Origin of the sequence: Arthrobacter sp. AG1021 (genome assembly GCF_003633665.1) — a bacterium.
GTDB classification, from domain to species: domain Bacteria; phylum Actinomycetota; class Actinomycetes; order Actinomycetales; family Micrococcaceae; genus Glutamicibacter; species Glutamicibacter soli.
The window spans coordinates 113153-169167 of sequence record NZ_RBLB01000006.1 but is presented as its reverse complement, the minus strand read 5'-3'; the positions used below and the strand labels follow the sequence as shown (position 1 = coordinate 169167).

At 65.3% G+C, this 56015-nt stretch carries 56 protein-coding genes and 1 pseudogene (2 of these 57 running past the window's edge); 23 read left to right on the top strand and 34 right to left on the bottom strand.

All coding sequences use genetic code 11. The annotated features are described in order from the left end of the window. Together DFO58_RS00950 and DFO58_RS00945 are read right to left on the bottom strand one after the other, a co-directional pair. Nucleotides 1-197, bottom strand: partial view of a redox-sensing transcriptional repressor Rex gene (locus tag DFO58_RS00950; RefSeq protein ID WP_082124070.1) — the start only. It extends 439 nt beyond the left edge of the window; the window shows 197 of its 636 coding nt (coding positions 1-197); the start codon lies at nucleotides 195-197; the stop codon falls past the left edge of the window. Nucleotides 198-257: 60 nt separating this feature from the next. Continuing rightward, entirely contained in the window at nucleotides 258-494 is a 237-nt protein-coding gene (locus DFO58_RS00945) for a glutaredoxin family protein (RefSeq protein WP_047119814.1), read from the bottom strand. Between the two features lie 71 nt (nucleotides 495-565). On the opposite strand from DFO58_RS00945, the gene DFO58_RS00940 reads away from it, so the two are divergent. Next, complete coding sequence (locus DFO58_RS00940; protein WP_047119815.1) at nucleotides 566-1372, top strand: HAD-IB family hydrolase; 807 nt, start codon at nucleotides 566-568, stop codon at nucleotides 1370-1372. 104 nt (nucleotides 1373-1476) lie between these two features. Here DFO58_RS00940 and DFO58_RS00935 read toward each other — a convergent pair whose 3' ends face one another. The 5 genes from DFO58_RS00935 to DFO58_RS00915 form a co-directional block, all read right to left on the bottom strand. Further along, nucleotides 1477-1575 carry an AURKAIP1/COX24 domain-containing protein gene (locus DFO58_RS00935; protein ID WP_005504750.1) on the bottom strand — a complete coding sequence of 33 codons (99 nt, stop codon included), beginning with the start codon at nucleotides 1573-1575 and terminating at the stop codon, nucleotides 1477-1479. A gap of 139 nt (nucleotides 1576-1714) precedes the next feature. Continuing rightward, entirely contained in the window at nucleotides 1715-1939 is a 225-nt protein-coding gene (locus DFO58_RS00930; RefSeq protein WP_047119816.1) for a helix-turn-helix domain-containing protein, read from the bottom strand. Between the two features lie 265 nt (nucleotides 1940-2204). Next, on the bottom strand, nucleotides 2205-3548 hold the full coding sequence (gdhA, locus tag DFO58_RS00925; protein WP_047119817.1) for an NADP-specific glutamate dehydrogenase: 1344 nt from the start codon (nucleotides 3546-3548) through the stop codon (nucleotides 2205-2207). A 194-nt stretch (nucleotides 3549-3742) separates the two neighbouring features. Next, the gene (locus tag DFO58_RS00920; protein WP_047119818.1) at nucleotides 3743-4186 is read right to left on the bottom strand and encodes a metalloregulator ArsR/SmtB family transcription factor; all 444 of its coding nucleotides are present in this window, start codon (nucleotides 4184-4186) and stop codon (nucleotides 3743-3745) included. Nucleotides 4187-4297: 111 nt separating this feature from the next. Next, nucleotides 4298-5467, bottom strand: a complete 1170-nt coding sequence (locus tag DFO58_RS00915) for an acetoin utilization protein AcuC (protein WP_113607476.1) — start codon at nucleotides 5465-5467, stop codon at nucleotides 4298-4300. Nucleotides 5468-5669: 202 nt separating this feature from the next. Here DFO58_RS00915 and DFO58_RS00910 point away from each other — a divergent pair, with 202 nt between their 5' ends. Together DFO58_RS00910 and DFO58_RS00905 are read left to right on the top strand one after the other, a co-directional pair. Continuing rightward, nucleotides 5670-7103, top strand: coding sequence for a potassium transporter TrkG (locus tag DFO58_RS00910; protein WP_047119820.1), 1434 nt, complete (start codon nucleotides 5670-5672; stop codon nucleotides 7101-7103). Continuing rightward, nucleotides 7096-7767, top strand: coding sequence for a TrkA family potassium uptake protein (locus DFO58_RS00905; protein WP_047119821.1), 672 nt, complete (start codon nucleotides 7096-7098; stop codon nucleotides 7765-7767). The genes DFO58_RS00910 and DFO58_RS00905 overlap by 8 nt, the downstream gene beginning before the upstream one ends. Before the next feature lie 12 nt (nucleotides 7768-7779). Here DFO58_RS00905 and DFO58_RS00900 read toward each other — a convergent pair whose 3' ends face one another. The 7 genes from DFO58_RS00900 to DFO58_RS00870 form a co-directional block, all read right to left on the bottom strand. Continuing rightward, on the bottom strand, nucleotides 7780-8955 hold the full coding sequence (locus tag DFO58_RS00900; protein ID WP_047119822.1) for an FAD-dependent oxidoreductase: 1176 nt from the start codon (nucleotides 8953-8955) through the stop codon (nucleotides 7780-7782). 120 nt (nucleotides 8956-9075) lie between these two features. Beyond that, the gene (gene proC, locus DFO58_RS00895; RefSeq protein ID WP_120989100.1) at nucleotides 9076-9918 is read right to left on the bottom strand and encodes a pyrroline-5-carboxylate reductase; all 843 of its coding nucleotides are present in this window, start codon (nucleotides 9916-9918) and stop codon (nucleotides 9076-9078) included. A 4-nt stretch (nucleotides 9919-9922) separates the two neighbouring features. After that, complete coding sequence (locus DFO58_RS00890) at nucleotides 9923-10744, bottom strand: sugar phosphate isomerase/epimerase (RefSeq protein ID WP_181728120.1); 822 nt, start codon at nucleotides 10742-10744, stop codon at nucleotides 9923-9925. A gap of 55 nt (nucleotides 10745-10799) precedes the next feature. Next, entirely contained in the window at nucleotides 10800-11816 is a 1017-nt protein-coding gene (locus DFO58_RS00885) for a Ppx/GppA phosphatase family protein (protein WP_047119825.1), read from the bottom strand. A gap of 30 nt (nucleotides 11817-11846) precedes the next feature. Then, the gene (gene topA / locus DFO58_RS00880; protein ID WP_120989099.1) at nucleotides 11847-14636 is read right to left on the bottom strand and encodes a type I DNA topoisomerase; all 2790 of its coding nucleotides are present in this window, start codon (nucleotides 14634-14636) and stop codon (nucleotides 11847-11849) included. Between the two features lie 152 nt (nucleotides 14637-14788). Then, nucleotides 14789-15439 carry a helix-turn-helix domain-containing protein gene (locus tag DFO58_RS00875; protein ID WP_052772456.1) on the bottom strand — a complete coding sequence of 217 codons (651 nt, stop codon included), beginning with the start codon at nucleotides 15437-15439 and terminating at the stop codon, nucleotides 14789-14791. Between the two features lie 23 nt (nucleotides 15440-15462). Then, the gene (locus DFO58_RS00870) at nucleotides 15463-17052 is read right to left on the bottom strand and encodes a methyltransferase (protein ID WP_053798596.1); all 1590 of its coding nucleotides are present in this window, start codon (nucleotides 17050-17052) and stop codon (nucleotides 15463-15465) included. A 74-nt stretch (nucleotides 17053-17126) separates the two neighbouring features. Here DFO58_RS00870 and DFO58_RS00865 point away from each other — a divergent pair, with 74 nt between their 5' ends. Further along, nucleotides 17127-17714, top strand: coding sequence for a GNAT family N-acetyltransferase (locus tag DFO58_RS00865; protein WP_120989098.1), 588 nt, complete (start codon nucleotides 17127-17129; stop codon nucleotides 17712-17714). A gap of 91 nt (nucleotides 17715-17805) precedes the next feature. Here DFO58_RS00865 and DFO58_RS00860 read toward each other — a convergent pair whose 3' ends face one another. Then, nucleotides 17806-18705 carry a rhodanese-related sulfurtransferase gene (locus DFO58_RS00860; protein WP_047119830.1) on the bottom strand — a complete coding sequence of 300 codons (900 nt, stop codon included), beginning with the start codon at nucleotides 18703-18705 and terminating at the stop codon, nucleotides 17806-17808. A 163-nt stretch (nucleotides 18706-18868) separates the two neighbouring features. Here DFO58_RS00860 and DFO58_RS00855 point away from each other — a divergent pair, with 163 nt between their 5' ends. Next, a complete protein-coding gene (locus DFO58_RS00855) occupies nucleotides 18869-19525 on the top strand; it encodes a GNAT family N-acetyltransferase (protein WP_047119831.1) in 657 nt (218 codons plus the stop codon). Between the two features lie 179 nt (nucleotides 19526-19704). Next, nucleotides 19705-21975 carry a DEAD/DEAH box helicase gene (locus DFO58_RS00850; RefSeq protein ID WP_120989493.1) on the top strand — a complete coding sequence of 757 codons (2271 nt, stop codon included), beginning with the start codon at nucleotides 19705-19707 and terminating at the stop codon, nucleotides 21973-21975. A 9-nt stretch (nucleotides 21976-21984) separates the two neighbouring features. Here DFO58_RS00850 and DFO58_RS00845 read toward each other — a convergent pair whose 3' ends face one another. The 7 genes from DFO58_RS00845 to DFO58_RS00815 form a co-directional block, all read right to left on the bottom strand. Further along, entirely contained in the window at nucleotides 21985-22371 is a 387-nt protein-coding gene (locus DFO58_RS00845; RefSeq protein ID WP_120989097.1) for an Rv3654c family TadE-like protein, read from the bottom strand. Next, nucleotides 22368-22706 carry a TadE family type IV pilus minor pilin gene (locus DFO58_RS00840; protein ID WP_053798600.1) on the bottom strand — a complete coding sequence of 113 codons (339 nt, stop codon included), beginning with the start codon at nucleotides 22704-22706 and terminating at the stop codon, nucleotides 22368-22370. Before DFO58_RS00840 ends, DFO58_RS00845 begins: the two co-directional genes overlap by 4 nt. 2 nt (nucleotides 22707-22708) lie before the next feature. Then, the gene (locus DFO58_RS00835; protein WP_047119835.1) at nucleotides 22709-22891 is read right to left on the bottom strand and encodes a DUF4244 domain-containing protein; all 183 of its coding nucleotides are present in this window, start codon (nucleotides 22889-22891) and stop codon (nucleotides 22709-22711) included. A 126-nt stretch (nucleotides 22892-23017) separates the two neighbouring features. After that, nucleotides 23018-23374: a hypothetical protein gene (locus DFO58_RS00830; RefSeq protein WP_120989096.1), complete on the bottom strand. Its 357-nt coding sequence runs from the start codon at nucleotides 23372-23374 to the stop codon at nucleotides 23018-23020. 188 nt (nucleotides 23375-23562) lie between these two features. After that, nucleotides 23563-24252 (bottom strand): type II secretion system F family protein, encoded by a 690-nt coding sequence (locus DFO58_RS00825; RefSeq protein ID WP_120989095.1) that lies wholly within the window; start codon nucleotides 24250-24252, stop codon nucleotides 23563-23565. After that, nucleotides 24252-25493: a TadA family conjugal transfer-associated ATPase gene (locus tag DFO58_RS00820; RefSeq protein ID WP_120989094.1), complete on the bottom strand. Its 1242-nt coding sequence runs from the start codon at nucleotides 25491-25493 to the stop codon at nucleotides 24252-24254. Before DFO58_RS00820 ends, DFO58_RS00825 begins: the two co-directional genes overlap by 1 nt. Continuing rightward, the gene (locus tag DFO58_RS00815) at nucleotides 25490-26470 is read right to left on the bottom strand and encodes a hypothetical protein (RefSeq protein ID WP_147407165.1); all 981 of its coding nucleotides are present in this window, start codon (nucleotides 26468-26470) and stop codon (nucleotides 25490-25492) included. Before DFO58_RS00815 ends, DFO58_RS00820 begins: the two co-directional genes overlap by 4 nt. A gap of 246 nt (nucleotides 26471-26716) precedes the next feature. On the opposite strand from DFO58_RS00815, the gene DFO58_RS00810 reads away from it, so the two are divergent. Then, a complete protein-coding gene (locus DFO58_RS00810) occupies nucleotides 26717-28381 on the top strand; it encodes a bifunctional 3'-5' exonuclease/DNA polymerase (protein WP_120989092.1) in 1665 nt (554 codons plus the stop codon). A 25-nt stretch (nucleotides 28382-28406) separates the two neighbouring features. Here DFO58_RS00810 and DFO58_RS00805 read toward each other — a convergent pair whose 3' ends face one another. Together DFO58_RS00805 and nth are read right to left on the bottom strand one after the other, a co-directional pair. Then, on the bottom strand, nucleotides 28407-29084 hold the full coding sequence (locus DFO58_RS00805; protein ID WP_120989091.1) for a CoA pyrophosphatase: 678 nt from the start codon (nucleotides 29082-29084) through the stop codon (nucleotides 28407-28409). Further along, nucleotides 29081-29863 (bottom strand): endonuclease III, encoded by a 783-nt coding sequence (gene nth, locus DFO58_RS00800; protein ID WP_286163394.1) that lies wholly within the window; start codon nucleotides 29861-29863, stop codon nucleotides 29081-29083. Before nth ends, DFO58_RS00805 begins: the two co-directional genes overlap by 4 nt. Before the next feature lie 236 nt (nucleotides 29864-30099). On the opposite strand from nth, the gene acs reads away from it, so the two are divergent. Continuing rightward, nucleotides 30100-32076 (top strand): acetate--CoA ligase, encoded by a 1977-nt coding sequence (acs, locus tag DFO58_RS00795; RefSeq protein ID WP_120989090.1) that lies wholly within the window; start codon nucleotides 30100-30102, stop codon nucleotides 32074-32076. Between the two features lie 97 nt (nucleotides 32077-32173). Here acs and DFO58_RS00790 read toward each other — a convergent pair whose 3' ends face one another. Continuing rightward, on the bottom strand, nucleotides 32174-32812 hold the full coding sequence (locus DFO58_RS00790) for a hypothetical protein (protein ID WP_113607485.1): 639 nt from the start codon (nucleotides 32810-32812) through the stop codon (nucleotides 32174-32176). A 168-nt stretch (nucleotides 32813-32980) separates the two neighbouring features. On the opposite strand from DFO58_RS00790, the gene aroQ reads away from it, so the two are divergent. Beyond that, the gene (gene aroQ / locus DFO58_RS00785) at nucleotides 32981-33433 is read left to right on the top strand and encodes a type II 3-dehydroquinate dehydratase (RefSeq protein WP_047119844.1); all 453 of its coding nucleotides are present in this window, start codon (nucleotides 32981-32983) and stop codon (nucleotides 33431-33433) included. 36 nt (nucleotides 33434-33469) lie between these two features. On the opposite strand, the gene DFO58_RS00780 is transcribed toward aroQ, so the two are convergent. Continuing rightward, nucleotides 33470-34660 (bottom strand): MarP family serine protease, encoded by a 1191-nt coding sequence (locus DFO58_RS00780; RefSeq protein ID WP_120989089.1) that lies wholly within the window; start codon nucleotides 34658-34660, stop codon nucleotides 33470-33472. A 204-nt stretch (nucleotides 34661-34864) separates the two neighbouring features. Here DFO58_RS00780 and DFO58_RS00775 point away from each other — a divergent pair, with 204 nt between their 5' ends. Next, entirely contained in the window at nucleotides 34865-35542 is a 678-nt protein-coding gene (locus DFO58_RS00775) for a Crp/Fnr family transcriptional regulator (protein ID WP_047119846.1), read from the top strand. An 86-nt stretch (nucleotides 35543-35628) separates the two neighbouring features. On the opposite strand, the gene DFO58_RS00770 is transcribed toward DFO58_RS00775, so the two are convergent. The 3 genes from DFO58_RS00770 to DFO58_RS00760 all read right to left on the bottom strand — a co-directional run bounded on the left by DFO58_RS00770 (nucleotide 35629) and on the right by DFO58_RS00760 (nucleotide 37269). Beyond that, entirely contained in the window at nucleotides 35629-36522 is an 894-nt protein-coding gene (locus DFO58_RS00770) for an NUDIX hydrolase (protein ID WP_244910888.1), read from the bottom strand. Nucleotides 36523-36604: 82 nt separating this feature from the next. Further along, nucleotides 36605-37081, bottom strand: coding sequence for a RidA family protein (locus tag DFO58_RS00765; RefSeq protein ID WP_053798610.1), 477 nt, complete (start codon nucleotides 37079-37081; stop codon nucleotides 36605-36607). A gap of 32 nt (nucleotides 37082-37113) precedes the next feature. After that, on the bottom strand, nucleotides 37114-37269 hold the full coding sequence (locus DFO58_RS00760) for a hypothetical protein (protein ID WP_113607488.1): 156 nt from the start codon (nucleotides 37267-37269) through the stop codon (nucleotides 37114-37116). Between the two features lie 151 nt (nucleotides 37270-37420). Between DFO58_RS00760 and DFO58_RS00755 the strand changes: the two genes are divergently transcribed. The 4 genes from DFO58_RS00755 to DFO58_RS00740 all read left to right on the top strand — a co-directional run bounded on the left by DFO58_RS00755 (nucleotide 37421) and on the right by DFO58_RS00740 (nucleotide 44494). Continuing rightward, complete coding sequence (locus DFO58_RS00755) at nucleotides 37421-39625, top strand: transglycosylase domain-containing protein (RefSeq protein ID WP_231735913.1); 2205 nt, start codon at nucleotides 37421-37423, stop codon at nucleotides 39623-39625. Nucleotides 39626-39738: 113 nt separating this feature from the next. Beyond that, complete coding sequence (locus tag DFO58_RS00750; protein ID WP_047119850.1) at nucleotides 39739-40692, top strand: metallophosphoesterase; 954 nt, start codon at nucleotides 39739-39741, stop codon at nucleotides 40690-40692. Nucleotides 40693-40865: 173 nt separating this feature from the next. Beyond that, on the top strand, nucleotides 40866-42689 hold the full coding sequence (locus DFO58_RS00745) for an ABC transporter ATP-binding protein (protein WP_286163392.1): 1824 nt from the start codon (nucleotides 40866-40868) through the stop codon (nucleotides 42687-42689). Then, a complete protein-coding gene (locus DFO58_RS00740) occupies nucleotides 42686-44494 on the top strand; it encodes an ABC transporter ATP-binding protein (protein WP_120989087.1) in 1809 nt (602 codons plus the stop codon). Before DFO58_RS00745 ends, DFO58_RS00740 begins: the two co-directional genes overlap by 4 nt. 83 nt (nucleotides 44495-44577) lie before the next feature. Here the strand turns inward: DFO58_RS00740 and DFO58_RS00735 are convergent, their stop codons facing one another. Both DFO58_RS00735 and purD read right to left on the bottom strand, forming a co-directional pair. Next, nucleotides 44578-45483 carry a phosphoribosylaminoimidazolesuccinocarboxamide synthase gene (locus tag DFO58_RS00735; RefSeq protein ID WP_047119853.1) on the bottom strand — a complete coding sequence of 302 codons (906 nt, stop codon included), beginning with the start codon at nucleotides 45481-45483 and terminating at the stop codon, nucleotides 44578-44580. Between the two features lie 14 nt (nucleotides 45484-45497). Then, nucleotides 45498-46784, bottom strand: coding sequence for a phosphoribosylamine--glycine ligase (gene purD / locus DFO58_RS00730; RefSeq protein WP_047119854.1), 1287 nt, complete (start codon nucleotides 46782-46784; stop codon nucleotides 45498-45500). Nucleotides 46785-46882: 98 nt separating this feature from the next. Between purD and DFO58_RS00725 the strand changes: the two genes are divergently transcribed. The 5 genes from DFO58_RS00725 (at nucleotide 46883) to purM (ending at nucleotide 51474) form a co-directional block, all read left to right on the top strand. Then, nucleotides 46883-47866 carry an asparaginase gene (locus DFO58_RS00725; protein ID WP_120989086.1) on the top strand — a complete coding sequence of 328 codons (984 nt, stop codon included), beginning with the start codon at nucleotides 46883-46885 and terminating at the stop codon, nucleotides 47864-47866. A gap of 41 nt (nucleotides 47867-47907) precedes the next feature. Next, nucleotides 47908-48288 (top strand): sterol carrier family protein, encoded by a 381-nt coding sequence (locus DFO58_RS00720; protein WP_047119855.1) that lies wholly within the window; start codon nucleotides 47908-47910, stop codon nucleotides 48286-48288. A gap of 4 nt (nucleotides 48289-48292) precedes the next feature. Beyond that, a complete protein-coding gene (locus tag DFO58_RS00715) occupies nucleotides 48293-48619 on the top strand; it encodes a hypothetical protein (RefSeq protein ID WP_047119856.1) in 327 nt (108 codons plus the stop codon). Nucleotides 48620-48723: 104 nt separating this feature from the next. Continuing rightward, a complete protein-coding gene (gene purF / locus DFO58_RS00710; protein WP_047119857.1) occupies nucleotides 48724-50247 on the top strand; it encodes an amidophosphoribosyltransferase in 1524 nt (507 codons plus the stop codon). Between the two features lie 84 nt (nucleotides 50248-50331). Beyond that, a complete protein-coding gene (gene purM / locus DFO58_RS00705; RefSeq protein WP_053798615.1) occupies nucleotides 50332-51474 on the top strand; it encodes a phosphoribosylformylglycinamidine cyclo-ligase in 1143 nt (380 codons plus the stop codon). A gap of 118 nt (nucleotides 51475-51592) precedes the next feature. On the opposite strand, the gene DFO58_RS00700 is transcribed toward purM, so the two are convergent. Then, nucleotides 51593-52018: a hypothetical protein gene (locus tag DFO58_RS00700; RefSeq protein WP_120989085.1), complete on the bottom strand. Its 426-nt coding sequence runs from the start codon at nucleotides 52016-52018 to the stop codon at nucleotides 51593-51595. Nucleotides 52019-52254: 236 nt separating this feature from the next. Here DFO58_RS00700 and DFO58_RS00695 point away from each other — a divergent pair. The 3 genes and pseudogenes from DFO58_RS00695 to DFO58_RS00690 form a co-directional block, all read left to right on the top strand. Beyond that, nucleotides 52255-52893, top strand: a pseudogene (locus DFO58_RS00695) (transposase); the annotation flags it as partial. 622 nt (nucleotides 52894-53515) lie between these two features. After that, the gene (locus tag DFO58_RS18710) at nucleotides 53516-53644 is read left to right on the top strand and encodes a hypothetical protein (protein ID WP_286163389.1); all 129 of its coding nucleotides are present in this window, start codon (nucleotides 53516-53518) and stop codon (nucleotides 53642-53644) included. Between the two features lie 126 nt (nucleotides 53645-53770). After that, entirely contained in the window at nucleotides 53771-54454 is a 684-nt protein-coding gene (locus DFO58_RS00690; RefSeq protein ID WP_183043072.1) for a helix-turn-helix transcriptional regulator, read from the top strand. A 5-nt stretch (nucleotides 54455-54459) separates the two neighbouring features. Here DFO58_RS00690 and DFO58_RS00685 read toward each other — a convergent pair whose 3' ends face one another. Together DFO58_RS00685 and DFO58_RS00680 are read right to left on the bottom strand one after the other, a co-directional pair. Further along, a complete protein-coding gene (locus DFO58_RS00685; protein WP_053798619.1) occupies nucleotides 54460-55380 on the bottom strand; it encodes a Sir2 family NAD-dependent protein deacetylase in 921 nt (306 codons plus the stop codon). A gap of 164 nt (nucleotides 55381-55544) precedes the next feature. After that, nucleotides 55545-55763 carry a DUF3073 domain-containing protein gene (locus DFO58_RS00680; RefSeq protein ID WP_082123962.1) on the bottom strand — a complete coding sequence of 73 codons (219 nt, stop codon included), beginning with the start codon at nucleotides 55761-55763 and terminating at the stop codon, nucleotides 55545-55547. A 224-nt stretch (nucleotides 55764-55987) separates the two neighbouring features. On the opposite strand from DFO58_RS00680, the gene DFO58_RS00675 reads away from it, so the two are divergent. Then, nucleotides 55988-56015: the beginning of a septum formation family protein gene (locus DFO58_RS00675; RefSeq protein ID WP_147407163.1), read on the top strand. It continues 623 nt past the right edge of the window; 28 of the gene's 651 nt are visible here — the first part of the coding sequence; it begins with the start codon at nucleotides 55988-55990; its stop codon lies off the right edge, out of view.

The window sequence follows — 56015 nt, the reverse complement described above, 5'->3', positions numbered from 1 at the left end:
ACGCCGCGGGTGCCGTAGGAACCCAACCACGACAAGTCCTTGCGCAGGATCGCTGGATTAACGCCGGATTCCTTGGCCAGCACCCCGGAGCTGGTGCGTTCCATTCCCCGTGATTCAAGGGCATTCAGCGCCCGTAGGTACTGGGTCAGGCGTGCAACCGTGGCTTCAGGAAGCACCTTTGCCTCAAGCTCGGACATGCCGCGTCCCCCCATCGGTTTGATTCCCCAAGGCACGCTGGTAGCGCGCGGTCGTGTTCATTAGCTGCTGAGCAGACGTTCAAGCCGGACCGGGTCGATGGTCCAGAAATCCCTGACCTGCCCGTCGATCATCAGCACCGGGACTTCTTCATGATGTCGCTCGAGCAGCTTCGGGTCGCCGTCGATGTCCAGCTCGGTGAACTGCATCTCCAGTCGGTTGGTGACCTCGCTGACGGTCGCCCGTGCGGCCTCGCAAAGGTGGCATCCTTGGCGTACCAGCAACTGAATTTCATGCATTGTCTTCACTCCTTCATATTCTCATGAGCCCCGACGGGTCTTAAACTTCGCAATGAAATAAACTGGAGCAAATGCCTTCCATCGATTCAGCCTCCGCGCCCGAGCCCGAGCAGCGTCCCGAAATCGTCGCCGCATTTTTCGACGTCGACAACACCCTGGTTCGCGGCGCCTCGCTCTATCTCTTGGCCCGCAAATTGCATGAACACCGGTTCTTCCGCATGCGCGAGATCCTGTGGTTCGCGCTCAAGCAGCTGCGCTTCGCGGCCCGCGGCGAGCACCTGGGTGATATCCACCAGATCCGCGACCGCGCCCTGCTCATGGCGAAGGGCATCAAGGTTTCCGAAATCGAGGAGATCGGCAACGAGATCTTCGACGAGTACATCGAGCCCAAGCTGTGGCGCGGAACCGTGGCCATCGCCCACCAGCATCTGACGGTGGGCCGCGAAGTCTGGCTCGTCACGGCCACTCCCCTTGAAGTGGCCAACGTCATCTCCGACCGGTTGAAGCTGTCCGGCGCGCTGGGCACCGTGGTGGAGAGCGTGGACGGGGTCTATACCGGAGCGCTGGCAAGCCCCATTCTCCACGCCGCGGAGAAGGCGCAGGCAGTCCGCGCCCTGGCCAAGGAACGCGGGATCAAGCTGTCCAAGTCCTGGGCCTACTCGGACTCCTACAACGACGTCCCGCTGCTCGAAGCGGTGGGGCATCCGGTCTGCATCAATCCAGATGCCCGGCTGCGCGCCTATGCCAAGCGCCGCGGCTGGCAGGTCTACGACTTCCGCACAGGACAGCGCGCCGCCAAGTTCAGCCTGAAAGCCGCTGGCGTCATCGGATTCATCTGGGCCGCCAAGCGGTCTCTCAAGGACCGCAGCGGCCGCTAGCAGGGCCCCTGCGGCTTACTGCGGGTAAAGCAATCGCCACCGTCCAGGACAGAATCCTGATGCGGTGGCGATGAATGCCAAGCGGCAAGCTGCTCGAAGTAAATTTACTTCTTATTGCGACGCTGGTGGCGGGTCTTACGAAGCAATTTGCGGTGCTTCTTCTTCGACATACGCTTGCGGCGCTTCTTGATAACAGAGCCCATATTGGTTCCTCACAAACTAATTAAAATGCGCCAACCTCGATGCTCCCCCTGCGCCGAAGCACACGGCAAGGTTGACCGGACGTTAAACGTTCCTTAATAGATTACCCGCTTTTCGGCCATGCTCTGACCACCGCTTGGCTTATCGACCGAGGGAACCCGTGCCGCGTTGCGGATCGATTGCCGCAGACTGCAGATAGGTTTCTACGGCGTTTTCCGGAACGCGATAGGAGCGACCAAACTGAACCGCAGGCAGATCGCCCGCATGGATCAGACGATAAACCGTCATTTTGGAAACGCGCATCATGTCGGCCACCTCGGCCACCGTCATGAAACGGGCTCCTGCAAAATTCTGTTTATCCTGCATGCGGGATATTCTCCTGACGCTGATCTCTTTGTTCGTCGCGTGACTAGCACACGTGAACTTACACGACTTTGGATCAACACCGGCGATCGGATTCACGTTTGCTTTGTACCAGTCTAGTCGCACTTTCATAACTTTCGCATCACGAAACACACACGTGTCACGGACAATCCGACTTTTTACCGGGCAACGACAGCAGCCCAGTGTATCTGAAGTGTTTTCCACTTCACATACTCTGGGCTACAGGTACTCCGGCTGCTACTAGGCGCTAGATAAGGCCCTGGGCCAGCATTGCGTCAGCGACCTTGACGAAGCCCGCAATGTTGGCGCCGGCCACGTAGTTGCCCGGCATGCCGTACTCGTCCGCAGTGGCTGCGCAACGGTCGTGGATGCCAACCATGATTTCGCTCAGGCGGCGTTCGGTGTGGTTGAAGGACCACGAGTCGCGGCTGGCGTTCTGCTGCATTTCCAACGCAGAGGTGGCCACGCCGCCGGCGTTGGCGGCCTTGCCGGGGCCGAAGAGCACCCCAGCGTCCTGGAAGACCGAGGTCGCTTCCGCGGTGGTCGGCATGTTGGCGCCTTCGGCGACGGCGATGGTGCCTGCGGCAACCATCTTCTTGGCCGAGGCCGCGCCCAATTCGTTCTGGGTGGCGCATGGCAGGGCCACGGTACCCGGCACGTCCCAGACGTTGCCGCTTTCGACGTACTTGACCTTCTTGCTGCCGCGGCGTTCGGCGTACTCGGAGATGCGGCCGCGCTCGACTTCCTTGATCTGGCGCAGCAGGTCCAGGTCGATGCCGCCCTCGTCCACGATGAATCCGCCCGAGTCGGAGGCGGTAACGACATTGGCGCCCAGGGACTGAGCCTTTTCGATGGCGTGCAGGGCCACGTTGCCGGAGCCGGAGACGATGACGCGCTGGCCGTCGAAGGACAGGCCGCGGGTCTTGAGCATTTCCTCGGTGAAGATGACGGCGCCGTAGCCGGTAGCCTCCGGACGGACCAGCGAGCCGCCCCAGGACAGGCCCTTGCCGGTGAGGACGCCGGACTCGTAGCGGTTGGTGATGCGCTTGTACTGGCCGAACAGGTAGCCGATTTCGCGGCCACCGACGCCGATGTCGCCTGCAGGCACGTCGGTGTATTCGCCGATGTGGCGGTACAGCTCGGTCATGAAGGACTGGCAGAAGCGCATGACTTCGCCGTCGGACTTGCCGCGCGGGTCGAAGTCAGAGCCGCCCTTGCCGCCGCCGATTGGCATGCCGGTCAGGGAGTTCTTGAAGATCTGCTCGAAACCAAGGAACTTGACGATGCCCAGATAGACGGATGGGTGGAAGCGCAGGCCGCCCTTGTAAGGGCCCAGCGCAGAGTTGAATTCAACGCGGAAGCCGCGGTTGATCTGGACCTTGCCGTCGTCGTCGACCCAGGGAACGCGGAAAATGATCTGGCGTTCAGGTTCACACAGACGCTGCAGAATGGCGGCTTCGGCGTATTCAGGGTGCTTCAGCGATACCGCTTCAAGGCTTTCAAAAACCTCGGTGACTGCCTGGTGGAACTCTGCTTCGCCGGGATTGCGGCGGAAGACTTCGTCGCGAATCGTCGCTAAGTGCTTATCCAAGTTTCTCTCCTCATCACTTGGGGCAGGCACGGGCCGTGACGGGGCCACAAAATACCCGGCGTCACTGCCCCAGACACGAGAATGCCATGCAAGGCGATCTGAACGAAAATTTCACGTTACAAAACAGGAATGTCCGCGTAACGTAAATTTTTGGCCATTTTGTCGACCCAGCGCGCGATCCACTGGTCAAATGTCTACCGGCGGCGCCCGAAACGCGGTAGCTTGTCGAAAAATTCCTGGGCTCGGCCCGTGACTTGTTCAAGCCCGCGGCCTACACTTCGACCCAAATGCTGCGCAGCGGGCGCGGTGCCGGCGAGGTCGTCCTGGACCTCGTTGCGCGCCACCTCTTCCAGCTGCGCCGGGGAATCCGGAACCGGCAGGATATCGGCGCACCAGCCAAGCAGCACCTCGACCGCTTCGGTATCGATGCTGTAGATGCGCCGCTGCCCGGCCGCCGTCATGCTGACCAGGTTGGCCTCGCGCAGCACCTTCAGGTGCTTGGAAACCGTCGGCTGGGAAATTTCCAGCTCGGTTACCAGCGAACCCACTGCCTTGGGTTCGGATTTCAATGCTTCAATGATCCTGCGCCGCGTCGGCTCAGCCAACGCAGAAAAAACTTCGTCTATAGCCACAGACATAACCCTAGCGGCATATGACCGATCTGCAACGTAGGCATATGTCTGCGAATGGCAACAGCCTTGCAGGATTTGCCGCGTCCCGCCCCGCAGCGCTGGATGAAACGCCGGCCGCTAATCGAACCAGGGGTCCAGCCCGAACAGCGGGAACACTTCCTTGCGGGTGGCGATGATGGAGCGATCCACCGGGTCAGCCGGGTCGTAGCCCACTTCCCAGTTGCGCCACCACAGCTGGGCGTCGTCTCCCATGAGATAAGGCATCGCCCGGCCGTAGGTTTCCAGCACGTAGCGGCGGAATTTCTCCGGAACGTAGGTGCGCAGCGGAACCGGCTTGCCGGCTACGATTGCCGTCAGGTGCGTCCAGGTGCGCGGCACGACGGCGGTGACGTTGTAGCCGCCCCCACCGGTCGCCAACCAGCGGCCTTCGCACAGTTCGTCGGCAAGCTGGGAGATGTCCATGGCCACCTGGCGCTGGGCATCCACCGAAAGCTTCAGGTTGGTCATGTCGTCATCGCGGTGCGCGTCGCATCCGTGCTGGGAGACGATCACCTCCGGCTTGAAGGCGCGCACCAGCTGCGGAACGACCGCATGGAAGGCGCGCATCCACCCGGCATCCGAGGTCATGGCCGGCACCGCGATGTTCACGGCACTGCCCTCGGCCTTGGGCCCGCCGATCTCGTTGGCGAAGCCGGTGCCCGGGAACAGGCTCAGGCCCGATTCGTGGATGGAGATGGTCAACACGCGCTCGTCGTCCCAGAAGATCGATTCGGTGCCGTCGCCGTGATGCGCATCCACGTCGATGTACACCACGCGCTGCGCCCCGCGCTCGAGCATACGGTGGATGGCTGCGGCGGCATCGTTGTAGATGCAGAAGCCGCTGGCCTTGCTGCGCGCGGCGTGGTGCATGCCGCCGGCGAAGTTGACGGCGCGCACGGTGGTTTCGTCCATGATCGCGTCTGCCGCGATGACCGAGCCGCCCACGATGCGGGCCGCAGCCTCGTGCATCCCGGCGAATACCGGATCGTCCTCGGTGCCCAGCCCGAAATCCTCGGCGACAATGCTCGGATCAAGGCTGACCTTGCGTACCTGGTCGATAAATGACTGGTCATGCACCGTGGCGATCACGGAGTCTTCCGCCACCGCCGGGGGCTCGATGCTGATATTCGGCGCACCCAGGACATTGAGCTGTTCGCTGAGCCGATAGGTCAGTTCCAGTCGGGCCGGATGCATCGGGTGCCAGTCGCTAAATTTGTATTGCAGGTACTTCTCGTCCCACATCACCATCGTTGGTCGTGGGGCATGCTGGGGCTCTAACACAATTTCAGGCTACCTGATCGTGATGCAACTCATGCATTTGTGGCGTCCTGATTGCTCCGGAGCCTGAGGACATGGCCGTTGGACGGGCGAAGTCGCCGTCAACCGCGTAAATTACATGGAGTAGGGTTTCCAGACATTGATCTCCTAGGGAAAGACCGAGCCTATTCCAATGAGCAGCTTGAGCGGTCCGGGCGCCGGAAGGCAGCCCGGCGAATCGCGCGGCGAGGCGCGCCGCAGGTGGCTGGCGTTGCGCACGTTGATCGCCAACTTCACCATCCGCTCTCCCGCCCGTCTGGCCTTAAGCTCCTTCCTGATCGTCATCACCCTGTTCACCTCGCTGCTGGCCGCGCCGTTCGCTTCCGCGACCGGCAAGCCCACGCCACTGCACGATGCGCTGTTCACCGCCGTGTCCTCGGTCTGCGTGACCGGGCTGACCACGGTCTCGACCGCAGAGCACTGGTCCTTCGCTGGACAGCTGGTGATGATCGTGGGCACCTTCGTCGGTGGCTTGGGCATCCTGACTCTCGCCTCGATCATGTCCCTGGCGGTCTCCCGCAAGCTCGGCGTGCGTGCGAAGCTAATGGCGCAGAACTCCATGAACACCTCTGGAGCTTCCGCGCTGGGCGAGGTCGGCTCGCTGCTGCGCATCGTGATCCTGACGGCCATCAGCCTGCAGGCGCTGATCGCGCTGCTGCTGATCCCGCGCTTCTACATCCTCGGCGAGAGCCTGCTCTCCTCCATCTGGCACGGCGTGTTCTATGCGGTCTCCGCGTTCAACAACGCAGGCTTCACGCCCCACTCCGACGGGCTGGTGCCCTACGAGACCGACCTGTGGATCCTCGGGCCGCTGATGGCCGGCGTGTTCGTCGGTTCGCTGGGCTTCCCGGTGATCATGGTGCTGCTGGCCAACCGCTTCAATACCAAGAAGTGGAACCTGCACACCAAGCTGACGCTACTGGTGACCACCATCCTGCTGGTTTCCGGCGCGCTGCTGTGGCTGCTGGCCGAATGGAACAATCCCAAGACCATCGGCACGCTGAGCATGTCGGACAAGCTGATCCATGCCTTGTTCTCCTCCGTCATGATGCGTTCGGGCGGCATGAACCTGGTGGACCAGAACGACATCCACGAAGTCACCATGCTGATCACCGACGCGATGATGTTCGCCGGCGGCGGCTCGGCCTCCACGGCCGGCGGCATCAAGGTCACCACCATCGCCGTGATGTTCCTGGCTATCATGGCCGAGGTGCGCGGCGACAGCGAGACCCGCGCCTTCGGCCGCCGCATCCCGGAGGAAACCATGCGCGTGGCCATCTCGGTGGTCGCCCTGGGCGCCTCGCTGGTCGCGCTGGCCACGGGCCTGCTGGTGACCATCGATGAAGAGGTGGGCATTTCGCGGGCGCTGTTCGAGTCCATCTCCGCCTTCGCCACGGTGGGGTTGAGCACCGGCGTCTCCCAGGAGATGCCTCCGGCCGGCAAGTACGTGCTCAGCGCCCTCATGTTCGCAGGCCGCATCGGCAGCATCACCCTGGCCAGCGCCCTGACCATGAGACATCGCGATACGCTGTACAAGCTCCCGGAAGAAAGGCCGATCATTGGCTGACAAGAACATTGACCACAACGCCCCGGTACTGGTGATCGGGCTGGGCCGCTTCGGCGCGTCCGTCGCCGAAACCCTGGTCAAGCAGGGGCGCGAGGTCCTGGCCATTGAACGCAGCCCGGAACTGGTCCAGCAGTGGGCCAGCACGCTGACCCACGTGGTCGCCGCGGACGCGACCAACATCGACGCGCTGCGCCAGCTCGGCGCGCAGGAATTCTCCTCCGCGGTGGTCGGCGTGGGCACCTCCATCGAATCCTCCGTGCTGATCACGGTGAACCTGGTGGACCTGGGCATCGAGCACCTGTGGGTCAAGGCCATCACCCCGTCCCACGGCAAGATCCTCACCCGCATCGGCGCGAACCACGTGATCTACCCCGAGGCGGATGCCGGGGTGCGCGCCGCGCACCTGGTGGGCGGTCGCATGCTCGACTTCATCGAATTCGACGACGGCTTCGCGATCGTGAAGATGTACCCGCCGAAGGAGACCCAGGGCTTCACCCTCGGCGAGTCCCAGGTTCGCTCCAAATACGGCGTCACCATTGTCGGGGTGAAGTCCCCGGGCGAGGACTTCACCTACGCGGTGCCCGACACCATGGTCACCCGGCGCGACATGCTGATCGTCTCCGGGCACGTGGATTTGCTCGAACGCTTCGCGGCGCGTCCGTAGCCCTGCCGGCTCTCAGCGCACCGGTTGCGCGGGCTCCGGCGGTATCCACCCCATCGCAGCATCAGCGCCGCGGGTGAGCAGGGCCGGGGGCGTGAGTCTCATCAGGGCATTGCGCATCGGCTGGCGCCAGCCGCCGCCAAGGTGCGCGCCGAACCGGGCCGACAGCCCGGCGGCTCTGGATAGCGCGCTGCACCGCGGCCGGCGGGCTTGGTCGAAGCCTTCAAGCGCCGCGCTGAGCGAACCGCCGGCGGCTACTGGATGGCCCACGAGCAGCCCCACGCACAGGCCGTCCTCCAACGCCGTTGCCACACCCTGGCCCATGGTCGGCAGGAAGCCGTGCGCGGCGTCGCCGATCATGACCACCCGGCCCAGCGCATAGCGCGGCACCCCGCCCGGCAGATGGTAGACATCATGGCGCAAGAGCGCTCCCGGGTCCGTGGCGGCAAGAAGCCGTTGCACGGGGTCCGCCCAACCTGCGAAACGCTCGCGGGCGGCGGCGAGCTCGTCCTCGATCACGGTGAGCTCGGGCATCGAGACGTATCCGTACCAATAGGTCTGCTCGGCGTCTACCGGCATGAAACCGAACTCTGCTTCCGCACCCCAATACTGGCGCAGCGTGCGGCCGTTCGAAATACCGGGAATCACCGCCCGCCAGCTGGAGAATCCGCTGTAGGCCAAGGTGCTGGATGGAAAAAGCTTTTCACGGATCGTGCTGCGCATGCCGTCGGCTGCCACCACCAAGTCCGCCTCGTGCCCGGCCACCTGCGCCAGCGCCCCCTCGGGGTCGCCGGGCGACACCTGGGCCACTTGAACACCGGTCAGGATTGAAACACCCTGGGCCTCCGCCCGGTGGTGAAGTGCTTGGTGCAGGCGACGCCGGTGCACGCCGGTCACCGCTACCGCTTCACGAACCACCGGGTCCTCGGGAATCGCGAGGATAGGTGTGCCCTTGGCCGTCCAGGTACCTTCGGCAACGGTCGGGAAGCCGAGCGCCCGGGCCTGCTCTGGCTCGAAGCCCAGACCCAGGAAAGCGGCCACCGCATTGCGGGACATCGCCACGCCTGCGCCGACTTCGCCAAGCTCCCCGCGGCGTTCCAGGACCGTGACCTGCCATCCCTGTCCGGCCAAAGAAATCGCCGCCGCAAGTCCTGCAATTCCGCCGCCCACGACGACTGCGCTATGGGCCATGATGCCTCCTTGGCGTCTTCTTCCTTGACTGGAAGCTACTGCCTGCCAGACGCCTTCAGGAAGGACCTTCCAAGGCGATGGCCGCCTGCTTCCGCCGGGCGCAGGCAGGGTGCCAAGCGGCTAGCCCAGTTCCCGGCTCAGGTGCGCGGCGCGTTCGGAGGCCGCGCGGGCGCCGGCCTCGATGACGGCACGGATGCCTCCCTCGTCGAAGGCGGCGATGGCCCGCTCGGTGGTGCCGTTCGGGCTGGTGACTGCCTTGCGCAGTGCCGCCGGGTCGGCATCCGGATTGGACAGCATCTTGCCGGCGCCTGCCACGGTGGCCCGGGCGATGCTGGTGGACAGCTCGGCGTCCAGCCCCAGGGCGATGCCGGCCTTGGCCATGGCTTCGGCCAAGTAGAAGGCGTAGGCAGGGCCGGAGCCGGAAATCGCTGAGAGCGCGTTCTGCTGCTCCTCGTCGATCACGTGCACGTCCCCCGAGCCGGAGAGCAGGTCGGTCACGGACTGGACCTGCGCGTGGCTGACGGTGCTTGCCGGGGAGATTCCCACTACGCCGGCGCCCACCATCAGCGGGGTATTCGGCATGGAGCGGATGACCGGCTGGCCTGCGGGCAGCTTGTCCTGCATGGAGGCCAGGGTGATGGCTGCAGCGACCGAAACCACCACGGTGCCCGGCTTCAGGGCCGGGGCGATCTCCTCGCACAGGGCGGTGATGCCCACCGGCTTCACACCCAGGAAGACCACGTCGGCGTCCGCGGCGGCGCTCCGGTTCGCCTCCTCGTCCTGTGAATTGACCAGCACGGCAATGCCCAGTTCGCGCAGCTCGTCCACGCGGTTCTCGCTGCGCACGGTGGCCGTGACCAGTTTCGGGTCGTGGCCCGAGGCCAGGATGCCGCGCAGGATGGCGCCGTTCATGGAACCGGCGCCAAGGAAGGACAGTTTCAGATTGCTGGTTGCTTCGCTCATATGGCTATTTTGCCACTGGCTTGGGATCTTTGCTGACGTTGAAGTGATCCCGGGCGAATTGCAAGGTGTTGCCCAGCCATTCTTCCTTCTGGCCGGCGTTCTTGGCCTTGCGCGTGGAGACTTCCACGGCGATCACGCCTTCCCAGTCGCTCTCATGCAGGTACTGCAGGGATTCCGAGACCCGCTGGGTTCCCAGGCCGGGGACCAGATGCTCGTCCTTGCCGTTGTCCAGGCCGTCGCACAAGTGCACGTGGGCCAGCCGGGCGCCCAGGTCCTCCATGGCCTGGCGCGAGTCCATGTTGGCGATGGCCGCGTGGGAGAAGTCCCAGGTGACGTGTTGGTAGGGCTGCGGAACGGGGTTCCAGTGCGGCAGGTACATCTTGGCCTCGCGGCCGCGGGCCCGCCATGGGTACATGTTCTCGACCGCGATCTTCATGCCGGTGCTCTCGGTGATGCGGTGCACGCCTTCGGCGAATTCCTCCGCGTAGCTGCCCTGCCAGCGGAACGGCGGGTGCGCCACCACGACGCTGGCCCCCACGGCCTGCGCGAGGATGACCGAACGCTCGATCTTGGCCCAGGCCGATCCCCACACCTGCTGGGTCAGCAGCAGGGTCGGCGCGTGGATCGCCATGATGGGCAGCTGGTACTTGTCCATCAGCGCCCGCAGCGCGGTGGCCGACTGGCTGGCCGCGTTGCCGGTGATCAGCACCTCCAAGCCGTCATAACCGACGTCTTTCGCGATGGCAAAGGCATCGTGGACCGTCAGCGGATAGACCGAGGCACTTGAAAGCGTCACCGGGACCTTCGCTGGTGAATGTGCTTCCATGGTCATGCCCTCCTAACCGAACCGGCTGACGCCGGTCGCTTATATCCGAGGATACCTAGTGTTGCGTCGCCGCCGTCTGTGGGATGGCGGAACCCAAGGCAACTTCCCCTACCCCCACGCTACTACTGAGCGGTGTCGTAGAGTCGAACATCACGTGATCAAAACGCCGGAGCATCAAACCTTCGCGCAGGGCCCACGGGCAGATGCGCACGGTCTTGAGCTTCAACGCGCTCATGGCCTCGTGCGCCACGATCGCGCCGGCCAGCAGCTGCGGCGCGCGGATCTCGGACACACCAGGCAGCTCGGAACGTTCGGCCCAGCTCATGGCGGTCAGGCGATTGGTCCAGATCTTCAGCGCGTCGCGGTGCAGCACCCGCTTGACGTAGGGTCCCTCGGTGCTCGGCGCGGCACCGGTGATGCGGGCCAGCGACCGGAAGGTCTTGGAGGTGGCGGTGGCCAGGGTGGGCTTGCCGTACTGGCGCAGCTCGGTGGTCGGGTCGGTGAGCACGTCGCGCACGTAGTTGCGCAGCTCCCGGACTTCCTTAATGCCGGGCAGGTCGTTGGGCAGCCATTCGCGGGTCAGCCGTCCGGCGCCCAGCGGCACCGAGAAGGCCACCTGCGGGAACTCGTCGGTGCCCAGGGCCAGCTCCAGGGAGCCGCCGCCCATGTCCAGGTTGAGGATGGATTCCGAGGACCAGCCGAACCAGCGGCGCACCGCGTAGAACGTCATCCCGGCTTCTTCCTCGCCGGACAGTTCCATCAGGGTGACCCCGGTGTCGTTCTTGACCCGTTCCAGCACCGCGTGGCCGTTGGAGGACTCGCGGATGGCGGAGGTGCAGAAGGCCATGAAGTCTTCCACCTGGTGGCTGCGGGCGAACTCGGCGGCCTCCGAGATGAACGAGATCAGCTCGTTCTGCCCTTCTTCGGTGATCGCGCCGTATTCGTTGAGGTAGCGCACCAGCGACAGCGGACGCTTGTGCGAGGCATAGGGCACCGGACGGGCGCCGGGGTACGCATCGACCAGCAGCAGGTGCACGGTATTGGACCCGATATCCAGTACGCCTAGTCTCATGGTGCGCTCCTCAACAGGGTGGTGCTCGGTCTACTTCTCGGTGCTCTTCGCGGCGGGCTTCTTGGCCGGAGCCTTCTTGGCTGCCGGCTTCTTGGCCGGAGCCTTCTTGGCAGGCGCCTTCTTCGCCGCGGTGCGCTTCACCGGGCCGCGGGCGCGCTTATCCGCCAGCAGCTCGATGGCCTGATCGCGGGTCAGCTCCTCCAGAGACGTGCCGCGCGGAACGGTGATGTTGGTGACGCCGTCGGTGATGTACGGGCCGAAGCGGCCGTCCTTCACCACGATGTTCTTCTCGCTGGTCGGGTCCACGCCGAACTCCGCCAGTGGCGGCACCGCGGCGCGGCGGCCGCGCTGCTTGGGCTGCGCATAGATGGCCAGGGCCTCGTCCAGGGTGATGGTGAAGATCTGCTCCTCGCTCTCGATGGAGCGCGAGTCGCTGCCCTTCTTCAGGTACGGGCCGAAGCGGCCGTTCTGCACGGTGATCTCTTCGCCCTCGGCGTCGGTGCCCAGCACGCGCGGCAGGCTCAGCAGCTTCAGCGCGTCCTCCAGCGTCACGGTCTCAACGGACATGGACTTGAACAGGCTGCCGGTGCGCGGCTTGACCTTGGCCGGCTTCTTCGGGGGCTTGGGCTTGCCGTTCTTGTAGTATTCGACCGGCAGGGCCGCGATTTCCGCTTCGGTCAGCTCCGGGATGACCTCGGTGACGTAGGCGCCGTAGCGTCCGTCCTTGGCCACGATTTTGCGGCCGGTTTCCGGGTCCACACCCAGTTCCTTCTCCGAGACCTTGGAATTGGCGAATAGCTCCTCGGCCTTTTCCGCGGTCAGTTCGTCCGGCGCCAGGTCTTCGGGCACGTTGGCGCGCTGCGGCTCGGTGCCTTCCTCGGCGCCCTCGGGCAGGGCGCGTTCAAGGTACGGTCCGAACTTGCCCACGCGCAGCGTGATGTCGTCGGTGATCTTGATGGAGTTGATGGCTCGGGCATCGATGTCGCCCAGGTTCTCCACCACGTGCTTCAGGCCCTCGGAGTTGTCCTTGCCGAAGTAGAACAGGTTCAGCCAGTCGGTGCGGGCGCGCTGGCCCTTGGCGATCTCGTCCAGGTCGTCTTCCAGGCGGGCGGTGAAGTCGTAGTCAACGTACTGGGCGAAGTGCTCTTCGAGCAGGCGGATCACGGAGAACGCGATCCAGCTCGGGACCAGGGCGCCGCCGCGCTTGGTGACGTAGCCGCGGTCCATGATGGTGGAGATGGTCGGCGCGTAGGTCGACGGGCGGCCGATCTCGCGCTTTTCCAGCTCGGCCACGATCGAGGCCTCGGTGTAGCGGGCCGGCGGGGTGGTTTCGTGGCCCAGCGCGGTCAGCTCGTCGCCGGCCAGCTGCTGGCCGGTAGCCAGCTGCGGCAGGCGGGCTTCGGCGTTCTCGGACTCCGCGTTCTCCGAGCGCTCCTGGTCCTTGCCCTCTTCGTAGGCGGACAGGAAGCCGCGGAAGGTGATCACGGTGCCGGAGGCGGAGAATTCGGCCACACGGGAGTCGCTGGCGGTGCCGGCGAGCTTGATGGTGGCGGTGAAACCCTTGGCGTCGGCCATCTGGGAGGCGACGGTTCGCTTCCAGATCAGCTCGTAGAGGGTGTATTCGTCCTTGGACAGCGAGGAGCGCACGTCGGTCGGGCGGCGGAACATGTCGCCGGCCGGGCGGATGGCTTCGTGGGCTTCCTGGGCGGCGTCGGACTTGGCCTTGTAGACACGCGGTTTGTCCGGCACGGATTCCGCGCCGTAGAGCTCGGTGGCCTGCTTGCGCGCCGCGGTGACTGCCTCGTTGGACAGGAACACCGAGTCGGTACGCATGTAGGTGATGTAGCCGTTTTCATACAGGCGCTGGGCGATCTGCATGGTCAGCTTGGAGCTCCAGCGCAGCTTGCGGCTGGCTTCCTGCTGCAGCGTGGAGGTGGTGAACGGGGCCGCCGGACGGCGGGTGTACGGCTTGTCCTCGACCGAGGTGACGGCGAAGTCGGTGTTGGCCAGGTTCGCCACCAGGGACGCGGCCGAGGCCTGGTCCAGATGCGCCAGCTTGGTGCGGGCGGTCCTGAGCTGGCCGCGGTCGTCGAAGTCGCGGCCGGAGGCAACGCGGGCGCCGTCCACTGCCGAGAGCTTGGCGGCGAAGGATTCGCCGTTGGAGGTGGCGAAGGTGCCCTTGATGTCCCAGTAGCCGGCGGAGATGAACGCCATGCGCTCGCGCTCGCGCTCCACGACCAGACGGGTGGCCACGGACTGCACACGGCCGGCGGACAGGCCGCGGGCGACCTTGCGCCAGAGCACCGGGGAGATCTCGTAGCCGTAGAGGCGGTCCAGCACGCGGCGGGTTTCCTGCGCGTCGACCAGGTCGGTGTCCAGCTCGCGCATGTTCTCCAGTGCGCGGGCGATGCCTTCCTTGGTGATTTCGGTGAACGCCAGACGGCGTACCGGAACCTTGGGCTTCAGGACCTGCAGCAGGTGCCACGCGATGGCTTCGCCTTCGCGGTCCGCATCGGTTGCGAGGTAGAGTTCGTCGGCTTCCTTGAGCTTTGCCTTCAGCTCGGAGACGCGCTTCTTCTTGTCCGGGTAGACGACATAATACGGCTCGAAGTCGTTGTCCAGGTCCACGGCGAACTTGCCGACCGAGGTCTTTTTTAGCTCGGTTGGAAGCTCCGAGGGCTGCGGAAGATCACGGATGTGGCCCACCGAGGCGTCCACATCGAAGCCCTCACCCAAATACTTGGCGATCGACTTCACCTTGGCAGGAGACTCGACGATGACGAGTTTCTTACCGGTCTTTTCCTTGGCCTTGGCGGGCACGGCTCTCCTTCAGACAACGCGGCATGCCGGAGCCCCTTGCGGGGTGCCCCTCATGCCGCCAGCGCAGCTTTGACTCATTGAGCCTGCAGTGCCAGGCCCAATTCCCGATGATATTACACCGAAAATCAAAAGATCCTGCGCCAGACATATTTCTAGGACTTGGCCTCCCCGACGCTCGGGTACTCGGGAAGCAACGAGATTAAGTAGAACATACGCTGTGAGTCGATGCTGCGTTCCTCGGCTGTGGCCATGGCTTCATACTCGTAGACCAGGTCCAGCAGGCGGCGGTTGAATTGAAGCTGTTTTTCCTCGGAAAGGAAGACCAATCCGCTTGTCAGCATGGGCGGCCTGTCCGGAGACGGGGCGATGCCCGCCTTCGCTTCCGCCTCGCGGCGCTGCACCTCGTCATTCAAGCGCGTCCTGAATGCGTTCAACTGCACATTCAGGTAGGCGGTCTTGGCGTTGGCCGAGTCGATCTGGGTGTTCAGCTCCAGGCGCTCGCCCGCGGCGCGCCAGCGGCGCTCCCGGGCGTCGCCCTCGCTGGCGGCACGGATGACGTAGCCGTATTTCTCCAGCGCGCGCAGGTGGTAGCTCATGGCGCTGGGTGTCAGATCGCACAGCGACGCCAGCTCCGTGGCGGTGCGCGTGGTCTGTGAAGCGAAAAGTTCGTCAAGCACGATCAGACGTGCATCGTGAGCCAGGGCCCGGATCGCCTGCGGATCGGTTATGGAGACGACGTGCGGCACGGTGCCGTTGCCGTCCTGCGTCGCCAAAGCGTGCTCCTGGTGTGTGTTCCCTGTCATACCGAAAAACTTTAGCGCTTGTTTCACATTTTTCGAAGCAAGCCATGTCGCAATAGTCGTGACACCGCTTCATAAAGCCGTTCGGTGAAGTCTTCCTCCCCTTCCCCGATCAACGAATCAAGGGCATTGACCAGCTGCGCGACCGACAAATCGCCGTCGCAGGCCGAGGCGAAACCCGCCTGCGCAGTGTCCAGCAGCTCGGTGCGGCGCAGCCCCGCACCCTGGCGCAGCAGGATCACTCCGGGATGCTCGGCCCCCGGACGCTGGTGGCGTTCTTCGGTGACGTCATCGGCCACGAGCAGGTGCCAGTCGCGGAAAGCCTCGCCGGCCGCGGCCAGTTCGTCGGCCATCGCGATGTCGCGCTGCAACGTCCCGGCCACCGGCTGCTCGATGGGATGGGTGATCTGCTCGAAGCGGCGGAGGGTTGCCGCGCCGGTAGCGGCCTTGCGGAAATACACCAGCCCGAAGCCGATGGCCCCGACCCCGCGTGATTCGAAATCATCCAGGTAGGCGTTGTAGGCGGCGGCGTACGAGGAGCTGTCCTCGGTCTGCGAGGCGTCGCGCAGCCAGGTTTCGGCGTAGACGCTCGGGGTGGTCTGCTCGCGCTCGATGACCCACACGTCAAGGTCCTCGGGGAACCAGCTCTTGACCCGGCGGTCCCATGGCTCATTCGAATCGTCATCCAGACGATGAATCTCCCAGTTCGAGAGCATCTGCATCGATGCGCCCGGGTTCAGGTAGTCCCCCGCCTGGGCGATCAGCGTGCTGACCAGACGGTCCCCTGACATGCCGCCGTCACGGTAGGTGAAGCGGTCCTTTTCACGCTCGGTGGCGCGGCGCGGGGTGATCACGAACGGCGGGTTGGAGGCGATCAAGTCGAACTTCTGACCGGCGACCGGCTCGAAGAGGCTTCCGCGCAGCAGGCTGACACGGTCCTGGAGATTGCGCGGATCCAGCTTCAGCACCTTGTGGTTCAGCAGCAGGTTGAACCGGGTGAATGCCAGCGCCCTGGCCGACAGATCGGTGGCGGTGACGTGGTTGGCGTGGCCCAGCAGGTGGAAGAGCTGGATGCCGCAGCCGGTCCCCAGATCCAGCGCGCGGTCGACCTTTTCGCGCAGGGTGATCTGGGCCAGGGTCAGCGAGGCCTGCCCGATGCCCAGCACGTGGTCGGTGCGCAGCACCCCGGGGCGCTGGTGCGCACCGAGGTCGTGGGCAACCCACAGCTCGCCATCGGCGTCCGAGGAATGCAAGGTCAGCGCAACGGTGGCCCGGTACCCCGAGGCCCACGGCTCGATCAGGCCGAGCTTCAGCAGCCCGTCGACCTTCAGGCTCGGGAACGCCTTGTTCAGCGCCGCGGCCTCCTCGGTCCGGCCCAGCTGGAAGATCCGGAAGGCGCAGGCCAGTTCCGTGTCGGCGGCGTCGCGCTCGATCACGCGCAGGGCCGGCAGGATCTGGTCGCGGGCCAGCGCTGCGGAGGCTTCTTCGCCCAGCATCTGCGAAACCTCGTCGTAGCTGAACCCGATAGCGGTCAGGTCTTCGGCGAGTCGTTCGAGCAGCTGCAGATCTGAACTCTGCGGGGCGTCTTCAAGGGCTGAAAATTCGGCGGCATTCACGCCAACCAGTCTACCGAGTGCACACAGAGGATCCGAAGAGCATTTCCCCGCCCGGCTTGCCTAAAATATAGGTCATGACCAACGTCACCATTACCTACCTGCAATTGCTCGCCCCCGAGGAAATCAAGCCTTCCTCACGTCCCGCGCCCCAAGATGTGCGCATCGAGCTGGTGCAGGACATCTCGCCCGAGTATTCAAAGTTTCTCTACCGCAGCGTGGGCAGCGACCTGAACTGGGCCGACCGGCTGAATTCGACCCGTGAAGAATGGGACGCCGTCCTGCGCCAGGACGGTTCGGAAACCTGGGTGCTGTACCGCCGCGGCGCGCCGCAAGGCTACGTGGAGCTGGTGACCGAAGTGGTCGACGGACGCAGCGAAGTCGAGGTCTTCTATTTCGGGCTCTTCCCGCAGGCCATTGGACAGGGCTTGGGCGGCCTGCTGCTGACCGAGGTGCTGCGCCAGGCTTGGGCCGTGGATTCGCGCACCGCCGGGCTGCCTCCGGTCAGCCGCGTCTGGCTGCACACCTGCTCGCTGGACGGTCCGGCCGCGCTGCCGAACTACGAGGCCCGCGGCTTGAAGGTCTACAAGCAAGAAACCGAGGAAACCGACGTCAAGGACGCCTCGATCGGACTGTGGCCGGAAACCAGCGTCCACGCGGGCTAGCTTCAAAGAAGCCTGTCCCCTTCCGGGCACGAAAAAAGGGCGGCAGGCCACCGGTTTTCCGGTGGCCTGCCGCCATTTAATACGATGGGTCCTAGACGGCTGCCATGCTGCAGTCCGGGCAGGTGCGCAGCTTCTCGTCCTGAGCGCAGTCCTCGCAGAACAAGCGCAGGTTCCGGCAGGAAGGATTCGAGCAGTTCTCGAACTTATTCGTCGGACCCTGGCAGCCCACGCATTCGCCGATGGTCACCGCATCCTCGGTGAACTCGGTGTGCATGCGCTTGTCGAAGACATACAGCGAACCTTCCCAGAGACCTGCGTCGCCGTACTTCTCGCCGTAGCGGACGATGCCGCCCTGCATCTGGTAGACCTCTTGGAAGCCGCGCTTGACCATGAGTGCGGAGAGCACCTCGCAGCGGATGCCGCCGGTGCAGTAGGTGACCACCGGCTGGTCCTTCAGGTGGTCGTACTTGCCCGAATCCAGTTCCGCGACGAAGTCCCGGGTGGTGTCCACGTCGGGGACGATGGCGTCCTTGAACTTGCCGATCTGGGCTTCGAAGGCGTTGCGGCCGTCGAAGAAGTGCACCTTGGAACCCGACTGCTCCTTGGCCTCCACCAATTCGTGCAGCTCCTCGGGACGCAGGTGCGTTCCGCCGCCCACGACCCCGTTCTCGTCGACCTCGAGTTCGCCCGGGGCTCCGAAGGTGACGATCTCGTCGCGGACCTTCACCGAGATGCGCGGGAAGTCCGCCGCGGAGCCCTCGGACCACTTGATGTCCATCTTCTTGAAGGCAGGCAATTCGCGGGTCGCTTTCACGTACTTCTTGACGGCTGAAAGTTCGCCGCCGACGGTTCCGTTAATACCGTCCTTGGAGATGATGATGCGTCCGCGCAGTCCCCAGCGTTCCAGCAGCGAGCGCTGCCACAGGCGGACAGCCTCCGGATCGGGGAGCGGAGTAAATGCGTAATACAAGACAATGCGTTCAATGGCCACACCCCAAGTTTAGTGGTTGAACGGCATGAAACGCCGGGTGAACGAGCAAAATCACATTCTCCGGCGCGCTATTCCGGGGGCCGGGAGGATTCTTTCGTTTCAACTAGGCAACGATTGGCGCAATGTCAGCTAATTCCTAGGAAAGACAAGGTAGGGTCAAGACATGGCATCAAACGCAAGCGATGAACTGATTGGCACCTGGGTCGCCGGCTGGGCGGGAGCCCGCGGTTACGAGACCCGTAATGAGGGACGCGTCCATGCAGCGTTGCGTCACGACACCACCGAAGACTGGGAATACGTGATCTACGGCCCTTCGAAGGAAGAGCTCGCCGCTGTCGCCGAAACCCTGAAGAAGCACCCGAACCGCCGTTTGACCGCATTCGACGATTCCGTCGAGCAGCTGCTGGCCACCGCGTCCGAGGTTGGCCTGCAGGTCGCCGCCGACGATGAAGTATTGATGGTCACGGAGCTGGCAGTGCACGACGTCGAGGTCCCGCTGCCTGCCGAAGGCTTCATATTCCAGATCGAGCGCGACGGCACCCATGCATACGTCTCCCTGCACCCCGAGGACAACCAGGAAATCGTCGCCGCGTCCGGCCACGTTTCCGCAGTCGAAGGCTACGCCATTTTCGACCGCATCATCACCGGACCGGACTTCCGACGCAAGGGTCTTGGCACCCTGGTGATGCGTGCACTGGCCTCGCTGGCCCAGGAGCACGACGTGGACGAGGGCCTGCTGATCGCTTCGGTGGACGGCCAGAAGCTCTACGCCTCCCTGGGATGGACTTCCCTGGGAAAGGTCGTCAACTTCAAAGCCTAAAGTACAATTCTTTGCTCTCGCCGTTGCAGCCGTTCCCGGCTGCGACGGCGCTAGTCTTTTAACACCGCGGACTCCACCGCGGCGCATCCCACCGTTACGGCGTCGAAAGGCTGTGTTTCGTGAAGTCTGTGCGCGCCCTGCTTGATCCCTACGATCGGAGCAACGATCCGGAAGCCGTGATGCACCGGCGCAGCGTCCCGGCCAAGGACCAGATCACCGCACCGTGGCCAGGCTGGCTGGCCGAGGAAGTCAAAACGACGTTCCAAGGGCTGGGCATCAATGAACCATGGCTGCACCAGGTGCAGGCCGCGGACCTGATCCATGCAGGGAAGCACACGATCATCTCCACCGGAACCGCTTCGGGCAAATCCCTGGCCTACCTCATGCCGTCCATCGATGCGCTTTTCCGCACCAAGGACACCGCCGCCAACGACGCCAGCGCACAAGCCTCCGTGCTGTATATCTGCCCTACCAAGGCCCTGGCCGCCGACCAGCTCTCGTCCGTTGAAGCGCTCAAGGTCCCCGGAGTCCGAGCGGCAGCCTATGACGGCGACACCGACCAGGGCACGCGCGCCTGGGTGCGGCAGCACGGGAACTTCGTTTTCACCAACCCCGACATGCTGCACCGCGGCATCCTGCCGAACCATCCGGCCTGGTCCCGTTTCTTCAAGCGGCTGAAGTACGTGGTCATCGACGAGGCCCACTCCTACCGCGGGGTCTTCGGAGCCCATGTGGCGAACCTGATGCGGCGGCTGCGCCGGATCTGCGCGCACTACGGCAATCATCCGGTGTTCATCGGTGCCTCGGCCACCAGCTCCGATCCCGAGGAATCCTTCGGCCGGCTCATCGGAGCCGAGGTGTCGGCGGTGACGCGCGATTTCTCGGCCTCCGGCGAACTGGTGATCGGGCTGTGGGAACCGCCCCTGTCCGAGCGCACCGGGGAAAACGGCGCCCCGCTGCGCCGCACCGCCATCGCCGAGAGCGCGTCGATTCTCACCGACCTGATGGCGGACCACGTGCGAACCATCGTCTTCATCAAATCCCGGCGAGGGGCTGAGACCATCGCCACCCTCACGCGCAAGCATTTGGAGAATTTCGCGCCCGAGCTGTCCGTCAGGCTGGCCGCCTACCGGTCGGGCTATCTGCCAGGAGAGCGGCGCGAGGTTGAACGCAAGCTGCGTTCCGGCGAGCTGCTCGGCGTCACCTCCACCTCAGCGCTGGAATTGGGAATCGATATCTCGGGGCTGGATGCCGTGGTGGTCGCCGGCTGGCCCGGAACCCGCGCATCCTTCTTCCAGCAGATCGGCCGGGCGGGGCGCTCCGGCCAGGACGCCTTGGCGCTGTTCGTGGCCGCCGAGGACCCGCTGGACACCTACCTGGTCAGCCACCCGGAGGCGATCTTCGACCTCGGCGTGGAAGCTACCGTCTTCGACCCGCAGAACAAGTATGTCCTCAGCGGGCATCTGTGCGCGGCAGCCCAGGAGAATCCGCTGCGCCCCGAGGAGCTGGAGATCTTCGGCCCGCACACCGAGGCGCTGCTTGAGTCCCTGGTGCAGCGCGGGTATCTGCGGCGGCGGCCTGCCGGATGGTTCTGGACCCATCCCCAGCATGCGGCCGGGATGTTCTCCATCCGGGCCGATGGGGGCGGGCCGGTGGACATCATCGATGCCGAGACCGGCGCGCTGCTGGGGACCATGGACTCGCCGCAGAGCCACTACCAGGCCCACCCGGGCGCCATCTACGTGCACCAGGGCGCCAGCTACCACGTGGAAGAACTGGACGAGCAGAACCACGTGGTGATCGTGACACGGGTGAACCCCGACTACTACACCACCGCCCGCGACCTGACCACGGTGGCCATCGAGGCCCAGGAGCGCACCAGCACGCACCGCGAGCTGGAGATCTACTTCGGCGATGTCATCGTGACCACCCAGGTGGTCTCGTACCAGCGCAAGTCCATCGCCTCCAACGAGGTACTCTCCGAGGAGCCGCTGGACCTCGAAGCGCGGGACCTGCACACCAAGTCCGTCTGGTTCACCTTGACCGAGCAGCGGCTGCTGCGCGCGGGGCTGACCGTGGACCAGTTCCCCGGCGCGCTGCACGCGGCCGAGCATGCGATGATCGGGTTGCTGCCGCTGGTGGCCACCAGCGACCGCTGGGATATCGGCGGGGTGTCCACCGCGCTGCACATGGACACCGGCCATCCAACGATTTTCGTGTATGACGCGCAGCCGGGAGGGGCCGGATTCGCCGAGCGCGGCTTCGAGAAGTTCTCCACCTGGGTGCGGGCCACCCGGGATGCCATCGAAGCGTGCGAGTGCCGAAGCGGCTGCCCCAGCTGCGTGCAGTCTCCCAAATGCGGCAATCGGAACAATCCGCTGGACAAGGCCGGGGCGGTGCTGCTGCTCAGCGCCGTGCTGGAGGATGTCCAGCCGCGGCACCATTTCTAACTGGTTCAGCTAGTGCTGGGTCAGCGGCGGAGCGCCCGCCCGGGCCTGGGCGGAGGCCGCCGGGAACTCGATTCCCAGCGCGGAAAACGTGATCGCCACCGAAACCTGCACGCGGACTGTGGTTCCGTCCGCCTCGATGACGCAGGATTCCAGCCGTGCCTCGTTGGCCGAGGCCAGCAGCCCGGCGGCGGCGCACGGATCCCCGGCGCGCAGTCCCCGGGCCGTATCCGCTGCAGCCAAGGCGGCGAGGTCCGCCGCTGAAGCGGCCTGCATCGCCGCTCGGGTCACCGCGGACCAGGCGAGAATGCCCGCGGCGAGCAGCAGTGCGGCGATCACCAGTGCCGTGGCCGCGACGGTGCTGCTCCCCCGTTGCGAGCTGAATTCCGCGCAGCTCATTTTTCGTTCGCCACGCGTGCGGTGCCTCGGACCTCGACCGCTCCCACCACCGGCAGGTCTACCGATTTGGCCACCGTGACCGTGGCGTATCCTCCCCCGTTGCCGACCGTGTAACGGGCCGAGGTCCCGGCCAACTGAATGCCCCGCGCCCGGGCCGCGCCGGTGTCCTCGCCACGGGCCAGCTCCCTGGCCATCGCCCCGGCCGCCTGCTGGACCTGGATCTGCCGCATCCCCAGGACCCCGAGGCACAGCAGCAGCGACAGCATGAGCGCGATGGCCGGCAGCAGCACGGCGAATTCCGCCGTGCTGCTGCCGCGGTCATCCATGCGGTCCATGGTTACAGGCTCAAGGCCTTGCTGATGAGGCCCATCAGCATGCCCCGCACGTCGCCGCTGGACAGGATGCTGATCAGCAGGCCGGCGAAGGCCACGGCCGCGAGGGTGACCATGGCGAATTCCGCGGTGGTAGAGCCTTGTTCCTCGTCGAGCCGTTCGCGCAGCCTGTTCAGGGTGGTAGTCATGTCCGTTCCTTTCGCTCGGGTGGCATCGTTTCCTTCCCGGGTGGGGAGGCGATGGTGTTTTCAGGCTCGCACTGCTTCCGCTACCGCGGTTGGGATTGGCTGCAAGGTGGGCATAACCCGCCGGGGTCAGCCGAAGTGCGGGAACAACGCGATGATCAGCGGCACCACGCCCAGGGCGATGAAGGCGGGAAGGGCGCAGGCTCCCAGCGGCAGCACCAGTTTGGTGGCGAACTGCGCACCGCAGCGGGCGACGTGCTGGACGCGTTGCCGGCGTTGCAGCTGGGCGGTATTCCTCAGCAGCGCGGACGCCGGCGCTCCGGTAGCCTGGGCAAAGCCCAGGGACCGTTGCAGCGGGGCGAGCCACGCCGGGGCGGGTTCCCAGGCTTTGTCCCACTCCATGTTCATCTCCAGGCATCGGGCCACGGTCCGCAATGCCGAGCACTGCGGAATGCAACGCCCCATCGATTCAAGCAGCGTGGTCATGGGCAGCCCGGAATCCATGAGACTGGCCCCGAGGTCCAAGACCAGGTCAATGGGTTCACTTCCTTGAGCCGAAGACTTGTCCCGGACCCGGGCGGCCGGCGGATTGACCCCCCGTTCGCGGGCCCCCGCAGGCCTGCGGGGATTCCACAGCAGTACTGCGGACACCAGGCAGAGCAACGCCATCGCAGTCATTGCAGGGCCTGCGCAGTTGTTGCCGCGAGCAGCCGCCGGCACCAGATCCTGTTCAGCGCCCACAGCCCTGCTCCCACGGCGAGGCTCAGCTGCGCGGGCCATGAGGTCAGCAAGGTGGTTCCGACGTCGATGCCGAGGACGAACCCCGCACCGAGCCCCGCCACCGGCAACCAGGTCAACAACCGTGTGGTCGCCCTGGGACCTGCCATGGCGGCGTCGAACGACTGCCGGGCGAGCAATTCCGCTTCCAGGTCCTCGGCCAACTGGTCCAGCACCCCGGCCAGCGGGGCGCCGGTCTGCGATGAAAGATCCAGGCACCAGGAGAGCCTTTGGACCGGCCCTCCGTCCTCGTGTTCCCCGGTGTGCTCCATTGCTTCGGCCTGCTCGCCACGGAACGTGGCCTGGGCTTTCAGCCGGCGCATGGCGGCCAGTACCGGGCTTTGTTCGGTACGTACCTGCAATAGGGCTTCGATGGCCTGCGGGAACATCAAGCCGCTGCGCATCAGGGCGGCCAGCTCGCGGATGATCTGGGCGTCCAGGGCCAGTGCCTCCTGCTGTGCGCCGGCTCGTGGGGCAGGAAATTTTCCGCTGCCCAGGATGCTGATTTGCCTTGTCCGGCCGGACAACTGCCGCTCAGGGTGCCACAGCCACCACCCGGCGAACAGCAATAGGAGTACCGCAGTCATCACTCCCCCTGCCGTGCACGGTTGGCATGCCACTGGGCGACCTCGGCAGAGGCCTGCGCACCGAGTTTCTCGTGCAGCAGTCTCAGGCTACCGGCATCCGGGCAGTTCGGTGTTCCCGTGTCGATCAGCATGCGCACGTCCAAGCGGTCGTTCGAATCGGTGGACAGGCTTCCCAACGCCACCGGCGAGCGCACCCCGGAGGGCTGCCGACGCATGTGGATGATCAGGTCCAAGGCGCTGGCTGCCTGCAGCGAGGTGGCTTGCAGGCCCCACCCGGCCAGGGCGCCCAATGCGGCCAGACGGGCCGGGACGGATTCTGGGTTATTGGCGTGCAGGGTGCCGGCTGCTCCCTGGTGGCCGGTGTTCATGGCCGCCAGGAAATCCCGGATCTCCGCCCCGCGGCACTCGCCTACGACCAGCCGGTCGGGTCTCATGCGCAGTGCCTGGGCGACCAGATCCTTGAGCTCTATCTGGCCTGCGGATTCAACGTTCGCGGTGCGTGTCTGCAGGCTCACCACGTGGCGGTGGTCGACGTTGAGCTCATGGGAGTCCTCGATGATCACCAGTCGTTGCTTGCCGCTGGCCTGTGCCAGCATGGCCTGGAGCAGCGTCGTTTTACCGCTGCCGGTGCCGCCGGTCACCAGGAAATTCAACTGGCGTCCCATCACTTCGCGCAGCACCGTGTGCCAGAATTCCGGTGCTTGGGCGAGGACGGTCTCCAGGGAGAGCAGCTGTTCGGTTTTCACGCGGATGGAAATCAGCGGTCCTTCGGTGGCAATGGGCGGGAGCACCGCGTGCACCCGGTAGTTCTTGACGCTCATGTCCGTGAAAGGGCTGGAAGCGTCCAATCGCCGTCCCGCCAGGGTCGCCAGATGCACGGCCAGCGAGCGCACCTGTTCAGGTGAAGAAAAGCGGAACCCCGTGAGTTCCAGTCCGCGGGGCGAATCGGTCCACACCTGGCCTTGGCCGTCCACAAGCACATCCGTGATCCCGGGTCCCTGGGCGAAACGCTCAAGGATCGACAGACCGGCGACTTCGTCCTGCAAGGCCTTCAGCGATTCGGTCGCGCCGCGCGAGCCGAGGGCGGCTCCCGACTCGTGGACGGCGCTCGCCAGGGAGATGGCGTCGAGTTCTCCTCCGCTGGCCAGGGCGCGGTCCCGGACCGATTGCAGGATGCGCGAATCCAGTTCGTGCGTGCCGGCGAATTTCTGCGCTGATGGCGAATGACGCCCGGGGCTCATGGTGCGCCCCGCGATCCCGCGTCCTCTGCCACCGGGAGCAGGCGCAGGTCCGCCAGCTGCTGCCTGAGCCTTCGAGATCTCAGGGCATCGAGCAGGTCGCCGCGGTCAACGGCCCGTTCTATCGAGGGCGTATGGGACAGCTTGCCCAGCAGGGAGCGGCTCTCCATTGCCGCCGTCGGCATTCCGTGATCCGCGCGCAGCACGTAGTCCCCGCGCGGCGGAATGCTCGAGGCATCGCACACCGTGATCTGCCGGTCGGTGAAATGGCCTATCGCCTCCGACCCCGGATGCGGTGTTCGCCCGGTATCCAGTACCAGCAGGTCGAATCCCTGCCGCGCAGCCGTCAACAGCCTGGCTGTCAATGCTCCGTCCACCGCTGCACGAGGTGGAGTTCCAGACCAGGTGAGCACCGCAGTCCCCCGCACCGTCGGAAGCGTCTCGACCAACTGGTGCGAGGCCAGCGCCCCGCCCGAGCCCGCCAATTCGTCCCATCCGATGCCGGTGGGAGGCCTGGCGCAAATCCGCGGCCACAACCCGCAGGAGTGGGGATCCAGGTCCACCACGAGGCTGTGCAGACCGCTCAGCGTTCCGGCGTGGGCGAGCAACACCGCAAGGGTGCTGGTGCCCACCCCTCCGGCCCGTGAGCCCAAGGCCACGGTATGCCCATGCCCCGATCTCATGTACCACAGCCCCAGGTACTCGCCCAGCCATTGGCTCGCGCCGGGAAGGATCGCAACCCTCGACAGGGGCAGCCGGCTGGCCGCTTCCCACAGGGTCTGCGCTTGCTCGTCGTGCCCCACCAGCACATCGCACCGGGCGGAGCCGGCCAAGGCCTCGCCTAGCGCATCCGCGCCCCACAGCACCGGCCCCTCGGCGTCATGGATCATCGGCGAGGAGCTGGAACACCGGGAAATCCGGACCGCGGCGCCCAGGGAAATCAACGCGCACTGCGCCACCAGGTTTTCGTCGTCGCTCACCAGCACGCAGGAAGGTCCCCCGGGCTCGGCCCGTTGGACTTCCCGGGGCTGGACGCGGAGCGGCGGCGCCTCCCGGAGCGCGGAGTCCAAGGACAGCGGGACGAACCGAGAATCGACTCCGGGCCCGGGGTTGTGCGGGCGAAAGGGTAACCAGTTCATGGGTCGAAGTTGCCATCCCCCGGTTCCGGTCGGTTCCCGGCGCCCGCGAACTGGGGATATCGCCCCTGGCCACGGCACAATGGAAGCATGCCCCGTGGACAATCTGGCGTTCTGGCCTTTCTCGCAGCGGATCCCGAGGGATTCGCCCTGCTGCAGCTACGCGATGCCGCCAGCGGCGAACCGCTCACCCCGGCCCGGACTGCCTCACGGGAAGAGCTCTGCCAGGTCGTCGGCGAGATCGAGCAGTCGCGCTCCCCGCGCTGGGTGATGCTGCGCACCTCCCCGTGGCTGGAGCTGCTGACCTCCGTAGATGTCCACCTCGCCAAGGCGCATGTGCTCTCGCTGGCCCAGCGCCTCCTGCACCGCAGCCCGCTGGCCGCGGTGCGGCTTCCGGATATTGATCTGGAGAACCCGCCCTCGTCCCGGGACACGGGAGACCAAGGCGCGTTGTTCTCCGCCCCGGTCAGCGGGGAGTCACTGCAGGAACTGGTGAACATGTTCGCCGCCCAGCTGCAGGCCATGCCCTCGGACCCCGCGGCCTTCAAGCGGCTGCAGCTGCTGATCCATGCCGAATCCGTGGGTGCGCTGATCGCCGCGGAGATGGAGAGCGCGGGGCTGTCCTGGGACGAGCACGGGCACCGGCAACTGCTGCGCCGGATGCTCGGCGAGCGCGTCCCGGACTCCGTGCGCCCGCCGAAGCTCGCCGCCCTGGCCCAGCAGCTGGGTCAGAACCTGCAGTCCCCGGGGCTGAACCCCGACTCCCCGCAGGAGCTGCTGCGCGCCCTGCACCGGGCGGGATTCGCGGTGCAGTCGGTCAGGGCCTGGGAACTGGAGCAGATCACGCACCCCGCCATCACCCAGGTGCTCGAATACAAGAAGCTGTCGCGGCTTGCCAGCACCCACGGGGATGCCTGGCTGGACGCGTGGGTCGCCCACGGACGATTCCATCCCCACTATGTCCTGGGCACCGTCGCCTCCGGACGTTGGGCAGCCTCGGGTGGCGGGGCGCTGCAGCTGCCGCATTCCATCCGCCAGGTCGTGCGGACCCCGGAAGGCCGGACCTTCGTGGTGGCAGACGGGCGCCAACTGGAACCGCGGATCCTCGCCGCCATGTCCCGGGACCTCAATCTCCAGCAGGCGGGTCTGCAGGACGACCTCTACCAGTGGCTCATCGACGCAGGGTTGGTCAAGGACCGCAACGAAGCCAAGCTGGGCATGCTGTCGGTCATCTACGGCGGCACTTCCGGGGGCGCGCAGGCCGTGGGGGCCGCGTTGAAGAAGAACTTCCCCGCAGCCATGGATTTCGTCGATTCGGCAGCCCGCGCCGGCGAACGCGGCGACGGGGTGAGCAGCTACCTGGGCCGCGGGTGCCCGCCGGCGGATGAACGCTGGATGCAGGCGCAGCGCGGCACCCGCGACGAAGCCTCCCAGCGCGCCGCCGACTTGGCGGCCCGTTCCCGCGGCCGGTTCACCCGCAATTTCGTGGTGCAGTCGACCGCCGCCGAATGGGCCTTGATCTGGATGGGCCACGCCCGCCATCTGATCCACCAGGCCGGCTGGAGCCAAGAGTGCCGCCAGGTCTTCTTCGTCCACGACGAAATCGTCTTCGAATGCCCCACCGGGCTGGCTCCGCAGCTGGCCGAGATCATCAGGCATGCGGCGGCGCTCGCCGGGCGCACGCTGTTCGGGGAGCAGTCGGTGAGCTTCCCGGTCAGCGTGGCGATCACGCAGAACTACGCCGAGGCGAAATAGCAGGAAGCAGGTTTGGCAGGCCTGCCTAGAGCATGCGGATTTCGCGCTTGGGCGACCACGGCCTGGTCCAGCCCAGCTCGTTGAACAGCTTGTCCGCCACCATCGCGGTGAAGCCCCAGATCACCCGGCCCTCGTATTCGAAGGCGGGAGCACTGAACTTGCGCCCTCCGCGCTGCACCACGCCCAGCACCCGGTTGCGCGGGTCCAGCAGGTGGGCGACGGGTGCGCGGAAGACTCCCGCGCTCTCGCCGGGATCGACGGGGAACACCGCGGATTCGGTGTGCCACCACCCAAGCACCGGGGTGACGATGAAGTTGGAGACCGGCAGCTCGGTCGCTGCCAGCTGACCCAGCACCTCGATGCCCGAGGTCTGCACGCCGGTTTCCTCCCAGGCTTCGCGCAGCGCGGCGTCGGTTTCCGAGGCGTCCTCGGGATCGATCCCGCCGCCGGGGAATGAAATCTGCCCGGCATGGGAGCGCAGGGTCTCGGCGCGCTCGACGAACAGGAGGTCCAAGTCGGCGGGATCCGCGTTCTGGGTCAGTCCCCGGCCGTCGGCCGAGCCGAAGAGCATCAGGATCGCGGCGCGGCGCACGCTGTTGGCGTCAAGCTGCTTGAATGCCCAGGACTCCGGGAGTTTTTGCGTCGCACCCACCGTGTGCGAATGCTCGGCGACAACCTGCTTCAAGTCCTTCAGTGCGCTCATGCGTCCAATCCAAATCCCTCGGCCCGCAGTTCACGGCGGGTGGCTCCGGCGAGCATCTTGTCCAGCAGCTCTTCACGCCCCGGAGCGAGTTCGTACTTAAGCAACGCTTTTGCCTTGGCCGGTATTTCCTCGCCGATGCCGTAGGAAGGGCACAGCTTGGCCAGCACGCAGGCTCCGCACGCGGGTTTGCGGGAGTGGCAGACCCGGCGGCCGTGGAACACCACACGGTGGCTGAGCATGGTCCAGTCGCGCTTCTCGAACAGCTTGCCGACGGCGTGCTCGACCTTCACCGGGTCGGTCTCATCGGTCCACCCGAAGCGGTTGGCCAGGCGTCCGAAGTGCGTGTCCACGGTAATGCCCGGAACGCCGAAGGCATTGCCCAGCACCACATTGGCGGTCTTGCGCCCCACGCCCGGCAGCTTGACCAGCTCGTCGAGCTTGGGCGGGACCTCGCCGTCGAAGCGCTCGACCAGGGCGGCTGAGAGCCCGAGCAGCGATTCGGTTTTGGCGCGGAAGAAGCCGGTGGCCCGGATCAGTTCCTCCAGTTCGCCGCGGTCGGCCTGGCTCATGGCGTGGGCGTCCGGGAAGCGGGCGAACAACGCGGGGGTGATCGCGTTGACGCGGACATCGGTAGTCTGCGCGGAGAGCACCGTCGCGACGAGCAGTTCGAAGGGATTCTCGAAATCCAGTTCCGGCACCGCATAGGGGTAGGCCTCTGCCAGCAGACGGTTCATCTTGCGTGCCCGGCGCTTGAGCCCCAGCTCCGTTTCAATTTTCACATTCACAGCCACGCTTAGATACTGCCACGGACCGCAGCGGTTTTCACTAATCCATTCCCGGTTCTGCGGCGCATTCGCGCAACGGCTGGCATGCAGTTCAGCGCGCGCTTCGACCGCTTGGCGCAGAATTCACCCACTCCCGCGCCAATCCGTGACACAAACCACACACAAGGGCCCCGGAGCGTGTAACTTTGATCACAGAGTTAAACGTGTCTAACTGGAAGGACCAACCTACCGTGAGCGAGTCCAAGACCTTGGATAACCTGTCGAACGAAACCCGGTCATTCGCACCGAGCAAGGAATTCAGCGACAACGCCGTTGCCACCCAGGCCCGCTATGACGCCGCGGCGGCCGACCGGTTGGGCTACTGGGCCGACCAGGCGCGGCAGGTCCTCACCTGGGACACGGACTTCACCGAAACCCTGGACTGGTCCGAAGCGCCGGTCGCCAAGTGGTTTGTCGGCGGCAAGGTCAACGCGGCCTACAACGCGCTGGACCGCCACGTCGAGAACGGCCTAGGCGACCGCGTGGCCATCTACTTCGAGGGCGAGCCGGGCGACACCCGCACCTACACCTACGCGCAGCTGACCGACGAGGTTAAGAAGGCCGCGAACGCCTTCGAGTCCCTGGGCATCGAAAAGGGCGACCGCGTGGCCGTCTACCTGCCGATGATCCCGGAAGCGGTCATCACCATGCTGGCCTGCGCCCGCATCGGTGCCATCCACTCGGTGGTCTTCGGCGGCTTCTCCGCCGACGCGCTGCGCAGCCGCATCGACGACGCGGACGCCAAGCTCGTGGTCACCGCCGACGGCACCTGGCGCCGCGGCAAGCCGAGCCCGCTGAAGCCGGCGGTCGACGAGGCGCTGTCCGCCCCTGGCCACACCGTGCAGAACGTTGTGGTCGTCAAGCGCAACGGCGAGCCCACCGAGTTCGGCTCGCTGGATTCGTGGTGGCACGATGTGGTGGATTCTGCCAGCACCGAGCACACCGCCGTGGGCCACGATTCCGAGCACCCGCTGTTCGTGCTGTACACCTCCGGCACCACCGGCAAGCCCAAGGGCATCGTGCACACCACCGGCGGCTTCCTCACCCAGACCGCCGTCACCCACCGCGACACCTTCGACCTGCATCCGGAGTCGGACGTCTACTGGTGCACCGCTGACATCGGCTGGGTCACCGGCCACTCCTACGTCACCTACGCGCCGCTGGTCAACGGCGGCACCCAGGTCATCTACGAAGGCACCCCGGACACCCCGCACCAGGGCCGCTGGTGGGAGATCGTGCAGAAGTACGGCGTGAGCATCCTGTACACCGCCCCGACCGCCATCCGCACCTTCATGAAGTGGGGACGGCAGATCCCGGACGGCTACGACCTGTCCTCCCTGCGTGTGCTCGGCTCGGTGGGCGAACCGATCAACCCGGAAGCCTGGATGTGGTACCGCGAGGTCATCGGCTCCAACAACGGCGCCAACGGCGAGAAGAAGGACAACCCGACCCCGATCGTCGACACCTGGTGGCAGACCGAAACCGGCGCCCACATGATCGCGCCATTGCCGGGCGTCACCAAGACCAAGCCGGGCTCTGCCCAGGTCGCCGTGCCGGGCATCAGCATCGACGTGGTCGACGAGGCCGGCAACTCGGTCGCCGACGGCGAGGGCGGCTTCCTGGTCATCCGCGACCCGTGGCCTGCGATGCTGCGCGGCATCTGGGGCGACATGGACCGCTACAAGGACACCTACTGGTCCCGCTTCGAGAACATGTACTTCGCCGGCGACGGCGCGAAGAAGGACGACGATGGGGATATCTGGCTGCTGGGCCGCGTGGACGACGTCATGAACGTCTCGGGGCACCGCCTGTCCACCACCGAGATCGAGTCCTCCCTGGTCGCCCACCCGTACGTGGCCGAGGCCGCCGTGGTCGGTGCGAAGGACGAGACCACCGGCGAGGCAGTTGTCGCGTTCGTGATCCTGCAGGCCGAACCGGCCGAGGGCGAGGATGTCGTGGCGACCCTGCGCAACCACGTAGGCAAGGACATCGGGCCGATCGCCAAGCCGAAGCACGTGCTGGTGGTCCCCGAGCTGCCGAAGACCCGCTCGGGCAAGATCATGCGCCGCCTGCTCAAGGACGTGGCCGAGGGCCGCGAGGTCGGCGACGCCACCACGCTGGCAGACAACACCGTCATGTCACAGATCGCGCAGTCGATGAAGAAGTAGCCGCCACGCGGCGCACCAGGCCGCCGTCCGGTCGTGCTTCCCAGTAGGAGGAGCTCATCCGGGCGGCGGCCTGTGTCGTGCCCGGCGTCAGCAGGCTCTAGCGCGCGGACTCTAGGCGTCCAGCGACACCGACCGAGGACGTGGAACTGTGGCCCTCGACCACCACGTGGACCGTCTCCAGGTCAGTGAACTTCTGGTGCGTCGCGTCGATGACTTCCTCGGCGATGAATTCGAGGTCTCCGGGTGCGTCGGTGAAGATCTGCGGGTCGGAGGCTACTGCCTGCTCCATGGTGATGCGCAGCTGCCCGGGCGCGGTCGAGTCGAATGATTCAACATAGTAATACGGCCAGGTCATGGCATCGGGGCACCCTGCCCCCGCGGACTCCAGCCACGACGCGGCCACCCGATTGGCCCACTGCTGCCGCGCTCCCCCGGACTCGGCGGGATTCCAGGCGACGCAGTTCTTGTCCCAGGTCGCTTCCGAGCGCCCCATGTCCAGAGCGATCTGGCGTGCGTTCTCGACCTGCGCCGGAGTGGTGGCCTTGGCGGTGGGGAGTTCCAGGGGCACGATGGGGCCCTGGACGATCGGGGTGCCGGCGTTGGCTTCGGCGGTGAGCTCCGCATCATTTGTCAGGAAGTCAGGGTCGACGTGGTTCACCGCCAGAATCGCGACAACCCCGGCCAGGAACGCGCCGACCGAAATGTTGCCGACAATGCGCTTGGCGTTCCTGTTCACACGAACCTCCCGGTGATTCCCTGTTTTCCTCCATCGAATATACCCAGTGGAAACAGGTTCCGGTATTCCGAACGGCCAGGTGACGGCAGGGAGGCGACGGGTTCTTCGCCTAGGGATTAGTTCGTCATGGAACGTCGACGGAGTGCGTGGCTGTACTAGATTGACTTCATGACTGAAAACGCCTCACGCACCATCCTGCTGCTCAACGGACCCAATCTGAATCTGCTGGGCACCCGCGAACCCGAGATCTACGGCCGCGAGACGCTGGCCGATGTCGAGGCCCTGGCCCGCAGCACGGCGCAGTCCCTGGGCTTCGAGCTCACCGCGGTGCAGTCAAACCACGAGGGCGTGCTGCTGGACGCCATACACGAGGCGCGCACCACCGCTGCGGGAATCGTGATCAACCCAGGGGCCTTCACCCATACCTCGATTGCGCTGGCTGATGCCATCAGCGGCGTGGAACTGCCTGCCATCGAGGTGCATATCTCGAACGTGCACAAGCGAGAGGCGTTCCGCCACCACTCGTACATCTCCCCCGTGGCCAGCTCCATCATCATCGGCGCCGGGGTCAACGGCTACCGCCTGGCCGTGGAGCAGATGGCCCACCTGCTGGGCAAGTAGCGCGGCAGGGCCCGTGGGCGGTTGCCGCCACGGGCGCTAGTCGCTGATGCAGGCGCCGGTCTTGATCGAGGTGGTCTTATGCCCGCCGGCGTTCAGCGCCTCGCGCATTTCCGCCAGGCTCAGGGCGAAGCCCACCTCGTCGTCGCTGCGCGACTTGGCGAAGATCAGCCCCACGGCGTCGCCGGACTCATCCAGCAGCGGGCCGCCGGAGTTGCCCTGGGCCACCTCGGCGGTGAGCTGGTAGACCGACAGCTGCGAGTGGTCTTCGCCATAGATGTTCGCGATGGACACGGTGGCCTTGGAAGCGACCACGGCGCCGCGCACCTGCTGCGGGCCGCCGGCGGGATACCCGACGAATGCCGCGGAATTCCCGCGGACCATGTCCTCGGTGGCCAGGTCGATCGGCTCGGCGGCAAGCCCCTCCACGTAAAGCAGCGCGATATCCGCCTCCGGGTCGAAGTACACCACCTTGCCGCGGTTCAGCTGGCCCTTGCCGGTTTCCACGGTGGCGGCGCTCAAGCCGGCGACCACGTGGGCGTTGGTCATCACCAGGTCGTCGTCGATGACGAAGCCGGACCCGGTCAGGTTCACGCCGCATTCAACCGCGGTGCCCGAGATCTTGGCCACGGACTTCGCCGAGGCCAGCTGCAGGTCGTTGGGCTTCCAATCGGTGTCCTCGACCGGCGCGACCGGCGGGGCGAAGGGCTCGATCAGCGCGGGAATTGTCTGGGCCATCACTGCGGAACGGGCAGTGGAAATGGCGGAGGTGACGAAGTCCGGGGTCAGGCCGCGGATCGTTTCGATCATCTTGGACTTGGCGATTTCGGCGGACAGACGCGGAATACCCATGCTGGAGGCGGAGAAGGCCAGTGCGCCGATGATGGTGGCGGTAATCAGGATCGAGAGCGCGCCACCGGCCAGCCGGTCCGCGGCACGCAGGAAATCGACGTTCATCCAATGGCGGATCTTGGTGGCGATGAAACGGCCCAGGGCCTGCCCCATGATGATCAGCACCGCGGCGGTGGCGACCATCAGGCCCACCCTCCACCACGGGTTGCTGGCCAGCGTCGAAACCAGCGGAATGGCGAAGAAGGCTGCCACGCCGCCGACGACCAGTCCGAGCATGTCCCCGACCGTCAGGAGGAAGCCGCGGCGGAGCCCGATAATGAAAAAGGTCAGCAGAACAACGCAAATGACCGCGTCCAGCCAGCCGAAAACTTCGAGCACCGAGACTCCACTTCATTCATCTAAACGGTATTAATCCAAGGTACCCTTAGAAGCTGATGGATTTCTGCGAGCATATTCGCGAGTTTTGTTCGAAACTGCGTGATTTTCAACATTTTCTTGGGTAAACCACGTGTGGAAACTGTCACATTGTTACCGAATACGGCACAATGAAGTAAGCGCCTACTACTGTTGACAGGAGATTTAATGGATATCGAGGTACTGCGTCGTGCGCCACTTTTCGCGTCGCTCGGTGATGAAGTATTCGCCACGCTAACCGAAGAACTGACCGAGGTCGATCTGTCCCGTGGTGCATCGGTGTTCCGTGAAGGCGATCAGGGCGACCGCCTCTACTTCATCGTCTCGGGCAAGATTAAGCTTGGCCGCACTTCGTCGGACGGACGCGAAAACCTGATTGCCGTTCTCGGCCCAGGCGAGCTGTTCGGCGAAATGGCTCTTTTCGATCCACACCCGCGCAACGCAACGGCGACCGCTGTGTCGGAAACCCGACTGGCCGGTCTGAGCCACGAGAACATGCGCAAGGCGATCCTGAACTCTCCTGAGGTTTCGATCCAGCTGCTGCAGGCTCTGGCTGCCCGTCTGCGTCGCACCAACGAGTCCCTTGCCGACCTGGTGTTCTCCGACGTTCCTGGCCGTGTGGCCAAGGCCCTGTTGGATCTGGCTGACCGCTTCGGTCGCCCGGCCACCGACGGCATCCTGGTCGCTCACGAGCTGACCCAGGAAGAGCTGGCACAGCTTGTCGGCGCCTCGCGCGAAACCGTGAACAAGGCCCTGGCCGAGTTCGTGCAGCGCGGATGGCTGCGTCTGGAAGCACGCGCCGTCGTGATTCTGGATATCCAGCGTCTGCGCCAGCGTTCGCGCTAAGCCGCACCAGCGAAAACAGCGAGGGCCGAATACCTGTCACAGGTATTCGGCCCTCGCTGTTTTCGCACCGGCTCACAGCCGCCGGCTCAGTGGCCGGCCGTGGCCTGCCACGAGCTGGCCGAGTCGGCCTTCTGCGTTCCGATGACCTCAAGATAGTAGGTGCCGTCGCGCACCAGAAGATCAGGATGCTGCAGGTCGAAGGAGCGCACCCGGGACAGGTAGGCCACCACGCCATTGGCATCGGTCATTCGTTCGAGCATGATTTCCACCGCCGGGTAGGTGATCTGCGACAGGCTCATGCCGACGGTGTTCGGCTGGCCGACCATGTCCCCTAGCGTGCTGCTGTTGCGTTTGGCCACTACCTGGCTGGCAACGCACCAGCGCCCCCATTTGCCCTTGCCGCGCAGCAGCGTCGGCTCCTGCCGCAGCGGGACGGTCGCGGCGAAGTACCAGGTGTCGAAGCGCCTGAATGCGAAGTTCGGGCTGAGCCAATGGGCCACCGGGCGCAGCAGGTCGGTGCGCAGCCCCAACCCGCGGCGTTTGAGGAATTCATCGAAGCCCAAGTCCTGACCCGCAATCGTTTCCCGGGCGGTCATCCATTCCTCGGGATCACTCATTTCCACCACCGACTGCTCGTCGGTGCCGGCCAACAGGATGCCGGTTTCCTCGAAAAGTTCTCGAATGGCGCAGACGATATGCGCCTGCACCAGTTGCTGGTCCAGCACGTCCATGCGCTTGGACCACTGCGACAAGCTCGGGCCGAACCACTTGTAGGTGGCCCTGTCGCTGGCTTCGTGGCTGCCTCCGGGGAATGCCACGTTGCCCAGGGGGGATCCCCCGGGCCGGTAGGTCAGATAGGTCTCCACACCCTGGGAGGTGTCGCGCACCAGGCTCACCGAGGAGGCCTTGCGGGCGGCGCGCGGGGTGCGCGTGCCGAAGGCGAACCAGTTTTCCGCCGCGGAGACTTCATGCGGCGGCACGTCGAAGAGCCGTCGCACCACGCCGTGGCGCGGTCCCGACGGGAATGCCCGCCGGGACCGCGCTACGGAATCGCGTCGTGGACTACTCAAATTCCGCGATGACCTCAACCTCAACCGGAGCATCCAGCGGCAGGACTGCCACGCCGACAGCCGAACGGGCATGCAGGCCTGCGTCGCCGAGCACCTCGCCGAAGAACTCGGAGGCACCGTTGATGACGCCCGGCTGGCCGGTGAACTCAGGTGCCGAGGCCACGAAGCCGACAACCTTCACGATGCGTTTGATGCGATCCAGATCACCGATTTCGGCCTTGATGGCCGCCAACGCGTTCAACGCCGCAGTCTGGGCCATGCCCTTGGCAGTCTCGGCGGAGACCTCTGCGCCGACCTTTCCCACGGCTGAGAGTTCACCATTAATCAGCGGCAACTGGCCTGAGGTGTAAACGTAGTTGCCGGTGGTGACGGCAGGCAGGTAGGCGGCGACCGGCTTGGCGACGGCGGGAAGGGTGAGTCCAAGCTCGGACAGGCGAGCTTCGACACGCGAGGAAGTGGCTTCTTGCATGGGGTTTTACTCCTTTTTTCGAGGTTTGGTTATTACTGCTTCGGGCGCTTGAGGTAAGCCACCGGAGAGGTGCCGTTAGGGCCTGGAACAACGGTTACCAGTTCCCATCCGTCGTCTCCCCACTGGTCGAGAATCTGCTTCGTCGCGTGGATCAGCAGAGGTAATGTGGCGTATTCCCATTTAGTCATACTCGATACGTTAGCGTGTCCTTGTAAACTAGTGGGTATGGCAGCTAAGAAGTCACCCTTTTTTGATACAGCTACCACTCTGGGCAAAATCGTCGCATTCTTCGGAATCAGTGCTCTGTGTGGTGTGCTCGCCGCCGGCATGATTGTGCCCGTGGCAGCTATCGCAAAATCCGGCTTGACCACCGGTAACAACATTGTGAGCGCGCTTCCGAGCTCGTTCGAGGCACTCCCGATTTCGGAGCCTTCGACGATCGTGGATGCCGAGGGCAAGGAAATCGCGAAGTTCTACGAGCAGAACCGCCAGCCGGTGAAACTTGATGACATTTCGCCCTTCATGCGCAAGGCAATCGTCTCGGTGGAGGACGAACGTTTCTACGAGCACAAGGGCATCGACCCGCAGGGCATCGCCCGTGCAGTGGTCGGCAACCTCACGGGTTCCTCGCGCTCGGGTGCTTCGACCCTGACCCAGCAGTACGTGAACAACCTGCTGGTGAACAACCAGGAACTGACAGGTTCCGAGGAAAGCACCATCAGCGGCCAGAAGGACTACGCGGACAAGATCCGCGAGCTGAAGTACGCCGTGTCCATCGAGAAGGAAATGTCCAAGGACGAGATCCTCGAGGGCTACCTGAATCTGGTGCTGTTCTCGGGCCGCGAGTATGGGGTGCAGGCTGCCGCACAGTACTTCTACTCCGTTGACGCCAAGGACCTGAACCTCCAGCAGTCGGCAATGCTCGCCGGCATGGTGCAGCTGCCCAACGTCTACAACCCGATCAACAATCCGGAGCGTTCGCTGGATCGCCGCAACAAGGTGCTGGGCAATATGCTGCGCGCCGGCGCGATCACCAAGGCCGAATACGACAAGGCCGTCAAGAGCGATCTGGAGCTGGATCCGAGCCGCTCCCCTTCGGGCTGCATCGCCGCGGCTGACAACGCCTACTTCTGCGACTACGTCACCAACTTGATCCTCACCGACGACGCCTACGGCGAGACCAAGCAGGACCGCGAAAACCTGCTGTACCGCGGCGGTTTGACCATCAAGACCACGCTGAACAGCAAGCTGAACAAGAAGGCTGCCAAGGACGCACGCAAGGCCATCGATCCGAAGGCCAAGTCGAACAAGGACGTTTTCTCCTCGATCGTTTCGGTTGAGCCGGGAACCGGCAACATCCTGACCATGGCGCAGAACACCACGTACGACCCATCCGGCGGCTTGGGAAACACCGTGATCAACTTCGCCGTGGAACGTTCGCTCGGCGGCGCCGGCGGCTTCCAGGGCGGTTCCACCATGAAGCCTTACACCACGCTCGCGTGGCTCAAGGAAGGCCACAACATGTGGGACACGATCAATGCCCGCAAGCAGACTTTCCCTGTTGGTTACAAGTTCAAGGCATCCTGCCTTCCCGGAGGAACCACCACCGTCGGCGCCCCGTGGGAACCTAAGAACGCTTCGCGTGGCTTCTACCGCTCGATGAAGGTCGACTACGGCCTGTACTGGTCGATCAACTCCGCGACCGTGCAGGAAGCTGCCAAGCTCGACCTGTGCAACATCACCGACTACATCAACGCGCTGGGTGTGAAAGCCCAGGACGCGGGCGAGAACGGCACCCCGGCCGACTTCACCCCGTCCAACCCGTCGTTCATCATCGGTTCCGAGAAGATCACCCCGCTGAGCCAGGCCGCAGCCTTCGCGGCATTCGCCAACAAGGGCGAGTTCTGCGAACCGCGTGCACTGACCTCGGTCACCGACCGCGACGGCAACTCGTACAAGGTCAAGAAGACCACCTGCAGCCAAGCCGTTGAGGAGCAGCACGTCAGCGACCTGAACGGCACCCTTTCGCGGATCGCCAAGACCCGTGTGGCCAAGGGAAGCATCGACGTCCCGATCGCCGGCAAGACCGGTACGAACAACGGCGCGACCTCCACCTGGTTCGTCGGCTACACCAGCGGCATTTCCACCGCTTCGTGGGTCGGCCGACTGAAGGGCCAGGGCGAGGACCGCGAGGAAAACTTGATGCACGGCGCCATGATCAACGACCAGCGTGCACCATCCATGGTTGACTCCTCGACCTATGCCGCACCGCTGTGGCTGGACTTCATGCAGGAAGCCGTTTACGACTACCCGCACGAATCCCTCGGCTCGGCACGCAAGGCCCCGGTTGTGAAGAAGAAGGAGCCTGCCGAGGATTCCACGGAAGACTCGAAGTCTGATTCGAAGGAAGACTCGAAGTCCGATTCCAAGAAGGAATCGAGCTCGGAGTCGAAGTCGGATGAAAAGGAATCCAAGAAGGAGTCCAAGTCGGAGTCCAAGGAATCCAAGTCCGATTCCGAGAAGGAATCAAAATCCGATGACTAGCTTGTAGCTGAGAAGGCCGCGTTCAACTTTGGTTGAACGCGGCCCTTCGGTTTAGATTGGCTTATTGAAGGCTTTGTGGAAAGCCGTATTGAAAGGACGATGACGGACAGGTCATGGCGGAACAGAAAAACTTTGCATCGGCATTGGGCCATGCTGCCGGCACCGCGGCCCTGCTGGCCGCCGGAGCGCTGGCTGCAGGCGGAGCCCTCATCGGTTACGGCATGTACGAGACCCAGAAGTTCGGGGTCCGCCGCGAGACCTTGAAGGTGCTCCCCCGAGGCTCCGCCGACATCCGCATCCTGCATCTGTCCGACATCCACATGATTCCTGGACAGCACCTGAAGACCCGATGGATCCGGAACCTTGCCAGGCTGAACCCCGATTACATCATCAACACCGGCGACAACCTCAGCCACCTGGACGGCGTGCCCGACCTGCTGCACGCGCTGGAGCCGCTGATGCATGTGCCCGGCGCCTTCGTTCCAGGCTCCAACTGCTATTTCGCTCCCCGGCCGAAGAACCCGCTGCGCTACCTGATCCGGCACACCGGCACCCCGAACCCTTCGGAACGCGACGCGTTGCCCTTCGAGAAGATGCACCGGGCTTTCGGAGCGGCCGGATGGATCAACATGTCCAACCAGGCCTACTCGACCGTGCTGAAGGGCATCCGTCTGGACCTGACCGGCGTGGACGACCCGCACATCGCGCGCGACCATTTCGCCGGCTGGACCCGCGGCTCCTCCACCAGCAACGAGGCGCCGCATGTTCGCATCGCCCTGACCCACGCCCCGTACCAGCGGGTCTTGGACCAGTTCACCGCGGCAAACGCCGACGTCATCTTCGCCGGCCACACCCATGGCGGCCAGGTCTGCATCCCGGGCTATGGGGCTCTGGTGTCCAACTGCGACCTGCCGACCTGGCGCGCCCGCGGCCTGACCTACTGGGAGCACGCAGGCAATAGCGTGCCGTTGAATGTCTCGGCCGGCCTGGGGCATTCCCGCTTCGCCCCGATCCGCATCGCCTGCCCGCCGGAAGCCGTGCTGGTAACGCTGACCGCCCGAGACTGACCTCCTCTAATCCTGATGGCTTCGTGCCTGCCGCATTGTTGCGCGACAGGCGCGAAGCCAATTTTTCGTCCTATGTGAAACATTCACTTCTCAATCCCGTGAATGATTGAATTCTCCCAACTAGTGACTGTAGTCTGTAGCTCTGTCGAAAATCTGGGTGAATGCGGGGAATCGTGGCGCAGGGCAAGAACGGTGGAACCGCCGAGGTCGTTCCGCTGTCAAAAACATTGAAAAGACTCGCACCCTTCGTCAAACCGGTACTGCCCCGGCTCATCGGCGGATTCTTTTGCGCGCTGGGCGCGGGTATCGTGGCGCTGGCCATTCCGCAGGTCCTGGCCAAGCTGGTCAACGACGTCCTCGCGGTCGACGGCGCCTCCGGGCAGGTCTGGTTTGCCGTCGGCATCATCACCCTGCTCGGCTTCGTCGAAGCGCTGCTGATCTTCCTGCGCCGCCAGTTCGTGCTCAACCCCGCCGCAGGCGTTGAAATGAACATGCGTGTGGGCTTCTACCAGCACCTGCAGCGCCTGCCGGTCGCCTTCCACGAACGCTGGGGCTCCGGGCAGCTGCTCTCGCGCAGCATGTCGGACCTGTCGCTGCTGCGCCGCTGGATCGCCTTCGGCGCCATGATGCTGATCGTGGACACCGTCACCGTGATCACCGGCCTGGTGCTGATGTTCACCCACTCCTGGATCCTTGGCCTGCTGTTCCTGCTCGGTTCCATCCCGATCGCCATCAAGGCCTACCGCTTCCGCAACGACTTCCGCGCCGCCAGCAGGCTCAGCCAGGACCAGGCCGGCGACCTGGCCACCGCCGTGGAGGAATCCGTGCACGGCATCCGCGTGATCAAGGCCTTCGGCCGCGGGGGCGACATCTACGAGGGATTCAACGAGCAGGCCAAGTCGCTGCAGGAAACCGAGCTGTCCAAAGCCAGGACGCTGGCCAGCTTCCTGCTCACCGTGGTCGCCATCCCGGAAACCATTCTCGGCATCGGGCTGATCATCGGCATCGCCCAGGTGGCCGGCGGCACGCTGAGCGTGGGCTCGCTGGTCGCCTTCTTTGCCATCGCCGCGGTCATCGCCATTCCGGTGGAAGCCATGGGCATGCTGCTGGGCATGACGCTGAGCACCAAAACGGCCCTGGAACGTCATTTCGAGGTCATGGATTCGGTCAACGACATCACTTCCCCTGAAGCGCCGGTGCGGCCGGCGCAATACTCCGGTGCGGTGCAGCTGGAGCACGTCCGCTTCGCCTACCCAGACGACGCGGGCCGCGCCCGTCCGATTCTGGCGGAGATCAACCTCGAGATCCGCCCCGGGGAAACCATGGCGCTGGTGGGCATCACCGGCTCGGGCAAGTCCACGCTGCTGAACCTTGTCCCCCGGCTGCGCGACGCGACCGCCGGCACGGTGAAAGTGCACGGGGTCGACGTGCGCGACTGGGACCTTGACGAGCTGCGTACCGAGGTCGCGGTGGCCTTCGAGGACACCACGCTGTTCTCCACCACCATCCGGGACAACGTGCTCATGGGCGCGCCCGGCGACCTGACGGCCGAACAGCGCGAAGCGCTGCTGGCCGAAGCCCTGGATGTCGCGCAGGCGCAGTTCGCCTACCAGCTGGCCGACGGGGTGGACACGCTGATCGGCGAGGAGGGCCTGTCCCTTTCCGGCGGGCAGCGCCAGCGCATCGCCCTGGCCCGCGCCATCGCGGCCCGCCCGCGGGTGCTGGTACTCGACGACCCGCTCTCGGCGCTGGATGTACGCACCGAGGAAGCTGTCACCGCACGGCTGCGCAGCGTCCTGTCCGGAACCACCACGCTGGTGGTGGCGCACCGTCCCTCCACCGTGATGCTGGCCGACCGCGTGGCGCTGCTGCGCGACGGGCGCATCGACGCGGTGGGAAGCCACGCGAACCTGCTGAGCACCAACGAACACTACCGCTACGTCATCGCCAGCCTGGACGAGAACGAGCCCGAGATCCGATCGGAGGTCGTCCGATGAGCAGGCCCCTGGGCGTCGCCAACGAAGACGCCGTCAAGCTCACGGGCGCCGAGCGCAAGGACGTGCGCCGGCGTTCCTTCCGCCTGCTCGCCACGCTGGCGCTGCCGCAGAAGAAGCTATTCATCCTGACCATCGTGCTGGTGCTGTTCACCAATGCGGCCCGCGTGCTGCTGCCGGTGCTTATCGCGCTGGCCATCGACTGGACGCTGCCGCAGGTGCGCCAGGGCAACTGGGCCTCGCTGGGGGTCACCGGCGGGGCCTATATCCTCTGCGCCATCCTGGCCGGCGTGCTGCTGTCCTGGTACATCAAGTGCGCCGCGAGGATCTCCCAGGCCATGCTGCTGGACCTGCGCCAGAAGGTCTTCCGCCACACCCAGCGCCTGAGCCTGGAATTCCACGAGAGCTACACCTCCGGGCGCATCATCTCCCGCCAGACCTCCGACCTGGAGACCCTGCGCGAGCTGCTGGACCAGGGTGTCTCCGAGCTGGCCTCCTCCTGCGTGTTCATCATCTTCACGCTGATCTCCATTTTCGCGCTGGACTGGCGCTCGGGCGTGGTGGTCTGCATCGCGGCGGTGCCGGTGGCCGTCCTGTTCCACTGGTACCAGAGCCGCTCCGAGGTGCTCTACCGCGAATCCCGCGTGGTCTCCGCCAAGGTGATCTCCACCTTCGTGGAAACCATGACCGGCATCCGCGCGGTCAAGGCCTTCCGCCGCGAACGCGCCAACGACGCGAACTACGCGGATATCGCCGGGGCGTACCGGGACAACAACGTGCGTTCCTTCAACCTCTTCGGCGTGCTGCAGCCGGGGCTGGTGCTGATCGGCAACCTGACGGTTGCCGCGCTGCTTGCCTATGGAGGATTCCGCATCATCGACGGAACCTTGGCCGTGGGCGTCTTGGTCGCGATCCTGCTGGCCGCCAAGCGCGTCTTCCAGCCCATGGACGAGATCGCCATGTTCTACTCCTCGCTGCAGTCCGCCACCGCGGCTCTGGAGAAGGTCTCCGGCCTGCTCGAAGAGGAGCCCACGGTTCGCGAGCCGCGCTCCCCTCGCAGCATCGAACGCGTCCGCGGCGAACTGGTCTTCCGGGACGCGGTGTTCGGCTACGGCGACGGGCCGGTGGTCATGGACCGCTTCGACCTGGCGATCGAAGCCGGGCAGACCGTGGCAGTGGTCGGCCAGACCGGTGCCGGCAAGTCGACGCTGGCCAAGCTGATCGCCCGCTTCTACGACTTGCGCTCCGGCAGCCTGGAGCTGGATTCGGTGCCGATCAGCGAGCTGTCCAACGAGGAGCTGCGCCGGCATGTGGTGATGGTGACCCAGGAGGCGTTCTTGTTCTCCGGCACCGTGGCTGAGAACATCGCGCTGGGGCGTCCGGGCGCTTCGCTGGAGGAAATCCACGACGCGGCGCGGGCCGTGGGAGCGCACGAGTTCATCCTGGACCTGCCCGACGGCTACGACACCGACGTGAACAAGCGCGGCGGCCGCGTCTCGGCCGGACAGCGGCAGCTGCTCTCCTTCGCCCGGGCGTTCCTGGCCGACCCGGCGGTGCTGATCCTCGACGAGGCCACCAGCTCGCTGGACATCCCCTCCGAACGCGCGGTGCAGCATGGTCTGCAGACCCTGCTGGGCAACCGCACGGCGCTGATCATCGCCCACCGGCTGTCCACCGTGCAGATCGCCGACCGGGTGCTGGTGGTGAACGACGGGAAGATCGTGGAGGACGGCAGCCCGGAGGAACTGATCGCCGCCGAGGGCCGCTTCGCGGCCCTGCACAAGGCCTGGCTGGACTCGCTGGTATAGCAAGACGCAACGAAGGCCCGCTGGAATGGGAGAACCCCGCACACCGAAGTGTGCGGGGTTCTCTTGGTAGGCGTCTGGGCAAACTAGGCGGTGAAGGTGCGCCCGGTCAGCCGCTCGTACGCCTCGATGTAGCGCGCGCGGGTCTTCTCGATGATTTCAGCGGGAAGCGCCGGAGGCTGCTGGCCCGAGGTCTTGTCCCAGCCCGAAGCCTGCGAGGTCAGCCAGTCGCGGACGAACTGCTTGTCGAAGCTTGCCTGGGCCTGGCCCGGCGCGTAGGACTGCGCGTCCCAGAAGCGCGAGGAGTCCGGGGTCAGCACCTCGTCGCCCAAGGTGATCTGGCCGGTGGCCGGATCCGCGCCGAACTCTACCTTGGTGTCGGCCAGGATGATGCCGCGCTCGCGCGCGATCTTCTCGGCCTGCTCGTAGAGCGCCACGGTCTTCTCGCGCAGCGCCTCGGCCACCTGGGTGCCTACGCGGTCCACGGTCTGCTCGAACGAGATGTTCTCGTCATGCTCGCCCACTTCGGCCTTGGCCGAGGGGGTGAACAGCGCCGGCTCAAGGCGCGAGCCATCCACCAGGCCTGCCGGTAGCGGCAGCTCGCAGACGGTCGAGGACACCTTGTACTCGGCCAGGCCGGAACCGGTCAGGTAGCCGCGGGCGATGCACTCGATCGGGTACATCTCCAGCTTCTTGCAGACCATTGCGCGCCCCGCCACCTCGGCCGGGACCTCGGTGGAGATCACGTGGTTGGCGAAGTCGCCCAGCTGCTCGAACCACCACAGGCTCAGCTGCGTGAGCACCTTGCCCTTGTCCGGGATTTCGCTGGTCAGCACGAAATCGTAGGCGCTGATGCGGTCGGAGGCCACCACCAGCACGCGGTCGGTGTCCTGGAAGCTGACGCCCGCCGGAACGTAGAGGTCGCGCACCTTGCCCGAGTAGAAGTGGTCCCAACCCTCAAGGGCGAGCACGTCGGTCTGGAATCCTGCCATGAATCTGTAGTCCTCTACTTGCTTTCGTTTGCCACGACGATCTCGCCGCGTTCTGCCTTCAGTGCGATGTCGCTGCGCGACTGGGCACCGGGCCAGCTGATTTCCGCCACGCCGGCATACGCCGCAGCACGGGCCGCCGACAGGTCTTCGCCCAGGCCGACCACCGCCAGCACGCGGCCGCCGGCCACGGTGATGTTGCCCTGCTCGTCGCTGGCGGTGCCTGCGTGCATGACATGCACGTTGTCGATGGCGTTGGCCGCGTCCAGGCCGGCGATTACCGCACCCTTGACCGGGGTGTCCGGGTAGTTCTCCGCGGCGATGACCACGTCCACCGCGGTCTGCTTGGACCACACCAGCTGCTCGGTGTCATCCAGCTTGCCTCGGGCCGCGGCCAGCAGTACGCCGCCCAGCGGGGTCTTCAGGCGGGCCAGCACTGCCTGGGTCTCCGGGTCGCCGAAGCGGGCGTTGAACTCGATGACGCGGATGCCGCGTTTGGTGATGGCCAGGCCGCAGTAGAGCACGCCGGTGAACGGGGTGCCGCGCTTTTCCATCTCGCGCAGGGTCGGGTAGGCCACGCGTTCCATGACCTCGTCCACGAAGCCTTCCGGCAGCCATTCGAGCGGCGAGTACGCGCCCATGCCACCGGTGTTCGGACCTTCGTCATTGTCGAAGATGCGCTTGAAGTCCTGGGCCGGAGACAGCGGCACCGCGTGCAGCCCGTCGCAGATGACGAACAGGGACACTTCCGGGCCGTCCAGGAACTCCTCGATGACCACGGTGCCGCCGGCCGCGAAGCAGGCCTCGGCGTGGGCCAGCGCTTCGGCGCGGTCGGAGGTGACCACCACGCCCTTGCCGGCCGCCAGCCCGTCGTCCTTGACGACGTAGGGCGCGCCGAACTCGTCCAGCGCGCGGGCGGCTTCATCGGTGTTCGTGGCGACGTGCGCCATGGCGGTCGGCACCTGGGCGGCGGCCATGACGTCCTTGGCGAAGGCCTTGGAAGCTTCCAGCTGCGCCGCGGCCTTGGTCGGACCGAAGACCGGGATGCCCGCGGCGATCAGCGCGTCGGCCACACCGGCTGCCAGCGGGGCTTCCGGGCCGACTACCACCAGGTCGCTGGCCAGTTCGCGGGCCAGGGCGAGCACTGCTGCCGGATCCTGGGCGTCGATCGCGTGGGTGGTGACGTCCTGCGCCATGCCGGCGTTGCCGGGCGCGCAATGGACCTCGTTGACGTAGGGGTCTGCACTCAGTGCTCGGACAATTGCATGTTCGCGGCCGCCTGGGCCAATAACCAGTACCTTCACATGCCAAAGTTTACCGGAGATCCCCGCTCCCCCAGGCGTGTGTGACCGCGCGATGCCACACATCCCCAGTGGCGGGTCCAGGGCCTAGACTGGCAGGCATGGAACTTGGCCTTGAGTTGTCCGACTGCGCCGAACTGGTGCGCATCACCCGCAATAAAGTGGTTGAATCCCGCCATCTCGGGGTAGCCGTGGTGCTGGACCCCTCCGGGCAGGTGGCGGCCGTGCTGGGCAAGCCGCAGGCACGGATCTTCCCGCGCTCCGCGCTCAAGCCCTTCCAGGCCATCGGCTCGCTGCGCGCCGGCGCGCAACTCTCATCCCAGGGTACCGCTTTAGCCTGCGCCAGCCACCTGGGCACCTTCCGGCACCAGCGCATCGCCGAGCAGACGCTGGAAGCCGCGGGGCTGGGCACAACCGACCTGCAGTGCCCCAGTTCCTGGCCGGGCGACTCCGCGACCCGGGATGCAATGAATCGCCAAGGCCTGAGGCCTGGCAGGCTGGCATTCAACTGCTCGGGCAAGCATGCTGCCTTCCTGAATGCCGCGGTTCACGCCGGCGAACCAACCGGCTCATATCTCTCCCCCGGCCACCCGGTGCAGCGCGCGGCGCTGGATGCCATGGAGGAATTCTGCGGACCGATCAGCTTCGTCGGGATCGACGGCTGCGGCGCTCCGGCCCCGCAAATGTCGCTGTTGTCCCTGGCCCGGGGATTCGGCCGGCTCGTTTCTTCCACGGACCCCCAGGCCGAGCAGGTGGTGCAGTCAATCCGCGAGAATCCGTGGGCCATCCGCGGCGAAGGGTCGGCCAACACCCTGGTGATCGAGCGCACCGGCATCATCGCCAAGCTCGGCGCCGAGGGCGTGCTGGCCATGGGAACCCCGGGCGGATACAGCGTGGCGCTGAAAATGCTCGACGGTTCCTCGCGCGGCACCGACCTGCTGGCACTGGACCTGCTGGCCTCCGCCGGAGCACTGGGCAAGGAGGAGCACCGGCAGCTTCGCGCAGCGCTGGCGCCGGCCGCCTCGACACCCGGGGCGCGCGCGGCTGGACTAGAGTTGGCGGGTAGGGATTTCTCCGGAAACTGAATCATGACGCCTCACCGTCATCAAGCGAAGGGGCCTGGCACATGGCCATCAAACGGCGCATCAACGACACCGACGGGCGCTCCGCGCTCAGGGAATGGGTTAATTCGTTGCAAGCCGAAGCTTCCTTGCCCCGCCCGGTGCTGGCCACCGCGGTGCGTTTCACCCTAGAGGAGCTCGCCTCGCGGGCCGAGGGCAACTCGGTGGAAGTCAGGGTGCCGCCCTTCGGTGTGACCCAGTGCATACCCGGGCCCCGGCACACCCGCGGGACCCCTCCGAATGTGGTCGAAATGCCAGCCGATCTATGGCTTCGCCTGGCAACAGGGAAGCTCGTCTGGGCGCAGGCCCTGCAAAGTGGGCAATTGCACGCCTCTGGACTTAGGGCAGACTTGTCGGCACATCTTCCCCTGATTGAGTACCCTTAAAGGTATGGAGCAACACCCCGCCACCCCGTCATCTGCCGATCAGCCCATCGAAGTCCAGGTTCACGCATCACCGAAGTTCTGGCCTTTCGTCTTGACGTTCCTCGTCATAGGCGCGTTGGTTGGACTGATTGTCGGCCTGGTTGGGGAGCCGTCCGAGGAATATTCACGTGCATCGGCCTCCGGGTTCTTTGCCATGTTCTGCGGCGGCTTGGGCGTCGGTATCGGCGCCGTGGTCTACGTGATCGTTGATCGCGTGACCATGCGCAAATCCAGCAATCATCTGGCGGTTCCCCTGGCCGAGGACACCGACTCCAGCGGACCACAAGGCTAGGGCGCCCTTCCCCTTCCCAGGAAGGCAGGCGGCCGCGCACCTGGCCGCCACCCACCACATATTTGGTCGGTGTCGACCTCTGAGAAACATGAGAGAATAATTACATGGCGCGTGGCGATGGATTTCTAAATCACGACCTCCTTCCGGGCGAGAAGGGGCCGCAGGATGAATGCGGCGTCTTCGGCGTCTGGGCTCCGGGTGAAGAAGTCGCGAAGCTGACCTATTACGGTCTTTATGCACTGCAGCACCGAGGCCAGGAATCCGCTGGCATCGCAACCTCTGATGGTGCACGCATCAACGTCTACAAGGACATGGGCCTCGTCTCCCAGGTCTTCGACGAGAACACCCTGAACTCCATGACCGGCCAGCTGGCCATCGGCCACTGCCGCTACTCCACCACCGGCTCCAGCCACTGGGCCAACGCGCAGCCGACCCTGGGCCCGACCACCACTGGCACCGTGGCCCTGGCCCACAACGGCAACCTCACCAACTCGGCAGATCTGGCGGACATGGTCCGCGCCAAGCAGCTCGCCGAAGGCGGCAAGGTCCGCGGCGAGCTCGCCCAGGGCAACACCACCGACACCGCGCTGGTCACCGCGCTGCTGGCCGGTTCCGAAGGCCAGAGCCTGGAAGACACCGCCCTGGAGCTGCTGCCGAAGATCGAAGGCGCCTTCTGCTTCGTCTTCATGGACGAGGACACCCTCTACGCAGCCCGCGACCCGCACGGCATCCGCCCGCTGGTGCTCGGCCGTCTGGACCGCGGCTGGGTTGTCGCCTCCGAGCAGCCCGCCCTGGCCACCGTGGGCGCCTCGTTCATCCGCGAGATCGAGCCGGGCGAAATGATCGCCATCGACGAGAACGGCGTGCGCTCCACCCGCTTCGCCGAAGCCACCCCCAAGGGCTGCGTCTTCGAGTACGTGTACCTGGCCCGCCCGGATGCCACCATCGCCGGCCGTTCGGTCTACGAATCGCGGGTGGAGATGGGCCGCCAGCTGGCCCGCGAGAACTCCGCCGAGGCTGACATCGTGATCCCGGTTCCGGAATCCGGCACCCCGGCGGCCATCGGCTACGCCGAGGAATCCGGCATCCCGTTCACCCACGGCTTCGTGAAGAACGCCTACGTGGGCCGCACCTTCATCCAGCCGTCGCAGACCCTGCGCCAGCTGGGCATCAAGCTCAAGCTCAACGCCCTGGAGACCGTGCTGCGCGGCAAGCGCGTGGTAGTGGTGGACGACTCGATCGTGCGCGGCAACACCCAGCGCGCCGTGGTGCGCATGCTGCGCGAGGCCGGCGCGGCCGAGGTTCATGTGAAGATCTCCTCCCCTCCGGTGAAGTGGCCCTGCTTCTACGGCATCGACTTCGCCACCCGCGCGGAGCTGATCGCCAACGGCGCCGCCGTGGAGGAAATCGGCAAGTCGATTGGCGCGGACTCGCTGGCCTACATCTCCGAGGACGGCATGATCGAGGCCACCCGCCAGCCGCGCGAGCGCCTGTGCACCGCCTGCTTCACCGGCGACTACCCGATCGCCCTGCCGGATGCCACCCGCCGCGGCAAGAACCTGCTGGAAGCCGCCAACCAGGCCGGCTGCGAGCCGGGCCCGGACTCCGAGCTCGAAGTCACCCTCTAGCCCACGCCCACCCACGTAACCCACCTCGTTGCAAGCGCACCTCAGCACAGCTGCGGTGTCCACGACAGATAGGAACCCCCTGCCATGAGCGGCACGCAAGATCAGCCCACGTCCATCACGTACGCCGGCGCAGGTGTAGACGTCGAAGCCGGCGACCGCGCGGTCGAGCTGATGAAGGGCGCGATCAAGGCGACCCACACCTCCGGCGTTGTCGGCGGGGTCGGCGGCTTCGCAGGACTCTTCGACGTCTCCTTCCTGACCGGCTACAAGAAGCCGTACCTGGCCACCTCCACCGACGGCGTGGGCACCAAGGTCGCCATCGCCCAGAAGCTGGACATCCACGACACCATCGGCCAGGACCTGGTCGGCATGGTCGTGGACGACATCGTTGTGGTCGGCGCCAAGCCGCTGTTCATGACCGACTACATCGCCACCGGCAAGGTCGTTCCGGAGCGCATCGCCGACATCGTGCGCGGCATCGCCGAGGGCTGCAAGCTGGCAGGCACCGCGCTGGTCGGCGGCGAAACCGCCGAGCACCCGGGCCTGCTGGCCGAGGACGAGTACGACGTGGCAGGCGCCGCCACCGGTGTCATCGAGGCAGACCAGCTGCTGGGCCCGGAACGCGTGAAGGCCGGCGACGTGGTCATCGGCATGGCCTCCTCCGGCATCCACTCCAACGGCTACTCGCTGGTGCGCCGCGTCATCGCCCACGCCAAGTGGGAGCTCGACCGGGAGGTCGCCGAGTTCGGCCGCACCCTGGGCGAGGAACTGCTGGTTCCGACCCGCATCTACACCAGCGCCTGCCTGGATCTGGTCGGCGCCCTGAACGACGGAGAGAACTTCGGCGTGCACGGCTTCAGCCACGTCACTGGCGGCGGCCTGGCCGCCAACCTGGCCCGCGTGCTCCCGCAGGGCCTGATGGCCCGCGTGGACCGCTCGACCTGGTCGCTGCCTGCGGTCTTCTCCACCATCGCGCAGCTGGGCAACGTGCCGCAGGCCGACCTTGAACGCACCCTGAACCTGGGTGTGGGCATGGTCGCCGTCGTGGATCCTGCCGTGGCCGACCGCGCCGTCGAACTGCTCAACGCCGCGGGCATGGGCGCCTGGGTCATGGGCGAGGTCGAGAACCTGGATCCGTCGGCTTCCGCCGCAGGCCTGGACTTCGTCCAGGGCGCCAAGGGCGTGGACGGCGGCGCAGTGCTGCTGACCGGCAGCTACGCCAAGTAGGGCTAACGCTTCAACCCCCTGCATACCGGCCGGAAGGCCGGCATGCAGGGGGTTTTGCGTTTCCCGACACGCATGATTAACCGGATGGGTTCCGCGTGGCCGACGTACAGGAATCGATTCAGCGGTAGTCGATGGTCAGCAGCGAGTCCCCCGGCAGCGATCGCAACGTCTGCTCCGCAAGCTGCGAGACTTGGATCCCCGAGGCACGGCGCGGAACAATCTCCGCTTCCGCCGGGCTCCAGCAATTGAGGATGGCGATTCGCGACACGTGCGCGGCGATGCTTGGCAGTACGTGCAGCCAGGCGATCAGGGTCTGCGGGTCGAGTCCGTCGCTGGGCTTTTTCCCGGGGCCGAGCCCCACCAGGCTCCCGCAGTTGCACATGTTCGGCACCAGTTCAAAGTGCCTGGAGCTGCTGCGGACGCGTGAAGACTTGATCCGCAGCTCGGTGTCCTGCGGGGCGACGCCCAGCCGCGATGCGGTTTCTGCGACGAATCGCTCAGTAAACGAGTGGGCGTTGATCGCCCAGAGCACGGTTTGGCACATGCATCAATTATGCAGGTGACTGACGTCGGCAGCCGGTGCCCGATGAGCTTCTGCCCGGGCCGGTGCGGCAAGGCTGGCCGCGACGCGAAATGCCCTCGCCTCGGGCCTTGCCAGCGTCTGGGTAAGTTGACCCATGGCCTCCTCCGCATGATGGGTGATCCGCCCAACGCGCGGATCCTGCGCCGCCCGTAGCGTGGACTGCGTGAACGGTCCGGGGACTTCCCGCCGACCGCCAGCCCGCCCCGGCCCAGCTAAAGCATGCCGGCCAGGCCAGGATCGACGCGAAGCTCACAAAGCACGGAGCCCGCCGGCACACCGCGTGGGCCAACACCATCTTGGACGCCGTGGATGAGCAGACAGCAGTCGTGGTTGGCACCGAGGCCACCGGTTTGGTCATTCCGCACCTGGCCCGGCAGCTGATCGCCTTGCATGCCCAGCGGACCGACGTGGCCACGCATCTTCAAGCCATGGGTCGGGCGCACCCTCTTTACCCGGTCCTGACTTCCATGCCAGGGGTCGCCGTCAGGGCCACTGCGATCTTCATCGCCTAGACCTCCGGCAAGACCTTCGACAGTGCCGCAGCACTGGCCTCGTATGCCGGGCTGGCGCCAACCTCCCGTCAGTCGGGCACCTCGAATAAGTCCGGACGGGTCAGCCATTCAGGCAACAGACGCCTGAAACGAGCGTTGTTCCTCTCGGCGTTCGCGTCCATCCGTTTCGACCCGGCCAGCCACGCCTACTATGACCGGAAACGGGCTCAGGGCAAACGCCACAACCAGGCGCTCCTCGCGCTGGCCCACCGGAGGCTAACGGTCATGTTCGCAATGATCCGCGACGGGTCGCTTTACGATGCCCCGGTGCCGGAAGTTGCTTGACAAAATACATAGGGCCCCCATCCCCAACGGGCTGATCTGGTGCGCCGCCATCGAGGCTTGCCAAGAGATCGGGGCCTTCGAACGGGTCGGCGAATGGACCGCGGCCCTGGATGTGTTTCGGCTTCTAGAACTAGGCCATTAAAGCGCTAAGACAGTGGGCCAATTCAGCGCGAACTTAGGCCATTTCATCCCACCCCAACAAATCCTCCTGACTAGGAGATTCATAAATGCTAAGTCACCGGCTCAGGATCCTCATTTCCAGTAGCTCTCAACTCATCAACAGCACTCCGGAGCAGAGTGACAGCACCTGTAGAAATCCATGGTGCCCCGAGGCCGTTGGAACATCATGTGAAGAACACCCTAGTCACACAAAGGGGCAACGCATGATCATAGTCATCGAGCCGCAAGAGACAGTAAAGCAGCCCTCCCAGAAGTAGCAATCCCCGAAGCAAGGTTGACCCCGCTGAAAGCAGTCAGGTAGTTGAGCATGACCATGGTGGTAACCCATGCGCCGAAATGGTCTACTTTAGGCCACTGAAATGGCCTGGCCTCGCCGCCTTAATGGCCTAGTTCCAAAAAGCCGAAACACACCCTGGACCAGTGGCGACGCAGCAACCCGGGAATGACCGCGTTCGGAGGTGAATGCGCGCTGTACACCGGGCAGCTCCTGGCGCTGCGCCGTGCGTGGGACGAAGCCATGGAGGAATTCTCCGCTGCCGGCCGGCGCTTCGAGAGCAACTCCCAAATCTAGGCGGCGGGGGCGGCCGAACGCGAACGCGGGGACTTGATGCTCATCTACGGCGAACTGGCCGCCGCGGAGCAGGCCTACCAGGTCTCGGCCGAGCACGGCGGCGACCCGCAGCCGGGGCTGGCGCGGTTGTGGGCCGGGAGGGGCGACACCCAGGCCGCGGTGGCCGCGGTCGAACGCTGCCTGCGCGTGCGCACCGTTCCCGCGCAACGGAACCGGCTGCTGCCCCAGGCAAACGACGTGTTCCTGATGGCGGGCGACACCGAACGCGCGGGCGCGCTGGCTGCCGAGCTGGAGCCGCTGGCCCAGCAGCCGGGGTGCGAGAGTGCGCTGGCCGCGGCCGCCCATGCTTATGCCTGCCTGGAGCTGGCCCGCGGCGATGCGCCGGCGGTACTGCTCTACGCACGCAAGGCGATCCAGGGCTGGGACCGGGTCGGTTGCCCCTACCGGGCCGCCCGGTCGAGGCTCGTGCCGGGGTGTGCACTGCGCCAGCTGGGCGACCAGGGGTCAGCCCACGCTGAATTACAGGCCGCCGCAGACACGTTCCGGCGCTTGGGCGCACTGCCCGAGGCGAGGGAGGCCCAAAACCAGCTGCCGGTTCCCCTACCGGGCCGGTATCCCGTCGGGCTCACCGAGCGGGAGGTGCAGGTACTGCAGCTGGTGGCCGCCGGGCGCAGCAACCGGGACATCGCCGCGCAGATGTATCTCAGCGAAAAGACCGTGGCCCGGCACCTGAGCAACATCTTCGCCAAGCTCGATGTGGGGTCGCGCACCGCGGCGGCCGCCTGGACCTTCGCCCACCACCTTGCCTAGCGAGGCTAGGAGAGCTGGTCCAGCGCCTGCCCCAACGGAACCCGCCAACGCCAGGTCGCCTTCTGTTCGCCGCGCACGTGCCCGTTGGTAATCAGCGCGACCGGAAGCCCCAGCTTCACGAAGTCCAGCAGGATGCGGTAGCCGCTCATCACGGCCAGCGAGGAACCGAGCACCAGCAGCGAGGTGGATTCCGCCTGCAGCTGCGCCATGGCTTCCTTGCGGGCCGGCGGCACGCTTTCGCCGAAGTAGACCACGTCAGGCTTGAGAACCAGCGAACCGCAGTTCTCGCAGGCGACCATGGCGAACTGGTCCACCAGGTACTGCGGCAGTTCCACGTCCCCGTCCGGATTGACCGCTTCGGGGTCGATTTCCACCGCTTCCAGGTATCCTGCGTTGGCCGCCTGCAGGCGCGCGTCGAAGTGCAGCCGGTCCTCGGTGTGGCCGCAGTCCAGGCAGCGCACGATCGACAGGTCGCCGTGCACCGGGATCACGCGCCGGGATCCGGCCTGCTGGTGCAGCCCGTCGACGTTCTGGGTGATGATCCCGTTGATCCGACCCTCGCGCTCCCACTGGACCAGACGCCGATGGATGTCGTTTGGTTCGGCATTGCCCATGTGCCGCCAGCCCACGTAGCCGCGCGCCCAGTAGCGCTGGCGGGCCTCGGGGCGGTAGCGGAACTCCTGGAAGGTCATCGGCCGGTGCCGTTGCAGCGAGCCGTTGGGACCGCGGTAGTCCGGGATGCCCGAATCGGTGGAGACGCCGGCCCCAGTAACCACCAGGACCTTGCCCTCGTCCAGCATGGATTGCACCCCGTCGCGGGCTTCGGCCTCGGGTGATGCCTCGGCCTGCTGTTCCACGATGCGCTGCATGGAGCGGATCGCCGAGTGGTGCGCCATCTGGATCGAGAGTTCCTCGGGCGTGCTCATGTTCGACCTTTCACCGTTCCGGGTACGACAAAGGCCGCAGCGACCTCAAAGCTAATTTAGCTTATTCGCTGCGGCTTATCGTAAAAATGTATTGAAGAGCTGTACCACTTACTGCACAGGTGTGGCACCCCGAGCTAAAAGTATCCCGGTAAACGTCGACGACCTTAGTCGTCTTCGCCTTCTCCCGAATACTTCTTAGTCAACTCGTCGTAATCCGAATAATCGTCGTCATACGATGAATCATTACGCCCAGTATCCTGAGCATGACGATCGGAGGGCACACCCAACTCGCGTTGGAGTGCCGAAAGGTCCGTCGAGGGCGAGTAGTACTTGATATCTCGCGCTTGACGCTGTGCTTTAGCCTTTTGACGGCCGCGCCCCATGGCGTGACCCCCTCTTTTCAGTAGAGTCGGGAGGTGGTCCACCTAATAGATGGAGGCCCCCGAATATGTGATCAGTTCTTTCGTAATTAAAGGTTAACACGATTCCACGGCGAGCGCTGAACGCAACACCGGTCAGAACCGCTAGACTGGCGATTAGTCCAACGACTATTTTATGACTAGTCGCAGTTCTCGCCCGATCCGCTGACAAAGGAGCTCATCAGGTGGTGGATAAGAATCTCCCGGAGCCGCAGG

Bases quoted from the DNA above. Each gene is read 5' to 3' on its own strand.
- DFO58_RS00830 (WP_120989096.1), bottom strand. From the start codon at position 23,374: ATGACCACGCTGCTTGAATCGATGGGGCGTTGCATTCCGCAGTGCTCG.
- DFO58_RS00885 (WP_047119825.1), bottom strand. From the start codon at position 11,816: ATGAGACTAGGCGTACTGGATATCGGGTCCAATACCGTGCACCTGCTG.
- DFO58_RS00945 (WP_047119814.1), bottom strand. From the start codon at position 494: ATGCATGAAATTCAGTTGCTGGTACGCCAAGGATGCCACCTTTGCGAG.
- DFO58_RS00725 (WP_120989086.1), top strand. From the start codon at position 46,883: ATGGAACTTGGCCTTGAGTTGTCCGACTGCGCCGAACTGGTGCGCATC.
- DFO58_RS00850 (WP_120989493.1), top strand. From the start codon at position 19,705: ATGCACCGGCGCAGCGTCCCGGCCAAGGACCAGATCACCGCACCGTGG.
- DFO58_RS00810 (WP_120989092.1), top strand. From the start codon at position 26,717: ATGCCCCGTGGACAATCTGGCGTTCTGGCCTTTCTCGCAGCGGATCCC.
- DFO58_RS00910 (WP_047119820.1), top strand. From the start codon at position 5,670: ATGAGCAGCTTGAGCGGTCCGGGCGCCGGAAGGCAGCCCGGCGAATCG.
- DFO58_RS00900 (WP_047119822.1), bottom strand. From the start codon at position 8,955: ATGGCCCATAGCGCAGTCGTCGTGGGCGGCGGAATTGCAGGACTTGCG.
- DFO58_RS00750 (WP_047119850.1), top strand. From the start codon at position 39,739: ATGGCGGAACAGAAAAACTTTGCATCGGCATTGGGCCATGCTGCCGGC.
- purM (WP_053798615.1), top strand. From the start codon at position 50,332: ATGAGCGGCACGCAAGATCAGCCCACGTCCATCACGTACGCCGGCGCA.
- DFO58_RS00855 (WP_047119831.1), top strand. From the start codon at position 18,869: ATGGCATCAAACGCAAGCGATGAACTGATTGGCACCTGGGTCGCCGGC.
- DFO58_RS00890 (WP_181728120.1), bottom strand. From the start codon at position 10,744: ATGGAAGCACATTCACCAGCGAAGGTCCCGGTGACGCTTTCAAGTGCC.
- DFO58_RS00805 (WP_120989091.1), bottom strand. From the start codon at position 29,084: ATGAGCGCACTGAAGGACTTGAAGCAGGTTGTCGCCGAGCATTCGCAC.
- DFO58_RS00740 (WP_120989087.1), top strand. From the start codon at position 42,686: ATGAGCAGGCCCCTGGGCGTCGCCAACGAAGACGCCGTCAAGCTCACG.
- proC (WP_120989100.1), bottom strand. From the start codon at position 9,918: ATGAGCGAAGCAACCAGCAATCTGAAACTGTCCTTCCTTGGCGCCGGT.
- DFO58_RS00935 (WP_005504750.1), bottom strand. From the start codon at position 1,575: ATGGGCTCTGTTATCAAGAAGCGCCGCAAGCGTATGTCGAAGAAGAAG.
- DFO58_RS00920 (WP_047119818.1), bottom strand. From the start codon at position 4,186: ATGTCTGTGGCTATAGACGAAGTTTTTTCTGCGTTGGCTGAGCCGACG.
- purF (WP_047119857.1), top strand. From the start codon at position 48,724: ATGGCGCGTGGCGATGGATTTCTAAATCACGACCTCCTTCCGGGCGAG.
- DFO58_RS00835 (WP_047119835.1), bottom strand. From the start codon at position 22,891: ATGACTACCACCCTGAACAGGCTGCGCGAACGGCTCGACGAGGAACAA.
- DFO58_RS00845 (WP_120989097.1), bottom strand. From the start codon at position 22,371: ATGAGCTGCGCGGAATTCAGCTCGCAACGGGGGAGCAGCACCGTCGCG.
- DFO58_RS00865 (WP_120989098.1), top strand. From the start codon at position 17,127: ATGACCAACGTCACCATTACCTACCTGCAATTGCTCGCCCCCGAGGAA.
- DFO58_RS00715 (WP_047119856.1), top strand. From the start codon at position 48,293: ATGGAGCAACACCCCGCCACCCCGTCATCTGCCGATCAGCCCATCGAA.
- DFO58_RS00930 (WP_047119816.1), bottom strand. From the start codon at position 1,939: ATGCAGGATAAACAGAATTTTGCAGGAGCCCGTTTCATGACGGTGGCC.
- DFO58_RS00765 (WP_053798610.1), bottom strand. From the start codon at position 37,081: ATGCAAGAAGCCACTTCCTCGCGTGTCGAAGCTCGCCTGTCCGAGCTT.
- DFO58_RS18710 (WP_286163389.1), top strand. From the start codon at position 53,516: ATGACCGCGTTCGGAGGTGAATGCGCGCTGTACACCGGGCAGCTCCTG.
- DFO58_RS00685 (WP_053798619.1), bottom strand. From the start codon at position 55,380: ATGAGCACGCCCGAGGAACTCTCGATCCAGATGGCGCACCACTCGGCG.
- DFO58_RS00875 (WP_052772456.1), bottom strand. From the start codon at position 15,439: ATGACAGGGAACACACACCAGGAGCACGCTTTGGCGACGCAGGACGGC.
- DFO58_RS00940 (WP_047119815.1), top strand. From the start codon at position 566: ATGCCTTCCATCGATTCAGCCTCCGCGCCCGAGCCCGAGCAGCGTCCC.
- DFO58_RS00720 (WP_047119855.1), top strand. From the start codon at position 47,908: ATGGCCATCAAACGGCGCATCAACGACACCGACGGGCGCTCCGCGCTC.
- DFO58_RS00680 (WP_082123962.1), bottom strand. From the start codon at position 55,763: ATGGGGCGCGGCCGTCAAAAGGCTAAAGCACAGCGTCAAGCGCGAGAT.
- DFO58_RS00840 (WP_053798600.1), bottom strand. From the start codon at position 22,706: ATGGACCGCATGGATGACCGCGGCAGCAGCACGGCGGAATTCGCCGTG.
- aroQ (WP_047119844.1), top strand. From the start codon at position 32,981: ATGACTGAAAACGCCTCACGCACCATCCTGCTGCTCAACGGACCCAAT.
- DFO58_RS00820 (WP_120989094.1), bottom strand. From the start codon at position 25,493: ATGAGCCCCGGGCGTCATTCGCCATCAGCGCAGAAATTCGCCGGCACG.
- DFO58_RS00775 (WP_047119846.1), top strand. From the start codon at position 34,865: ATGGATATCGAGGTACTGCGTCGTGCGCCACTTTTCGCGTCGCTCGGT.
- DFO58_RS00700 (WP_120989085.1), bottom strand. From the start codon at position 52,018: ATGTGCCAAACCGTGCTCTGGGCGATCAACGCCCACTCGTTTACTGAG.
- DFO58_RS00760 (WP_113607488.1), bottom strand. From the start codon at position 37,269: ATGACTAAATGGGAATACGCCACATTACCTCTGCTGATCCACGCGACG.
- DFO58_RS00915 (WP_113607476.1), bottom strand. From the start codon at position 5,467: ATGGTGATGTGGGACGAGAAGTACCTGCAATACAAATTTAGCGACTGG.
- DFO58_RS00735 (WP_047119853.1), bottom strand. From the start codon at position 45,483: ATGGCAGGATTCCAGACCGACGTGCTCGCCCTTGAGGGTTGGGACCAC.
- DFO58_RS00825 (WP_120989095.1), bottom strand. From the start codon at position 24,252: ATGACTGCGGTACTCCTATTGCTGTTCGCCGGGTGGTGGCTGTGGCAC.